This window comes from Streptantibioticus rubrisoli (genome assembly GCF_024436055.1).
Lineage (GTDB): Bacteria > Actinomycetota > Actinomycetes > Streptomycetales > Streptomycetaceae > Streptantibioticus_A > Streptantibioticus_A rubrisoli.
This window is the reverse complement of sequence record NZ_JANFNH010000006.1, coordinates 1-57,477: the sequence shown is the minus strand read 5'-3', so window position 1 is coordinate 57,477 and position 57,477 is coordinate 1. Positions and strand designations below refer to the sequence as shown.

Annotated in this window: 46 protein-coding genes, 1 tRNA gene and 1 pseudogene; 32 read left to right on the top strand and 16 right to left on the bottom strand. The window is 70.9% G+C overall.

Annotation, left to right across the window (positions count from 1 at the left end):
- Positions 1–279 precede the first annotated feature (279 nt).
- Positions 280–621, bottom strand: a complete 342-nt coding sequence (locus NON19_RS09545) for a nuclease-related domain-containing protein (protein ID WP_255926279.1) — start codon at positions 619–621, stop codon at positions 280–282.
- A 522-nt stretch (positions 622–1,143) separates the two neighbouring features.
- Between NON19_RS09545 and NON19_RS09540 the strand changes: the two genes are divergently transcribed.
- Positions 1,144–1,518, top strand: a complete 375-nt coding sequence (locus NON19_RS09540; RefSeq protein WP_443729335.1) for a DUF7144 family membrane protein — start codon at positions 1,144–1,146, stop codon at positions 1,516–1,518.
- A gap of 194 nt (positions 1,519–1,712) precedes the next feature.
- On the opposite strand, the gene sigJ is transcribed toward NON19_RS09540, so the two are convergent.
- Entirely contained in the window at positions 1,713–2,645 is a 933-nt protein-coding gene (sigJ, locus tag NON19_RS09535) for an RNA polymerase sigma factor SigJ (RefSeq protein ID WP_255926277.1), read from the bottom strand.
- A gap of 242 nt (positions 2,646–2,887) precedes the next feature.
- On the opposite strand from sigJ, the gene NON19_RS09530 reads away from it, so the two are divergent.
- Both NON19_RS09530 and NON19_RS09525 read left to right on the top strand, forming a co-directional pair.
- The gene (locus tag NON19_RS09530; RefSeq protein WP_255926275.1) at positions 2,888–3,361 is read left to right on the top strand and encodes a carboxymuconolactone decarboxylase family protein; all 474 of its coding nucleotides are present in this window, start codon (positions 2,888–2,890) and stop codon (positions 3,359–3,361) included.
- Positions 3,362–3,413: 52 nt separating this feature from the next.
- The gene (locus NON19_RS09525) at positions 3,414–3,800 is read left to right on the top strand and encodes a DoxX family protein (protein WP_255926273.1); all 387 of its coding nucleotides are present in this window, start codon (positions 3,414–3,416) and stop codon (positions 3,798–3,800) included.
- 185 nt (positions 3,801–3,985) lie between these two features.
- Here the strand turns inward: NON19_RS09525 and NON19_RS09520 are convergent, their stop codons facing one another.
- Positions 3,986–4,927 carry an NAD-dependent epimerase/dehydratase family protein gene (locus tag NON19_RS09520; RefSeq protein ID WP_255926271.1) on the bottom strand — a complete coding sequence of 314 codons (942 nt, stop codon included), beginning with the start codon at positions 4,925–4,927 and terminating at the stop codon, positions 3,986–3,988.
- Between the two features lie 122 nt (positions 4,928–5,049).
- Positions 5,050–6,027 carry a ScbA/BarX family gamma-butyrolactone biosynthesis protein gene (locus NON19_RS09515; RefSeq protein WP_255926269.1) on the bottom strand — a complete coding sequence of 326 codons (978 nt, stop codon included), beginning with the start codon at positions 6,025–6,027 and terminating at the stop codon, positions 5,050–5,052.
- Positions 6,028–6,165: 138 nt separating this feature from the next.
- Here NON19_RS09515 and NON19_RS09510 point away from each other — a divergent pair, with 138 nt between their 5' ends.
- Positions 6,166–6,927: a ScbR family autoregulator-binding transcription factor gene (locus NON19_RS09510; protein ID WP_255926267.1), complete on the top strand. Its 762-nt coding sequence runs from the start codon at positions 6,166–6,168 to the stop codon at positions 6,925–6,927.
- A 42-nt stretch (positions 6,928–6,969) separates the two neighbouring features.
- Here NON19_RS09510 and NON19_RS09505 read toward each other — a convergent pair whose 3' ends face one another.
- On the bottom strand, positions 6,970–7,692 hold the full coding sequence (locus NON19_RS09505; protein WP_255926265.1) for a TetR family transcriptional regulator: 723 nt from the start codon (positions 7,690–7,692) through the stop codon (positions 6,970–6,972).
- A 490-nt stretch (positions 7,693–8,182) separates the two neighbouring features.
- Positions 8,183–9,094, bottom strand: a pseudogene (locus NON19_RS09500) (DNA-3-methyladenine glycosylase family protein); the annotation flags it as partial.
- 332 nt (positions 9,095–9,426) lie between these two features.
- On the opposite strand from NON19_RS09500, the gene NON19_RS09495 reads away from it, so the two are divergent.
- Together NON19_RS09495 and NON19_RS09490 are read left to right on the top strand one after the other, a co-directional pair.
- On the top strand, positions 9,427–10,623 hold the full coding sequence (locus tag NON19_RS09495) for a MarP family serine protease (protein ID WP_255926263.1): 1,197 nt from the start codon (positions 9,427–9,429) through the stop codon (positions 10,621–10,623).
- A 148-nt stretch (positions 10,624–10,771) separates the two neighbouring features.
- Complete coding sequence (locus NON19_RS09490; RefSeq protein ID WP_255926261.1) at positions 10,772–11,968, top strand: glycosyltransferase 87 family protein; 1,197 nt, start codon at positions 10,772–10,774, stop codon at positions 11,966–11,968.
- A 3-nt stretch (positions 11,969–11,971) separates the two neighbouring features.
- Here the strand turns inward: NON19_RS09490 and NON19_RS09485 are convergent, their stop codons facing one another.
- Positions 11,972–12,691 (bottom strand): MerR family transcriptional regulator, encoded by a 720-nt coding sequence (locus tag NON19_RS09485; RefSeq protein ID WP_255926509.1) that lies wholly within the window; start codon positions 12,689–12,691, stop codon positions 11,972–11,974.
- A gap of 171 nt (positions 12,692–12,862) precedes the next feature.
- Between NON19_RS09485 and NON19_RS09480 the strand changes: the two genes are divergently transcribed.
- The 5 genes from NON19_RS09480 to NON19_RS09460 all read left to right on the top strand — a co-directional run bounded on the left by NON19_RS09480 (position 12,863) and on the right by NON19_RS09460 (position 19,401).
- Positions 12,863–13,069, top strand: a complete 207-nt coding sequence (locus NON19_RS09480; protein WP_255926260.1) for a hypothetical protein — start codon at positions 12,863–12,865, stop codon at positions 13,067–13,069.
- 35 nt (positions 13,070–13,104) lie between these two features.
- A complete protein-coding gene (locus NON19_RS09475) occupies positions 13,105–13,968 on the top strand; it encodes a DUF2637 domain-containing protein (RefSeq protein ID WP_255926259.1) in 864 nt (287 codons plus the stop codon).
- Positions 13,969–14,085: 117 nt separating this feature from the next.
- Complete coding sequence (locus NON19_RS09470) at positions 14,086–15,579, top strand: flavin-containing monooxygenase (RefSeq protein ID WP_255926258.1); 1,494 nt, start codon at positions 14,086–14,088, stop codon at positions 15,577–15,579.
- Positions 15,576–16,451: an SDR family oxidoreductase gene (locus NON19_RS09465; RefSeq protein ID WP_255926257.1), complete on the top strand. Its 876-nt coding sequence runs from the start codon at positions 15,576–15,578 to the stop codon at positions 16,449–16,451. The genes NON19_RS09470 and NON19_RS09465 overlap by 4 nt, the downstream gene beginning before the upstream one ends.
- Positions 16,452–17,274: 823 nt before the next feature.
- A complete protein-coding gene (locus NON19_RS09460; RefSeq protein WP_255926256.1) occupies positions 17,275–19,401 on the top strand; it encodes an AfsR/SARP family transcriptional regulator in 2,127 nt (708 codons plus the stop codon).
- A 1-nt stretch (position 19,402) separates the two neighbouring features.
- On the opposite strand, the gene NON19_RS09455 is transcribed toward NON19_RS09460, so the two are convergent.
- Positions 19,403–22,936 (bottom strand): S41 family peptidase, encoded by a 3,534-nt coding sequence (locus tag NON19_RS09455; protein ID WP_255926255.1) that lies wholly within the window; start codon positions 22,934–22,936, stop codon positions 19,403–19,405.
- 109 nt (positions 22,937–23,045) lie between these two features.
- Here NON19_RS09455 and NON19_RS09450 point away from each other — a divergent pair, with 109 nt between their 5' ends.
- The gene (locus NON19_RS09450; RefSeq protein WP_255926254.1) at positions 23,046–24,221 is read left to right on the top strand and encodes a serine hydrolase domain-containing protein; all 1,176 of its coding nucleotides are present in this window, start codon (positions 23,046–23,048) and stop codon (positions 24,219–24,221) included.
- 39 nt (positions 24,222–24,260) lie between these two features.
- Here NON19_RS09450 and NON19_RS09445 read toward each other — a convergent pair whose 3' ends face one another.
- Positions 24,261–25,883, bottom strand: a complete 1,623-nt coding sequence (locus tag NON19_RS09445; RefSeq protein WP_255926253.1) for a penicillin-binding transpeptidase domain-containing protein — start codon at positions 25,881–25,883, stop codon at positions 24,261–24,263.
- 476 nt (positions 25,884–26,359) lie between these two features.
- Positions 26,360–28,069, bottom strand: coding sequence for a dolichyl-phosphate-mannose--protein mannosyltransferase (locus NON19_RS09440; RefSeq protein WP_255926252.1), 1,710 nt, complete (start codon positions 28,067–28,069; stop codon positions 26,360–26,362).
- Between the two features lie 126 nt (positions 28,070–28,195).
- Here NON19_RS09440 and rsmI point away from each other — a divergent pair, with 126 nt between their 5' ends.
- From rsmI to NON19_RS09395, 9 genes are all read left to right on the top strand, one after another.
- Positions 28,196–29,041 (top strand): 16S rRNA (cytidine(1402)-2'-O)-methyltransferase, encoded by an 846-nt coding sequence (rsmI, locus tag NON19_RS09435; protein ID WP_255926251.1) that lies wholly within the window; start codon positions 28,196–28,198, stop codon positions 29,039–29,041.
- A gap of 212 nt (positions 29,042–29,253) precedes the next feature.
- Positions 29,254–29,703, top strand: coding sequence for a hypothetical protein (locus NON19_RS09430; protein ID WP_255926250.1), 450 nt, complete (start codon positions 29,254–29,256; stop codon positions 29,701–29,703).
- 57 nt (positions 29,704–29,760) lie between these two features.
- On the top strand, positions 29,761–30,657 hold the full coding sequence (locus NON19_RS09425; protein WP_255926249.1) for a TatD family hydrolase: 897 nt from the start codon (positions 29,761–29,763) through the stop codon (positions 30,655–30,657).
- Between the two features lie 205 nt (positions 30,658–30,862).
- Positions 30,863–32,113 carry a resuscitation-promoting factor gene (locus NON19_RS09420; protein ID WP_255926248.1) on the top strand — a complete coding sequence of 417 codons (1,251 nt, stop codon included), beginning with the start codon at positions 30,863–30,865 and terminating at the stop codon, positions 32,111–32,113.
- Positions 32,114–32,204: 91 nt separating this feature from the next.
- Positions 32,205–33,101, top strand: a complete 897-nt coding sequence (gene rsmA, locus NON19_RS09415; protein WP_255926247.1) for a 16S rRNA (adenine(1518)-N(6)/adenine(1519)-N(6))-dimethyltransferase RsmA — start codon at positions 32,205–32,207, stop codon at positions 33,099–33,101.
- Positions 33,098–34,021 (top strand): 4-(cytidine 5'-diphospho)-2-C-methyl-D-erythritol kinase, encoded by a 924-nt coding sequence (locus tag NON19_RS09410; protein WP_255926246.1) that lies wholly within the window; start codon positions 33,098–33,100, stop codon positions 34,019–34,021. Before rsmA ends, NON19_RS09410 begins: the two co-directional genes overlap by 4 nt.
- A gap of 241 nt (positions 34,022–34,262) precedes the next feature.
- Positions 34,263–36,065, top strand: coding sequence for an ABC-F family ATP-binding cassette domain-containing protein (locus NON19_RS09405; protein WP_255926245.1), 1,803 nt, complete (start codon positions 34,263–34,265; stop codon positions 36,063–36,065).
- A gap of 282 nt (positions 36,066–36,347) precedes the next feature.
- A complete protein-coding gene (locus NON19_RS09400; protein WP_308213668.1) occupies positions 36,348–38,003 on the top strand; it encodes an outer membrane protein assembly factor BamB family protein in 1,656 nt (551 codons plus the stop codon).
- Positions 38,004–38,336: 333 nt separating this feature from the next.
- Positions 38,337–39,005 carry a helix-turn-helix transcriptional regulator gene (locus tag NON19_RS09395; RefSeq protein WP_255926244.1) on the top strand — a complete coding sequence of 223 codons (669 nt, stop codon included), beginning with the start codon at positions 38,337–38,339 and terminating at the stop codon, positions 39,003–39,005.
- Positions 39,006–39,138: 133 nt separating this feature from the next.
- Here the strand turns inward: NON19_RS09395 and NON19_RS09390 are convergent, their stop codons facing one another.
- Complete coding sequence (locus NON19_RS09390; RefSeq protein ID WP_255926243.1) at positions 39,139–39,423, bottom strand: hypothetical protein; 285 nt, start codon at positions 39,421–39,423, stop codon at positions 39,139–39,141.
- Positions 39,424–39,444: 21 nt separating this feature from the next.
- Positions 39,445–41,133: a sodium:solute symporter family protein gene (locus tag NON19_RS09385; protein ID WP_255926242.1), complete on the bottom strand. Its 1,689-nt coding sequence runs from the start codon at positions 41,131–41,133 to the stop codon at positions 39,445–39,447.
- Positions 41,134–41,464: 331 nt separating this feature from the next.
- On the opposite strand from NON19_RS09385, the gene galT reads away from it, so the two are divergent.
- The 4 genes from galT (at position 41,465) to NON19_RS09365 (ending at position 46,064) form a co-directional block, all read left to right on the top strand.
- Positions 41,465–42,613 carry a galactose-1-phosphate uridylyltransferase gene (gene galT, locus NON19_RS09380; protein ID WP_255926241.1) on the top strand — a complete coding sequence of 383 codons (1,149 nt, stop codon included), beginning with the start codon at positions 41,465–41,467 and terminating at the stop codon, positions 42,611–42,613.
- Positions 42,610–43,587: a UDP-glucose 4-epimerase GalE gene (gene galE, locus NON19_RS09375; RefSeq protein ID WP_255926240.1), complete on the top strand. Its 978-nt coding sequence runs from the start codon at positions 42,610–42,612 to the stop codon at positions 43,585–43,587. Before galT ends, galE begins: the two co-directional genes overlap by 4 nt.
- Positions 43,584–44,726, top strand: a complete 1,143-nt coding sequence (gene galK, locus NON19_RS09370) for a galactokinase (RefSeq protein ID WP_255926239.1) — start codon at positions 43,584–43,586, stop codon at positions 44,724–44,726. The genes galE and galK overlap by 4 nt, the downstream gene beginning before the upstream one ends.
- Before the next feature lie 510 nt (positions 44,727–45,236).
- The gene (locus NON19_RS09365) at positions 45,237–46,064 is read left to right on the top strand and encodes a LuxR C-terminal-related transcriptional regulator (protein WP_255926238.1); all 828 of its coding nucleotides are present in this window, start codon (positions 45,237–45,239) and stop codon (positions 46,062–46,064) included.
- A 50-nt stretch (positions 46,065–46,114) separates the two neighbouring features.
- Here NON19_RS09365 and NON19_RS09360 read toward each other — a convergent pair whose 3' ends face one another.
- The gene (locus tag NON19_RS09360) at positions 46,115–46,612 is read right to left on the bottom strand and encodes a MarR family winged helix-turn-helix transcriptional regulator (RefSeq protein ID WP_255926237.1); all 498 of its coding nucleotides are present in this window, start codon (positions 46,610–46,612) and stop codon (positions 46,115–46,117) included.
- Between the two features lie 141 nt (positions 46,613–46,753).
- Between NON19_RS09360 and NON19_RS09355 the strand changes: the two genes are divergently transcribed.
- Complete coding sequence (locus tag NON19_RS09355) at positions 46,754–47,563, top strand: trans-aconitate 2-methyltransferase (RefSeq protein ID WP_255926236.1); 810 nt, start codon at positions 46,754–46,756, stop codon at positions 47,561–47,563.
- A 59-nt stretch (positions 47,564–47,622) separates the two neighbouring features.
- Here NON19_RS09355 and NON19_RS09350 read toward each other — a convergent pair whose 3' ends face one another.
- On the bottom strand, positions 47,623–48,225 hold the full coding sequence (locus NON19_RS09350) for a TetR family transcriptional regulator (protein WP_308213667.1): 603 nt from the start codon (positions 48,223–48,225) through the stop codon (positions 47,623–47,625).
- A 95-nt stretch (positions 48,226–48,320) separates the two neighbouring features.
- Positions 48,321–49,304: an acyl-CoA desaturase gene (locus NON19_RS09345; RefSeq protein WP_255926234.1), complete on the bottom strand. Its 984-nt coding sequence runs from the start codon at positions 49,302–49,304 to the stop codon at positions 48,321–48,323.
- Positions 49,305–49,579: 275 nt separating this feature from the next.
- Here NON19_RS09345 and NON19_RS09340 point away from each other — a divergent pair, with 275 nt between their 5' ends.
- The 6 genes from NON19_RS09340 (at position 49,580) to pth (ending at position 54,464) form a co-directional block, all read left to right on the top strand.
- Positions 49,580–50,275: a hypothetical protein gene (locus tag NON19_RS09340; protein WP_255926233.1), complete on the top strand. Its 696-nt coding sequence runs from the start codon at positions 49,580–49,582 to the stop codon at positions 50,273–50,275.
- Positions 50,276–50,282: 7 nt separating this feature from the next.
- Positions 50,283–50,354: transfer RNA gene (locus tag NON19_RS09335), tRNA-Gln, on the top strand.
- Positions 50,355–50,467: 113 nt separating this feature from the next.
- Entirely contained in the window at positions 50,468–51,922 is a 1,455-nt protein-coding gene (gene glmU / locus NON19_RS09330) for a bifunctional UDP-N-acetylglucosamine diphosphorylase/glucosamine-1-phosphate N-acetyltransferase GlmU (protein ID WP_255926232.1), read from the top strand.
- A gap of 131 nt (positions 51,923–52,053) precedes the next feature.
- Positions 52,054–53,031 carry a ribose-phosphate diphosphokinase gene (locus NON19_RS09325; protein ID WP_255926231.1) on the top strand — a complete coding sequence of 326 codons (978 nt, stop codon included), beginning with the start codon at positions 52,054–52,056 and terminating at the stop codon, positions 53,029–53,031.
- A 177-nt stretch (positions 53,032–53,208) separates the two neighbouring features.
- Entirely contained in the window at positions 53,209–53,793 is a 585-nt protein-coding gene (locus NON19_RS09320; RefSeq protein ID WP_255926230.1) for a 50S ribosomal protein L25/general stress protein Ctc, read from the top strand.
- Positions 53,794–53,876: 83 nt separating this feature from the next.
- Entirely contained in the window at positions 53,877–54,464 is a 588-nt protein-coding gene (gene pth / locus NON19_RS09315) for an aminoacyl-tRNA hydrolase (protein ID WP_255926505.1), read from the top strand.
- 46 nt (positions 54,465–54,510) lie between these two features.
- On the opposite strand, the gene ppc is transcribed toward pth, so the two are convergent.
- Positions 54,511–57,243, bottom strand: coding sequence for a phosphoenolpyruvate carboxylase (ppc, locus tag NON19_RS09310; protein ID WP_255926503.1), 2,733 nt, complete (start codon positions 57,241–57,243; stop codon positions 54,511–54,513).
- Positions 57,244–57,477: the final 234 nt, after the last annotated feature.

Sequence of the window (57,477 nt, the reverse complement as noted above, 5' to 3'; positions counted from 1 at the left end):
GCTTGTCCTTGTCGCGTCGCGCATCCTTGCCCTGAGCACAGCACTGACATTCGTCGGTCAGCTTGTTGAGCCACGCTCGGACATCGCGCACGGTGAGCTTGTCCAGCCGCGTATCTCCCAGGCGCCCGCGTACTCGACATCGAGCCCGGCGAGGCTGTCTGTGTACGGAGTCGGCGCTTCGTACTCGACGGTAAGTCAGTACTACTTTCGACCAACGACTGGCTGAACTGGAACGGGCCACCCGCACCAGTGTTGGAGGACCTTGGACACCCGTTCCGCCTACGCTATCGCGATGCGCAGGTGGTCGGTGCTTCGGTTGTTCACGCGGATCATGTGGTCCGCTACCCAGACGCGTGCACCAGCATGATGCTTGGCGTTGACCGTGAACACGCCGGATGGCCCGATCACCAAATGGTCGATGTCGGCACCGCTCGGCCATTGGATCGCGTGCAAGACCTTCCACCCGCGAGACGTGAGCCGTGCAAGCGACTCGCCCACCATCTGTTCACCAACTAGGCCCGGCCGCCAGTCGTCAGTACCCAACGAGAGTCGGAGCATTTTTGCGACCCAGCGAACGAACGCGCTGCGCTGCCCTTCGATTTGGTGCATCTTGCGTGCCACAGCGGCGCCAGGGAGATTGGAGGCCAGATCGTTGTCCTTCAGTCAGCGGCGGCAGAGTAGGAATCGTCGAACCTGCTGTCATGCGGGCTGGCTTCGCGAAGATCGTGGCCCCACATCGGGCATTAACGGGCAGGTCCACAAGCCTGCCCGATCCGCGGTCCAGCGTAAGGGGCCATGATCACTCGCGCCAAAGCGGCTCCCGGCCAAAGTCGCTACGCCGGCCTCCGTCGCCCTGGCATGATCCCGTCCGTGGCCGAAGACACGATCAGCACCGCCAGCGGCAACGACTGGCCCGCCATACCTGGTGATTTGAGGGATCACCGACTAGTTCCCTGGCCTGAAGTTCGCGATCTCCCCGAGGCAGCTTGCAGTCGCGGTGGCTCAGGATTGCGGTGAAGCTGTCAGGGGGAGCGTGGCTAGCTGCACACGGACAGCGTGTGTCAGTGACCACGCCGTAAGAAAGGCGGCGGCCATGGCAGCGATGCCTAAAGGGGCGCAGCTAGGGCCTGAAAGCAGCGAAAGATCAATGGTGCGTCCCTGTTCGCTGGAGCAGTGCTGATGCTCAGCGGGCCGCTCAGCATTCTTATGGGCGCATCCGGCATCGCGCAGGACACCCTGTTCTCCGCCTCGTCCCCATACGAATATCGGTTCGACCTGACCACCTGGGGCGTGATTCACCTTGTGGTCGGAGTGGCGCTCGTCATTGCTGGCCTGGGAGTCCTGACAAAGCAAAGCTGGGGTCGCGGGGCTGGCGCAACGATGGCAGGGATCAGCCTGATCACCCAGTTCATGTTCGTCCCGTACTACCCAGCCTGGGCCATCCCGGTGATGACACTCGACCTCGTGATCGTGTTTGCGCTGACGAGGTTCCATGTCGGAACCAGCGGCGGTCACTGATCCGAGCCCATCACACTGCACCGGCTCGGTCCCTGAATGGACACGTCCCTCCGGGCCGTCTCTGGGCCGTCCGAGGGCGCACAACGACGACCAACGCTGACAACCATCGACATTAAGCCCCAGGTCGCAGCGTTGATCTGCCAGAGTCCGACGCTCGGGCCCCGTGGAGCCATCGATGGCGAGGTGGGAGTGGATCACTTCTCCGGCAGTCGCGCGACATCGGACACTGGTCCGAGATGGCCGAGTTTGTCGGGGTTGGACACGGAGCGGATCGCCTGGATCACGCCGTCGGCGATGTCGAGTTCGATGACGCTGGCAACGCGCCCTTCGGCGTCGTACATCACGGCGCCCGGCCTGCCGTTGATCCACGCCGACCGGACGGAGAGCCCGAGCAGCCGGGTCCGGCGGAACCCGCCGATGATCAGCTGGGCGACGCGCCGCAGGCCGGTCAGCGACTTTCCGATCGCCCGGGCCTTGCCGCCACCGTCCCCCTGGAACACCACGTCCGGCGCCAGCATGCCGAGCAGCGCGTCCAGATCGCCGCCCTCGGCGACCTCGAAGAACCTGCGGGCGAGCTCGTCCCCCTCCGTACGCCGCGCCGGGGGCGGCGCGATGTCGGCCACCTGCCCTCGGGGAGCGATGCGCTTCCTGGCGCGGGCGAAGATCTGCCGACAGTTGGCCTCGGACTTGCCGATCATCCTCGCCACGTCCGGGTAGCCGTACCCGAAGGCCTCGCGCAGCATGAACACCGCCCGTTCCACCGGGGTGAGGGCTTCGAGCAGCACGAGGAACGCCATCGACAGCGAGTCGGCCAGTTCGGCGTACTCGGCCGGTCCCGGCCGGTCGGCGGACACCACGACCGGCTCGGGCAGCCACTCGCCCACATAGGTCTCCCGCCGTACCCGCGCCGAACCCAAGTAGTTGATCCCGAGCCGGGTCACCGAGGTGGTCAGATAGGCCTTCAGGTCGTTGATCGTGGTCCCCGCCTGGTGCGCTCGGGCCAGGCCGAGAAAGGCGTCCTGGACCAAGTCCTCGGCGTCGCCCACGGAGCCGGTCATCCCGTAGGCGATGGAGAACAGCAGTGGCCGGTAACCGGCCGCGTCCGTCACATCTGCTGGTCCCGACATGGAACCCTCCCCCCGTTCGCGTACCGCGGATTCCGGCCGAGCCCACTCGCTAGCCGCCTCGTCCGACGATCCACACAGCGTCCAGCAGGGTATCCGAGGCCGGTTCCCCGCCCGCGCCGCGGTCGTCTGTGCCATCTGGCGACGGCTCGGCGGGTGACGCAGGTCATATCCGCTTCTGTCACAGCTCGCGGGGGTGCCCTGTCTCAGAGGGCACCAACGGAACACCGACACGGGAGCACATGATGGAAGCCCGCCTGAACCCCTTCGCCAGCCCGGTCATGAGCAAGGTCTTCAAGCACCTCATCGCCGCGAACCAGCTGATCGCGGACTCGACGCTGCCCCACGCGACGCAGGAGCTCGTGAAGCTGCGGGCCAGCCAGATCAACGGTTGCGGGTTCTGCGTCGACATGCACAGCAAGGACGCCGCGCACGCCGGCGAGACCGCGACGCGCCTGAACCTGGTCGCGGCATGGCGGGAGGCCACGGTGTTCACCGACGCCGAGCGCGCCGCCCTGGAGCTTGCGGAGCAGGGCACCCGCCTCGCCGACGCCGCGGGCGGGGTCACCGACGAGGTCTGGGCCAACGCCGCCAAGCACTACGACGAGGAGCAGCTCGCGGCCCTGGTGTGTCTGATCTCCGTCATCAACGCCTTCAACCGCGGCAACGTCATCACCCGCATGCCCGCTGGCGACTACCAGCCCGGCCAGCACGGGTGACGGGAGACCCTCCGTACTCCCGTTCCGCCACGAACCCTTCCGGGAGAAGCTCATGAACCTCGCACTGTGGATCGTCGCCGGACTGCTTGCCGGTGCCTACCTGTTGGGCGGCGTCTTCAAGGTGGTCATGCCGAAAGAGAAGATCGCCGCGGCCGGGTCCAGTGGCCGATGGGTCGATGACTTCAGTACGGGCGGCGTCAAGGCCATCGGAGCCGTCGAGGTCCTGGCCGCGGCCGGTCTGATCCTGCCCGCCGTGCTCCACATCGCACCGGTTCTGGTGCCATTGGCCGCCCTCGGTCTGGTGATGCTCATGCTTGGTGCGGCGGTCACCCGGTTCCGGCGACACGAACTCAAGCTCGTGGTGCTGGATCTGGCCTACGGCGCCCTGGCCGCCTTCGTGGTCTGGGGCCGCTTCGGGCCCGAGTCCTTCATCAGCTGACGGGAAGCGGCACCTTCCCTCGCAGTCGATGGGCCCAAGCCGTCATGCCATCACTGAACGGCATCCTCGCAACTGGCCGTGGTTCTGCCGGGGTTGGGGTCCCCGTGGGCTGCGGGGAAACGGGTGGTCCCGGCCGCCAAGTGGCGTGTGAGGTGGGCGGATTGGCGGCGGGGGCGCGTGATGCGTTACGCGGCCTTGGCGGCGTCGCGGTACCAAGGGGTGTGGGGCGGGAAGCGGTTGGCGAAACCGGGGCCGGGGGTGCGGTGCAGCGCGGTCCACAGTGGGTCGCTGTGGAACCAGTGGTCGACGGCGACCATGTCGAGGTCGTGGCTGGTCCTGCCCTGGGCCAGCAGATGCGCCCGGGCCGCCGGGTAGTCACGGTCGACGGTGGGCCAGGGCAGGCCGTAGACCTCGCTGAGCGCGCGCAGCAGGTCCGCCACCAGGACCGGGTGCGGGTGGTTGGCGTGGTAGACGGACGTGGTGAGGTCCTCGCGCGGGGCGAGGGCGGTGCCCAGTACCGCCTGGGCCAGGTCGTCCACGTCGATCAGCGACACGCGGGAGCGCCACCCGTCCACCGTGCTGCCGAGCGCCGCCATCAGGTCCCGTAGCCCGGGGGCCACCCAGCGGTCCCCGGCGCCGTAGACCATGTGCGGGCGTAGCACGATGCCGTCCGCCGCCAGCACCGCCAGCTCGGCGGCGGCGCGGCTGCGCGAGGTGGCTGAGGCGGGAGCCAGCGCGAGGTCCTCCGGCCGTTCGCCGCGGAACGGGCCTCGCCCGTACACCGCCGCCGTGCTCACGTAGACGATCCGGGCCACGCCCGCCCGCCGCGCCTCGGCCATCAGCGCCTCGGTGCCGTGGGCGTTGACGGTCTGGCAGGTCTCGGCGGGGCCGCCGATCTGCGAGGCGCAGTGCACCAGCACGTCGACGCCCGAGCACACACCGCGCAGTGACCGCGGGTCCGCCAGGTCGCCGGGGACCGTCTCCACGCGCGGCGAGGCGGGCGGGACCAGCGCCTTGCGGTGGACCATCAGGCGCAGTGCCCGGTCGGGCAGCAGCCGGGCGGCATGGTGGACCACTCGGCCGCCGATGAAGCCGGTGGCGCCGGTGATCATGATGGTGCCGGGCATGGGTTCCCGATCTCCCTGTCTCGCCGCGGGACGTTCCTTGGGTTCTCGCCGGTCACGGCGGGATGGAATTCCCTTTTCCGGGATTTCGCGGTTGTCAACCCCCTGTCGAAGGTTGGCCGAATTCAGCCCAGTGGCCGGGTGGTGACCGTGCAGTTGAAGACGGTCTGGTCGTTCTGGACCGCGGTGACCAGAACCGGGGTGTTGCCGTCCGCGCCGCGCTGTCCGACTTCCGCCTCGATGTGGCACGGGGTGTTGAGTTCCACGTAGTGGGCGAAGGAACTGGCCATTCCAAGGGCCTGTACCGGTACCGGGTGCGTTACCGCCTGGGCGGCCTGCCGGGCGGCTTCCAGGAGCAGCATTCCCGGAACGTGGTCGACGGGATGGTCGAAGAAGATGGGATGCGAGGTGTCCGCCCGCAGCAGCCAGCGGTGCCCGGTTCCGGAACCGGAGAGCACCACGTCGCGGGAGTCCCTGCGGCCCACCAGGTCCGGTTCGACCGCGGGCGGCAGCGCGATCTCGTTGGCGACCGGACGCTCGCCGCGGACCCGGTGGTAGACGGACGGCGACAGCGTCTTGTAGGCCGCGCTGGCCACGGCGACCCGGATTTGCCCGAGCCAGACGTGCGCCCGGTACCACATCGAGAGCTGCTTGCCGCGCTGGACGACGTCATGGCAGGTGATGTGGAGTTCGACCTCGCTCGGTACCGGCTCCACGGTGAGGGCGTCGCGCACGGAGGTGTACTCCAGGCTCGACATGAGGAAGTGATGGCCGAGCGGGACGCCGTACTCGGTGTGGGCCAGTAGCGTGCCGCCCTGGCGAACCGTTTCCGCGATCAGCAGTGGATCCTGCTGGCCGAAGCGCGGCGCGAACAGCGCATGGCCACGCGGCCATTGGCCCCGCACAATGAAACCGTCGGGATCGCCGGTTTCCCAGCCGGTGAGGAAGACTTCGCTTATGGCCGCCCGATGCACGTACTGCCGGGGCACTGTGGTGGTGAGCGTGGGTATTTCGCGCGCCGGGGTGGACTGCGGTGGGGCGGCGAGTGTGACAGCCGAACGGGAAAGCGGGATACGCGGTGCGGTGACACTCGACGATCGCATGGAAGATACCTGTCTCTGCGAGGGCAGTGGACAAATGGCGAAGCCGCGGATCCGGCGCTTCTCTTACGGATCGGCGACAGACGCTTCGGATAAGGTACAGACAAGCCGGTTTGGTTTTCAAAGGGCTCAGGAGATGAAATGGCGCAGCAGGCGCGGGCGGTGAAGACCCGGCGCACAATCCTGAAGGCGGCCGCCGAGGTTTTCGACGAGTTCGGCTACGAGGGAGCCAGCACCACCGAGATCCTCGCCAGGAGCGGGCTGACCAGGGGGGCGCTGTACTTCCACTTCCCGTCGAAGGAGGCCATCGCCGATGCCGTGGTGGACGCGCAGTCGGAGGCGTTGGTCCCGCCGGAGAACGAGGTGAAGCTGCAGGCCACCATCGACCTGGCGATGGCGTTCGCGCACCGGCTGCGCACCGATGTCGTACTGCGCGCCGGGGTGCGGCTCAGCGTGGAGCAGGCGTCGTACAAGAACCCCAACGTCGCGCCCTACCAGGGCGCCGCCGACGTCATCCTCGATCTGCTGCGGCAGGCCCGGGAACGCGGTGAGCTGCTGGCCACCGTGGACCCCGAGGAGGTCTCGCAGCTCATCATCGGCGCGTTCACCGGCATCCAGCTGCTGTCCCAGGTCTACGGGCAGCGGCGGGATCTGCCGGTGCGGGTGGCCGCGCTGTGGAAGTACCTGCTGCCCGCGCTGGCGATCCCCGGGCTGCTGCCGCACCTGGTGGTGGACCCGCAGCGGGTCGTCATGACCGGCCCGGTGCGGCCCGCGGACCAGGGCGAACCGGCCGCGGACACCAGCGGGTTCGACGCGGACGGTTTACCGGGCCGCGCCCCCGGTAGCCGCTCGGTGGCCGACGAACTGGAGGCCTCGCTGACCGAGGCGCTTCCCCAGGTCTGACCCAACCTCCCGCGTGCTCACGCCAATCGGGCGGGGCCGCGGTCAACTGGCGCGCGCGGTGCCGGAGACCCCCATCAGCTCCGTCGGGCTGGACGGCACCGGCACGCCCGGCGTCAACTCCCGCACGTCGCCGAGCCTTTTTTCCTGGGCGGCGGGCTCGGTCCGCGTGGCGTCCGCCCCCTCCTGCTGTGGCCCGGCGAACAGCATCAGCAACTGCCAGATGCCGCTGGTGACTTCGGGGTCCCACCACTTCTCGTCCTCGCGGCCCAGCGACTCCAGGCCCACGGTGACGGCCGCCAGCAGATTGGCGGTGTGCGTCGCGTCGGCGCCCTGGCGCAGCGCGCCTTCGGCGGCGTCCTTGGCGAGTCGGCCGCGAAGCGTGGACAGCCAGGTCTCGCGCAGCGACTCACCGCCGGTCACCTTGCTGATCGCGCCCTCCGACTCAAGGCGCAGTCCGGCGCGCAGTACGTGGTCCTCGCGCATCCGCCGGGACATCGCGTCGGTGAACCGGGCGGCGCCCGCGAGCGTGGAGGACTGGCCGTCGAGATGCTCGTGGGCGAGCGCGCGCACCGAGCAGCGGGCCTCGTCGGTGACGGCGGTGATCAACTCGTCCTTCGAGGCGAAGTGGAAGTACAGGGCCCCCTTGCTCACCCCGGCGGCCCGGCTGACGTCGAGAAGACCGGTGCCTTTCATACCGCGATCGTCGATCAGCTTCGCGGCGGCGTTGATGAGGGCCTGGCGAGTTCGAGCAGCACGGACCTGCATCGGCCGGTACCCGTCCTTTCGTCGTGGAGGGAGGTTACGCGTCGTCGGCGGGTCGTTACGGGGTGCTTCCTCAAGTGAACGGCGCGGTGCCCCGCCGCAACGGCCTTTGTGCGGTTTCCGTGGGCATCTTGCCACTGTCCCGAGGAAAAACAAACAATACTGTCGGGTTGATTCCGTAAAACTGACGGGCGGGTAGCTGTGCGCCAGCTGTGCGCTCCGGTGCTGGGGCGTAGGTGATAACCGCAGGTCAGTAGGTACATTGCGGGAGTGCTCAGGCCGTTGGGCGGCCCTGTGGCGCTACGTACGGCGTATGCGGGGATGGGTCGCCGGGTCTGTGAGGGGCGGTGTCGGGCCGCCACAAACAGGCAGGCCGGTTTCCCCGTACAAGACCCGGGCGAAGTAAGCGGTTTCCACGAGCGAGGGCAAGGGGACCGCACGGAACGAGCCATCCTCGGGACGGCGGAGGGGTCCAACGGCGCGGTGGTGCGTGTCAGTTGGCCGGGATCCGGTTGATGGGGTGGGTGCCGGTGGCCCACAGGTACTGCACGGCGTAGGCGCGGTAGGGGCGCCAGCGGGCGGCGTGGCGAACGAGGGCGGCGGGGGTGGTGGGCAGGCCCAACTCCCGTGCCGCCAGGCGCACTCCGAGGTCGGTGGGGAGGAAGGCGTCCGGGTCGCCGAGCGCCCGCATCGCGATCACCTCCACCGTCCACGGCCCGAAGCCCGGCAGTCGGCGCAGCCGCTCGCGGGTGCGGTCCCAGTCGCCGTCCGCGTCCAGGGCGAGCTGCCCGTCGGCCAGCGCGGCCACCAGCTCGACCAGCGTCCTGCGCCGCGCCCTGGGCATCGCCAGCGCCTCCGGGTCCAGCGCGGCCAGCGCCTCGGCGGAGGGGAACACATGCGTCAGCCGGCCCGCCGGATCGTCGACCGGCTCACCGTGCGCCCTGACCAGCCGCCCGGCCAGCGTACGGGCCGCCGCGGTCGACACCTGCTGGCCGAGCACCGCGCGCACCGCGAACTCCGCGCCGTCCACGGTGCGCGGCACCCGGCGGCCGGGGTGCCGGGCGATGTGCGGCGCGAGCAGCGGATCCCGGCGCAGCAGACCGTCCACGGCGGCCGGGTCGGCGTCCAGGTCCAGCAGGCGGCGGCAGTGGCCGATCGCCACCGCCTCGTCCCGTGCGTCGGTCAGCCGCAGCTCGGCGGCGATGCGGTCGCGCCCGGGGCGCAGCGCCACGATGCCGGGGCCGTGCGGCAGCCGCAGCGTGCGGCGGTAGGCGCCGTCCCGCCACTCCTCCACGCCGGGCACGGCGGTCGCGATCAGATGCCCGAAGAGGTTGTCCGGGCACAGTGGAGCCCGGAAGGGCAGTTCGAGCCTCACCGCTCCAGCCTCGCGGATCGGCCGCGGCGCGGCTGGCGGAAATCCGACATCGACGTGCGACCAGCACGCGTGAGAGCGTGCGACCCGCACGTGTGTGAGAGGCGCGACCCGCACCAGTGAGAGCGTGCGACCCGCACGCGTGAGAGAGCGTGCGACCGGCACGTGTGTGAGAGGCGCGACCCGCACCAGTGAGAGCGTGCGACCCGCACATGTGAAAGCGCGCGACCAGCGCACGTGACACAGCGCGCGACCCGCACGTGTGTGAGAGGCGCGACCGGCAACGCGCGAGCGACGTGCGACCGGCCACCTGTGAGAAAGGTCGCGAAGGGAACCGTGGGCCGTTCCGTCGCGTTTTCCCCCGTATGAACCTGCTAGACCTGCTGCTTTTGCTGGCGGCCGTCAGCTATGCCGTCTCCGGCTACCGCCGGGGGCTCGTGGCGAGCTGCATCCTGCTGGCCGGGTTCCTCGGCGGCGCGGTGGTCGGCGTGTGGCTGCTGCCGTTCGCGTTGCGGCCGGTGGCCGCGGGCACCGTGGCGGCGGCCGTCGTCGCGCTGCTGGTGGTGCTGGTCCCGGCCGGGCTGGGCCACGCGGCGGCCGCGCGGCTGGCGTGGAAGGTGCGGCGCGGGCTGAGCTGGGGGCCGGTCCGCTGGGTGGACGGGATCGGCGGCGCGGCGGCCGGTGCCCTGGCGCTGCTGGCGGTGGCCTGGCTGATGGCGAGCGTGCTGGCGACCGCGCCGGTTCCGGCGCTCAGCCAGCAGATCCGCAACTCGACGGTGCTCGGCGCGGTGGACCGGGCGATGCCCGCGCAGACCCCGGCGTGGTTCAGCCGGGCCACCGACGCGCTGTCCGGAGCGGGCTTCCCGCAGGTGTTCAACCCGTTCGAGAACGAGCCGACCACCAGCGTCCCGGCGCCGTCCGGCGACGCGGTCACCCCGGCGGCGACCACGGCGGCGCGGCGCAGCGTGGTCAAGGTGGTGGGCATCGCCGACGTGGACGGCGGGGAGCGCGGCCAGGAGGGCAGCGGGTTCGTCTACGCCAGCGACCATGTGATGACCAACGCCCATGTGGTCGCCGGTGTCCAGGAGCCGACCGTGCAGATCGGCGGGGTCGGCCCCAGGTACGACGCGAAGATCGTGCTGTTCGACCCGCGCGCCGACGTGGCGGTGCTGGACGTGCCGGGGCTGCCCGCGCCCGCCCTGCCGTTCGCCCCGCAGGCCCACCGCGGCGCCCCCGCGGTGGTGGCAGGCTACCCCGAGGACGGCGGCCTCGACCTGCGGGCGGCCACGGTGGCCAGCCGACTCACCGCCACGGGGCAGGACATCTACGGCGACAACACCACGACCCGTGACATCTACCAGCTCCGCGGCGACGTGCGGCACGGCAACTCCGGCGGCCCGCTGCTGACCACCGGCGGCAAGGTCTACGGGGTGGTGTTCGCCCGCTCCACCTCGGACGCGGACACCGGCTACGCGCTGACCGCACAGCAGGTCGCCGCCGACGCCAGCCGGGCCGCGACCGCCACCGAGCCGGTCAGCACCGGCACCCGCGCCGCGCTGTGACGCTCACCCGGACGGTGTCATTGACGCGCCGTCGACCGCCGTTCATCGTATGGTCATCTCAAGGTGGGCCGGTACCGACAGTCTTCCCCGCGGCGGCGGGCGGCGGAGAGGCCTGAGAGCTGTGTGGTGGCGCAGAACGAGATGGGCGGTGTTCGCCTGGGCGGTGACCCGGGCCGTGCTGCTGCTCGCGCTGTTCGGCGTCTGGCGGTACCCCGGCGATGACGTACGGCCGGACGTGGCCGTCATCTACCACGGTTGGTACGCGCACCTGCTGAGCGGCGGCTTCCCGGTGGGTGACACCACCTGGCAGTACCCGCCCGCGGCGGCGGCCGCCTTCCTCGCCCCGGCCCTGCTGCCGTTCCTGTCCTACGCGTCCGCCTTCTACCTGCTGGCCTGCGCCGCCGACGCGGTGGTCTTCGCCCTGCTGCTGCGCACCGCCCGGGCCCCCGGCGGACGGCTGGACGGGGCGTGGCTGTGGATCGCCGGGGTGGCGGTGCTCGGGCCGATCGCGCTGGCCCGCTACGACGTGATGGCGACCGCGGTCGCGGTGGCCGCGCTGCTGGCCGTCGCCCGTCATCCGCGGGTCGCCGGGGTGCTGGCCGGGATCGGCGCGATGGTCAAGGTGTGGCCGGTGCTGGTGCTGGCCGGGGTGGCGGGCGGCCGGGCCGCCCGCCGGGTGTGGCTGTCCGCGGTGGCCACGGTGGCCGCGCTCGGGGTGGTGTTCGCGGTGTTCACCCGGGACGCCTTCGCGTTCCTCACCGAGCAGCGGCAACGCGGCATCGAGATCGAGTCGTTGGGCGCGCTGCCCTTCCACCTCGCGCGCTACCTCGGGCTGTGGTCCGGCACCTCGCGGCTGCACTACGGCTCCTTCGAGTTCCTCGGCCCGTATGTGCGCACCATGAGCGAGCTGGTGCTGGCCGCGTCCGTGCTGGCGTTCGGCTGGCTGGTGTGGTGGCGGCTGAAGGCCCGCGCGTTCGACCACGCGGTGCTGTACGACGCGGCGTTCACCGCGGTGCTGGTCTTCATCGTCACCAGCCGGGTGCTCAGCCCGCAGTACCTGATCTGGCTGCTCGGCCTCGGCGGGCTGTGCCTGGCACACCGGCACACGGCACAGCGGTTGCCGATCGGGCTGGTGCTGGTGGCGTGCGTGTTCACGGTGCTGGAGTTCCCGATCGGCTTCGGGCCGGTGGTGCGCAGCAATCTGCCGGGCATCGCGGTGCTGCTGGTGAGGAACGGGCTGCTGCTGGCGGCGAGCGTGTCGGCGTGCCGCCGACTGTGGCGCAGCACCGCGCCGCCGCGGATCCCGGTGGCGGAACCCAGGCGCGCGGAGCGGGTAACCGCCTGACGGTCAGGGCCTGTTGTGCTGGCGCAGCCAGTCGTCGAGTTCGGCGCGCACCCTGCGGTCCATGGCCATCGACAGTTCGGCGTCCACCACGTTCTTCGCCAACGGCCGCAGCCGGTCCAGCGCTTCGGCCAGCCGGGCCGCCCCGCCGGGCGGCAGCCCCTCGCAGCCCTCCGCGACCGGGTCGATGACGTGTCGGCGGACCAGCACGGTGAACAGGTCGGCCAGCGCGTCGACATGCGCCCGCACCTCGCGGCCCGCCGCCAGCACCGCGGACAGCGGCACCCCTTCGCGGACCAGCGCGGCGGAGGCGTCCAGCAGTCGGCGGCTGATGTGCGTGACATGCTCGCCGTCCACGCTGACGTAGCCCAGCTCCACCGCGCTGGCGAGGTGGTCCGCGGTGACCTCGGCGCCGAAGGAGTCGGCCAGCTCGCCGGGGGTGAGCCGCACCGGGGTCTCCTGCGACCAGGGCGCGGCGATGGCGTTCTCCAGGCCGAGCAGTTCGCCCACGTCCCGGCCGTTCTCCCAGGCGGCCAGCAGTTCCGCGATGCCCCCCAGGGTGTGACCGCGCTCCAGCAGCGCGGCGATGGTGCGCAGCCGGGTCAGATGGGCCTCGGAGTACCAGGCGATCCGCCCCTCCCGGCGCGGCGGCGGCAGCAGCTTGCGCTCCCGGTAGAAGCGCAGCGTCCGCACGCTGATCCCGGCCAGCTCGGCCAGCTCCGGCATCCGGTACTCAGCTGCGGCCCGCCGCCCCGGTGACTCCTGCACGTCGGCCAGCTTACGTCCGGCCGCCCGCACGGGTTCGCGGTCTGGTTATCGGAGTGCGTGAGGGCGACGGGTTGGACAATTCACTCAGGTGGTCCAAATCCCCGCATACGCTTCCTCGTTGGTGGGTGCGTGACGACAGATTGCCTGCGGGGCACAGCGGCCAGTCGCCGCGACGAGAGGGTAGAGGCGTCTCTTCGCTACGGGGGATGGGGCCTGCCCGGCGCGGTGGACTACGAGCACAGCGCCGATCTGCTGGAGGAGTTGTTCGGGGTGCTGGACGGGCTGCAGGGCGAGTTCGTCCGCCGGTACGGCGCGGTGCCGGGTGGGCGCCCGTGAGGGGGTACCGGGCCGCCCCCGGTGAGGGTTGGGACATGGCAGAGGTGTCGTACGGGACGGCCCACGACACCACGTACGGCAACCCGTACGGTGTCTCGTACGGCGTGCCGCCCGGCTACGGCGCCGCCTCCACGTACCGGATGCCGCACGACGAACCCGTCTACCAGGCCGGTTACGAGCCGTCCTTCGAGGCACCGTACGCGGCACCCGAAACCTCCTTCGAGGCGCCGTACTTCGCCCCCGAGACACTGGACGGGCAGGACCAAGTCCTCGACGGCAACTGGGACTTCGACGCCGGTCTCGCCCAGCTCCTGGAGCAGTCCGCGGCCGACGAGGGCGGCGATCCCGAGCTGGACGACGACTACGACGAGCCGCCGCCGGTCATCCCCCGGCAGCGGGGCGCCCGTCGGCGGCCCGGTCGGCTGATCCGGCTGGTCCAGCAGCTCCGGGCCAAGTGCCCCAAACCGTTCCCCTGGCTGAGGGTGTTCAGCCTCGTCATCGCCGCGGCCACGGCCGCGATCGTCGCCATGTTGAGTGTTCTGGGAGGAGTCATCTCCTACGATCCGCTGCGCCGTCTCGCATCCCCCGACGCCCCCGAGGGGGTCGTCGCCCTGTGGCCGCTGCTGGTGTACGGGCCGTGGATGGTCGGCTCGCTGTCGATCCTGCGGGCCGCCGTGCACCGGCGCCGCGCCGGGCACTCCTGGGCGGTGGTGGTCATGTTCTCCGCCATCGCGGTGTACCTGTGCGTGGCCCATGCGCCAAGGACCGTGCTGGGCATGGCGGTTGCCGGGCTGCCGCCGGTGACCGCGCTGGTCTCGTTCCACCAGCTGGTCCGTCAGATCACCCTCACCAACCCGCCGCGGCACGCGCTGCCCCGGCAGCGGCACGGCCGTGGCTGATCCGGTGCGCACCGACCCCTACCGCCGGTAACGCGACTGCTCTACCCTCCGAACTGTGCCAGTGATTGCTGGCGCGATGCGGTGGGCGGGTGACCGGTACGGGCAGGAGGCAGCGGCATGGCCGAGCGCGAGCACACTCGGGTGGCGGTGATCGGATCCGGCTTCGGCGGGCTGGGGGCGGGGGTGCGGCTGCGCCGCGAGGGCGTCACCGACTTCGTCATCCTGGAGCGGGCCGACGCGGTCGGTGGCACCTGGCGGGACAACGACTATCCGGGGTGCGCGTGCGACGTACCGTCGCACCTGTACTCGTTCTCCTTCGCGCCCAACGCCGCCTGGCCGCGCACCTTCTCCGGGCAGCCGCACATCCGCGACTACCTGGAGCGGGTCACCGACACCTTCGGGCTCCGCCCGCACCTGCGGTTCAACTCCGAGGTGCTGCGGGCCCGTTGGAACCGCGAGGCGGCGCACTGGGAACTGCTCACCGCCAGCGGTGAGCGCACCGCCGACGTGCTGATATCCGCCACCGGGCCGCTGTCCGACCCCAAGGTCCCGGACATCCCCGGACTGCGCGACTTCCCCGGCCGGGTCTTCCACTCCGCGCGCTGGGACCACGGGTTCGAGCTCGACGGCAAGCGGGTCGCCGTGGTCGGCACCGGCGCCTCCGCCATTCAGATCGTGCCGTCCATCCAGCCCTGGGTGCGCCGGCTGACGGTCGTGCAGCGCACCCCGCCGTGGGTCCTGCCGCGCATGGACCGGGGCATCAACGCGGTGGAGAAGTGGCTGCATCACACGGTCCCGGCCACTCATCGGGCCCGCCGTGGACTGCTCTGGCTGATCAGGGAGTTCCAGGTCGGCGCGTTCGCCAAACGGCCGCAACTGATGAAGGCCACCGAGCAACTCGCCAGGGCCCATATGCGCCGCGCGATCAGGGATCCGCTGCTGCGGTCCAAGCTGACCCCCGACTACACCATCGGCTGCAAGCGCATACTGCTGTCCAACGACTACTATCCGGCGCTCGCCCGGCCCAACACCGAGGTGGTCGCCTCCGCGCTCACCGAGGTGCGCGGCTCGACCGTGGTCACCGCCGACGGTACCGAACGCGAGGTGGACGCCATCGTGTTCGGCACCGGCTTCCACGTCACGGACATGCCGATCGCGGACCGGGTGATCGGCGCGGAGGGGCGGACGCTGGCCGAGCACTGGAAGGACGGGATGGCCGCGCTGCGCGGCAGCACGGTCGACGGCTTCCCCAACCTGCTGATGATCATCGGGCCCAACACCGGCCTCGGCAACAGCTCGATGATCCTGATGATCGAGTCCACGCTCAACTACGTCGCCGACTACCTGCGCGTCCTCGACCGCACCGGCGCCGCCGCGCTGGACGCCCGGCCGCGGGCGGTGCGCTCGTGGAACGAGGCGTTGCAGCGGCGGATGGGCCGCACGGTGTGGAACAGCGGCGGCTGCGTCAGCTGGTACCTCGACTCGGCGGGCCGCAACACCACGGTCTGGCCCGGCACCACCGCCGAGTTCCGGCGCGCCACACGGCAGGTACGGCTGGCGGAGTACGAGCTGCTGCGCGTACCGACGGCTACGAAGGGAGCGGGAGTATGACGGTCAGGGGACAGGTCGTGGTGGTCACCGGTGCCGCGCGTGGCGTCGGAGCGTTGCTGGCCCGCACGTTGGCGGCGCGCGGGGCGCGGCTGGCGCTGGTCGGGCTGGAGCCCGCCGAACTGGCCAAGGTGGCGGGCGACTTGGGGCCGGACGGCGCCGCGTGGCAGGCGGACGTCACCGACGGCGAGACGATGACCCGGGTGGCGGGGGAGATCGTCGAGCGCTACGGCCGGGTGGACGTCGTGGTGGCCAACGCGGGGATCGCCACCGGAGGGCCGTTCCTGGACGCGGATCCGGTGTCGTTCGACCGGGTCATCGAGGTGAACCTGCTGGGCAGTGTCGCCACCGCACGGGCGTTCCTACCCGCGCTGGTGGCCTCGCGCGGCTACTACCTGCAGATAGCGTCGCTGGCGGCGCTGACCCCGGCGCCGATGATGGCCGCGTACTGCGCCAGCAAGGCGGGCGTCGAGGCGTTCGCGCACAGCCTGCGGGCCGAGGTGGGCCACCAGGGCGTCAAGGTGGGAGTCGGCTATCTCAGCTGGACGGACACCGACATGGTGCGCGGCGCGGACCAGGACGCGGTGCTACGGGATCTGCGGGCCAGACTGCCCTGGCCCCTCAACCGCACCTATCCGCTCGGCCCGGCCGTCGACCGCATCGCCGCTGGCGTGGAACGCCGGGCTCCGCATGTGTACGGTCAGTGGTGGCTGCGCGGAATGCAGGCGGTGCGGGGCTGTCTGCCGGGGCTGGTGGGGACGGTGGGGCAACGCGAAGTCCGCCGCGCGGCGGCGCGGTTGGCCATCTCGTCAGGCCGCAGGGGACTGGTCGGCCCCGGCGGCCAGGCGGACGAGGCGCACCGCTCACGCCGTTGAACTCCGCCCCGCGGGGCGGGTGCGCCGCCCCGGCTGCGGCCGATTCGGCGCACCCCGGTCCGTGCCGCCGGGGTTGTTCCCCGCCGCGGATTCCCTCGCACCGCTTCGACGATGCGGCTCTCTGGAACGCGGGGGATTGGAGCGCCAGTCCCAAAACCCCTCCCTGGCGGGGCCCGGAGCCACAGCATCCGTCGACCGTCGGTGAACAGACAGTAAATCCTTCGCGAAGCACGCACCAACCAGTGTAAAAATCTCCGCTCCCCCTTGGAACCGCGATGTTACGTACCGTAACTCGCCGCTGGGAGACGTGAGTTCCGGCGTCCGCTCGGCTGCCGGATCGTATACGTCGTATACGGAGAAGGGCGCGTCCCCCCACGGGCGCGCCCTTCTCCCTTTCTGATTCCGCCCTGCCGGAATCAGCCGGATCGTCGGGCCGGCGGCCGCAGGCCCGGCGCTGGTACGAGACGGAGCCGTCGCCACCACCCGCACGCGGTCGCTGACGCGGGTAGGGCGACCGCGTGCGGAGACCGTGGCTGACGCTCCGTCATATCCCGTCACGGCCGGGAGGCATGGCCGCCGCGGGAATCCGGCAACACGCACTCTGCCGCACCGCCATGACGCCCCGCTGACTGCTGGCTGACGCGACCCTGACACGCTCCGTAGTCGTCAACCCGTACCGGGACCGTGCCCCGATCCGTGCCGACACCGTGCTTGGCGGAAAAGGCGAGGTTTTCACCGCATCACCACAAGGCAGGATGGTCCGGGGGGTACCCCCATGCCCTTAAGGCCAGGGGGGAGGCGGACCTCATCGGTGGGGAATCGGATGACGACAGAAGCTGTGAACTTCGGCCTGCTCGGGCCGCTGGACATTCGGTGTGCCGCGCGGCAGATCCCGCTCGGAGCCGGGCGCCAGCGATCCGTGCTGGCGTTGTTGCTGCTGCAGACGAACCAGGAGGTGACCGTTGAGAGTTTAATCAAGCGACTCTGGGACGGGGAACCCCCTGGCGGCGCCCGCAACGCCGTACAGGCGTACGTCGCACGGCTGCGCCGGACGCTGCGCGAGGCCACCGGTACCGACCAGCTCATCCGCAGCGGGCCGGGCGGATACGCGCTCACCGCCCCCGACGACACCGTCGACCTGACCCGCTTCCGCTCCCTGACCGCCACCGCCGAGCGCGCCCTGGCCCGCGGCGAACTCGCCCTGGCCGCCCGCAACTTCACCGAGTCGCTGAGCCTGTGGCGCGGCGCGGCGCTGCAGGACGTGCCGTGCGAGACGCTGCAACGCGACGAGGCGCCCGCGCTGGAGGACGAGCGGCTGCACGTCGTGGAGCGGCTGTGCGACCTGGACCTGATGCAGGGCGCCGCCGCCAACGCGCTGTCGGTGCTGCGCGGCGTGGTCGCCGAACGCCCGCTGCGCGAACGCCCCTGGTGCCAGCTGATCACCGCGCTGTACCAGTGCGGCCGCCGGGCCGAGGCGCTCACCACGTACCACGACATCGCCCAACTCCTCTATGCGGAACTGGGCGTTGAGCCGGGCCCCGATCTACGCGCGGTGCACCAGTGCCTGCTGGACGACGTCGAGATCGAGTGGCCGCCGCCGCGCGACCGAATACCCCAGGTCCGCCCGGCCGCCCAGGCGCCCTGGGCGGAGCCCAGGCAACTGCCCTGCGGACCGGCGGAACTGGCGGGCCGCGAGGCCGCCGAGGAGCAGGCGGTCCGGCTGCTCAGCACCCCGACGGCGGCCGGAACGGTACCGGTGGTGGTACTCAGTGGCGCGCCCGGCTGCGGCAAGACCGCGCTGGCGGTACGGGTCGCGCACCGGCTGGCCGCCAGGTTCCCCGACGGGCAGGTGTTCCTGCCGCTCGCCGCGCCGGACGGCACCCCGCGCGACCCGGACGACCTGCTCGCCGACGCGCTGCACGCCACCGGGCTGCCCGCCGGGGAGGACCAGGGCTGTGTACCGCCCGGGGCGATGGCCCGCTCCTCACTGCTGCGGGCCCGGCTCGCCGGACGCCGGGTGCTGCTGGTGCTGGACGGCGCCAGCGACCCGGCGCAGGTCACCCCGCTGCTGCCGGGCGAACCGGGCTGCGCGGTGCTGGTCACCGCGCGTACCGAACTGTGCGAGCTGACCGCCTTCCACGGCGCGCACCGGATGCCGCTGGACTGCCTGGAACCGGATGCCGCGCTGGAACTGCTGGGCCAGATCGTCGGCCGCGACCGGGTCGCCGCGGAGCAGGAGGCGGCGGCCGAACTCGCCGCCGAGTGCGGGCACTTGCCGCTCGCCCTGTGCGCGGCCGCGGCGAACCTGGCGAGCCACCGCTTCGCGTCCTTCCGCGCCTACGCCAACCGGCTGCGCACCGGCGACCGGCTCGCCCTGCTCTCGCTGGGCGGCGGCATCGGCGGCTCGGCGGACGGCGGCGGCTGCGCGGTGCGCACCGCCTTCGGGCACTCCTACCGGGCCCTGCCCGCCCCCGCCAGGCGGCTGTTCCGGCTGCTGGGGGCCGCCGACCTGCCGGAGACCGGCGCGGAGGCGGCGGCCGCGCTCGCCGACCTGCCGGTGGAGGAGGCCACCGGGCACGCCCAGCGGCTGGCCGCCGCCCATCTGGTCACCAGGACCACCCACGGCCGACTGCGGCTGCCCGGACTGCTGCGCGACTACGCGGTGGAGCGGGCCAGGGCCGAGGACGACCCGGCGCAGCTACGGGCCGCCCGCGCCCGCCTGCTGTGCTGGTACGCCTCGCGCACCGCGGCCGCGGTACGCGCCTGCCTGCCCGTGCCGCGCAGTGCCGCCGCGCTGTTCACCAGCGCCCAACAGGCCGGTGAGTGGCTGGAGTCGGAGGCCGCGAACCTCTCCGCGCTGGCCCGCTGGCCGCAGGGCCAGGCCGCCGAGGGGTGCACCGAGTGGGCGTGGCACCGCTCGCCGGGCGCCGGATCCGACGGCGCGGCGTGAACTACCGCGGCGGCAGCGGCGGACGGCTGCGGTCGGGGCGCTCGGACAGGTCCGGCGGGGTGGCCGCCGGGTGCTTCTCCAGCAGGTCGAGCGCGGTGCGCACGGCCGCCGCCAGTTGCGAGGGACGGCCCTCGGCCCAATCCAGCGGGGTGCGCATCGCCTCGATGTCCGGTGCCACGCCCCCGTTCTCGATGCCCCAGCCGTACTCGTTGAACCAGGCCGCGTTCATCGGCACGGTGATCACCGTGCCGTCGATCAGCCGGTGGCGGCCGGTCATGCCCACCACTCCGCCCCAGGTGCGGGTGCCGACCACCGGTCCCAGGCCCAGCTGCTTGAAGGCCGCGATGATCATGTCGCCGTCGGAGGAGGTCGCCTCGTCGGCCAGTGCCACGATCGGGCCGCGCGGGGCGTTGCTGGTGTAGCTCACCGGCTCGGCACCGCGGGTCATGTCCCAGCCGAAGATGGTCCGGGTCAGCTTCTCGATCACCAACTCACTGATGTTGCCGCCCGCGTTGCCCCGTACGTCGACGATCAGCGCGGGCCGGGAGACCTCCATCCGCGCGTCGCGGTTGAACTGGGCCCAGCCGGAACCGCCCATGTCCGGGATGTGCAGATAGCCGCACCGGCCGCCGCTCAACTCCCGTACCACCGACCGGCGTTTGGCCACCCAGTCCTGGTAGCGCAGCGGGCGGTCGTCGATCAGCGGTGCCACCGCGACCCGGCGGGACGGCCCGTCGTGGTCCTGTGGCGGGGCGAAGGTCAGCTCCACGGTGGTGCCGCCCGCCCCCGCCAGCAGCGGATACGGCCCGGTCACCGGGTCCACCGGGCGGCCGTCGACATGGGTGAGCACCGCGCCCTCGCGCACCCCGGTACCGGCCAGCGGTGAGCGCGCCTTGGAGTCCGAGGACTCACCCGGCATGATGCGGCGCACCGACCACGTACCGTCCTTGTCATGCTGGAAGTTGGCGCCCAGCAGCCCCATCGGCCGCTGGTAGTGCGGCGGTCCCTCGTTGCGCCGGGCGGCGGTGCAGTAGGCGTGCGAGGTGCCCAGCTCGCCGAGGATCTCCCGCAGCAGATCGGCGAACTCCTCGGGGGAGGCGACCCGTTCGACCAGCGGACGGTACTGGTCGAGCACCGCGGGCCAGTCGATGCCGCACATGTCGGGCGCCCAGAAGTAGTCCCGGATGATCCGCCCGGCCTCCTCGTACGCCTGGCGCCACTCGGCGGCCGGGTTCACCTCGTGCAGGATGCGCCGCATGTCCAGGATGACCGTCGAGTCGTCGTCACCGCGCTCGTACGCCGGGACGACCGCCAGCTCCCCGTCGTCGTACACCACCAGGCGGCGGCCGTCGCCGCTGACCGCGTACCAGTCCATGTGCCGCAGCAGCTCGGTGCGCCGGGTCCTGAACAGGTCGAAGTACTCCAGTGTCGGCCGCGGCGAGGGGTCCGCGGGGTTGGCGAACGTCTCGCCCAGCGCACCGGAGATCGGCCAGCGCAGCCAGACCAGCCCGCCGCGCACCGGGGAGAGCGAGGAGTACTTCGACGCGGCGACCGGGAACGGCGTCACCCGGTTCTGCAGCCCGTCCGCCTCCACCACCACCGGCCCCTCGCTGCCGTCGACCGCGTCCAGGCCGCCGGTGATCGGCCGCCCCTCGACCGGCAGCGCGAACGGCGACGGCGTGGCGGAGTTGAGCGGCACCAGATAGGGGCGGCAGCCCAGCGGGAAGGACAGGTCGCCGGTGTGCACGTCGTAGACCGGGTCGAAGCCGCGCCAGGACAGGAACGCCAGATAGCGGCCGTCCCAGGTGAAGACCGGACGCTCGTCCTCGAAGCGGCCGTTGGTGACGTCGAGGACGGTGCCGTTGGTGAGTTTGGCGATCCTGATCTTCCGCAGTGAGCGCCCGATGCCCGGGTGCGACCAGGCCAGCCAGGCCGAGTCGGGCGAGAACGCCAGATCGCGCACCGGACCGTTGGTGGAGCGCACCAGCTCCACCACGGTTCCGGCCGGTACGGCGCGCGGCGGCTCCTCGCTCGGCAGCGTGTCGTCCACGTCGGTGCTGGTGCGTGGCGCCTCGGCGGCGCCGGTGGCCACCAGCAGCAGGCGCCCGTCGTGCGAGGCGACGGCGAGCGTCGCGCCGTCCGGCGAGGCCACCAGCTCGTGCACCCGGCCCAACTCGCCCTGCGCCAGCCGCCGTTTGTGGGTGTCCACCGGCGGCCGGACCGGTTCCTCCGCGATGGCCGCGCCCAGCGCGGTACCGCTGGTGGTCGGGTCCGGGAGGTCCGCGGTGTACTTCGCGGCGCCGTCCGTGCCGGGCGCCGCGCGCTCGCGGCTGCCCGCGCCGACGGGTTCGGGAGACGGCTCCACGCGGGACGGGACCGCGCCGGTGAGTCCGGAGACGGTGGAGGAGAAGCGGACGGTGCGGCCGGGCAGGTCGGCGATCTCGATGGCGTCCTCGCCGCCCGCGTCCGAGACGAACGCCACCCGCCCGGTGTCGCCCAGCATCACCGGCAGCCGCACCCGGGACCCCGGCTGGTCGACGATGGTGCGCGCCGGGCCGTCCCGGTGGGTGAGCCAGTACAGGCTGCCGCGTACGCACACCGCGCTGGCCCGCCCGGTGGTGTCGCACGCCAGCCCGGTGAGGTTGGCGGCGGCCGGGACCTGGTACGGGCGGCGGCCGTTGCGCGCCCCGCCGAGCCGTACGTCCAGGCGGCGCGGTACCGCGGCCGGATCCGCCAGGTCCTCCGCCAGCCACAGCCTGCCCGCGCACTGGTAGACCACCCGCTGACCGTCGGTCGAGGCGTGGCGGGCGTAGAACTCCGCGTGGTCGGTGTGCCGCCGCAGGTCGGAGCCGTCCGGCAGGCACGAGTACAGGTTTCCCACGCCCTCGTGGTCGGACAGGAACGCGATCCGCCCGGCGACGAACATCGGGCAGTCCAGGTGCCCGCGCACCTCGGGCAGCAGCCGGGCTCCCTGCAGCCACAGCCGTCCCATCGCCCCGCCCCGGTAGCGCTTCCAGGACGCCGGCTCGTGCGGGGGAGTGCCGTTGAGGATCAAGGTGAGGTGGTCACCGTCCAGGTCGGCTACCGCGATGTCGGAGACCTGGCCCCACGGCAGCCGCTTGCCGGGCGAGCCGTCCGGGGTGACCGCGTACGCCCAGGAGAAGTGCGAGAACGGCTGCCCGTGCGAGGAGACCGCCAGGATCCTCCCGTCCGGTGTCCAGGAGCACACCCGGGCGTCCGGGCTGCCCCAGTAGGTCAGTCGGCGCGCCGGTCCGCCGTCCACCGGCACCAGGTGCACCTCGGGGTCCAGGCTGCGCCAGGTGGTGAACGCGATGGCGGTGCCGTCCGGCGAGAACCGGGGGTGCCCCTGCCGGATGCGGTCGGCGGTGATCCGCCAGGCCCGTTCCGGCACGGCCCCGGCGGCGGCCAGCGGGGCCACCCACAAGTCGTCCTCGGCGACGAAGCAGAGCAGGTCGCCGTGGAGGTGGGGAAACCTGAGATATGCGTCGTCTATCGGGTCTGTCACGTTTTCCATGGTTCTGGGCTGGATTGCGGAGGGCAACTTTTGGCGCCGACGACGGGCCGTGCACCATGGGGGGAACGGTCTGACAGGAGCATGGTCGGGGGCAGGAGCGGGAGCGGCAGTGGTGGTGGTCCACGGGACGGTGGCGGACGGCTTCGAGCCGGTCCTGGAGGCGTTCCGAGAGGGGTTCGAGCGGCGCGGGGAGCGGGGGGCCGCGGTGGCCGTCCACCTTGGCGGCCGACCGGTGGTCGACCTGTGGGCCGGTGCCGCGCGGGCCGACGAGCCCGAAGGGCCGCGCTGGGAGCGGGACACCGCGCAGATCATCCGGTCCGCGGGCAAGGGCCCGGCCGCCGCCTGTCTGCTCCTGCTGCACCAGCGCGGGCAGCTTGACCTGGACGCGCCGGTGGGCAGCTACTGGCCGGAGTTCAAGGCGGCGGGCAAGGAGCGCGCCCTGGTGCGCCAACTGCTCACCCACCGCGTCGGGGTGCCCGCGCTGGACACCCCGCTCACCGTCGCCCAGGCCCTGGACGGGGTCAGCGGGCCGCGCGCGGTCGCCGCCCAGCGCCCGCAGTGGGAGCCGGGCAGCGAGCACGGCTACCACGCGCAGACGTTCAGCTGGCTGCTGGGCGAACTGGTGCTGCGCGCCACCGGCCGCACCCTCGGCCAGTGGTTCGCCCAGGAGATCGCCCGCCCGCTCGGCCTCGACCTGTGGTTCGGCCTGCCGCCGGAGCACGCCGAGCGGGTCGGCCGGATCGCCGCCGTGCCGTCCCCGCCCGAGTCCCCCGCGGCGGGCCTGCGCGCCCGGCCCAAGCGGTCCGTCACCGAGGCGTACGCCGACCCGAAGTCGCTGACCCGGCGCGCCTTCGAGGCGATATCCGCACCCGTCGACGAGAATGAACCGGCTTACCAGGCGGGCGAGTTGGCGGCCTCCAACGCGATCGCCACCGCCCGCTCGCTGTCCCGCTGCTACGGGGCGCTGGCCACCGGCGTGGACGGCGGACGGCCGTTGTTCACCCCGGCGACGCTCACCGCCGCCCGGTCCCCGGAGTCCGAAGGGCCGGACCGGGTGCTGGTGGTGGGCACCCGCTTCGGCCACGGCTTCATGCTGCACGGCCCGGCCTGCCCGCTGCTGGGCCCCGGCTCCTTCGGCCACCCCGGCCGGGGCGGCTCGCTGGGCTTCGCCGACCCCGAGTCGGGCATCGCCTTCGGCTATGTCACAGCCGGTCTGCTCAAGTCGGTGACCGCCGACCCACGGGCGCAGGCCCTGGTACGGGCGGTGCGCTCCTGCCTACGCTGAGCCCATCGCACACCCCGCACCGCGGCTGAGCCCCTCGGCTCAGCTCGCGGAGAGCAGCGCCGCCACGATCTTCCCGGCGAACTTGTAGCCCTCACCGGTGTTCGGCACCACCGCCGCCGCGGCGACATCGTCGTGGTAGGCCAGGAACCAGCTGTTCGGCTTGGCCTGACCGTCCACCTCCGCGGTGCCGGTCTTGGCGCCCACGTCACCGCTCAGCTGGCCGACGGTCGGCGCGGCGGTGCCCTGCCGGGCGGTCAGCACCATCATTGAGCGCAGCGCGGAGTCGACCGACGCGGGCAACTGCTGCGGCGCCTGCGCGATCTGCCGGTTGTCCACCGCAGCCGGGACGATCACCGGCTGGTGGAACACACCGGACTTGGCGGTGGCCGCGACCGACGCCATGTCCAGCGGGCTCACCTGTACCTGCCCCTGGCCGATCATGGTCATCGCCTTCTCCGACCCGGTACCCACCGGCACCTTGCCGTCCCAGGAGGGCACGCCCGTCGACCAGTTGAGCCCGAGGCCGAACACGTCGTGCGCCTCGTTCTCCACCGCGCCGTCCGGCAGCACGTTCGCCGTGGAGATGAACGCGGTGTTGCAGGAGGCCGCGAAGTCCTGGGCGAACGTGGCCTTGTCGATCTGCATGCCCTCCACGTTATGGAAGCTGCGGCCGCCGTAGGAGATGGTCTTCGGGCAGTCCAACGGCGTGCTGGGGGTGACCTTGCCGGTGGTCAGCAGGGTGGAGGCGGTGATCACCTTGAAGGTGGAGCCGGGCGCGTAGGTGCCCAGCATCGCCTTGTCGTAGCCGCCCGCCGGGTTGTTGGCGACGGCCAGTACGTCGCCGGTGCTCGGCTGGATCGCGACCACCGCGGCGTCCGGCCCCTGGGTGGTGACCGCCTTCTCCGCCTGCGCCTGCAGACCGGCGTCGATGGTGGTCTTCAGCGGCTTGCCCGCCTTGCCCGGGGAGAGCGGGTGCAGCGAGGCGCCCGGCTTGCCGTCGGCGGCCTTCACCCGGATGTCCATGCCCGGGGTGCCCTGCATCGTGGCGCCGTACTTCGACTGCAACTCGGTGAGGATCCCGGCCAGCGACGGGTACTTGGCGGCGGTCAGCGGTGTGCCGTCGCGGCCGACGGCGGTGAGTGGCGGCGGGGTGTCGGACGGCGCGGCCTCCAGGCCCTGGCCCGCGGTCAGCTTGGGGTTGAGCACGGCGGGCGCCCACTTGACGACCGGCTTGCCCGAGCCGTCCCGCACCACGGTCAGCGCCGAGTCGTAGGCCCAGGTGGAGTCCTGGCCGTTGTACGAGACCGCGGCGCGCACCGAGAACGGGACACGGGTGCCGGTGGCGGGCTGGCCCGTGAGCGTCAACCGGCTGACGTGCAGATCACTTCGATAGGAGGTCAGCTGGGTGGTCGCCTGCGCGCTGTCGTCGGTCAGCGCGGCGGCCTTGGCCACGTCACCGGACGCCCACGCGGCCAGGAAGTCGTGTGCGGTACCCCGCACTTCGGCCGCCGACGGGGGAGTGGTCACCTTCGGCGCGGGCTTGGCGTCGGCCGCCGGCTTGCTGGACGCGCTGTGGAACAGGCCGTACCCACCGAACCCGACCGCCGCGAGCACCACCGCGACCGCACCACCGATCACGACGCCCTTCGTCGCTCCCTGCACCTGACCCTCCCCAACTCGTCGCCTCCGCACCAACCGTCAAGGAGCGTGACGCGGGGGCACTCTATGACACAGATGTGTCCATGGGGTCAAGATTCCACATCTCGACGCAATCGCTCAGTCACGCTTGGGCCCGAACCCGATAGATCACCCGATCTCCGGCCAACCGCTTGTATGAGGAGAAGGCGCCTTCGCCAGCCCCACACCTGTACACGGCGCTTGCCGAGCCGGGCCATGAGCTGCACTTCACGGAGTACCTGCGCCCGCAATGGAAACCGGTTGGTCCCCTCGCCCCGACGGACGGTGTAGGCGGCGGAAGGCCAGGTCAACGCAGGTTCCGGCGCCTACCGGAAGGCCCAGCGGGGGCCGTACCCGGGCCGTCTGCGGGCCGTCCGAGGCTGGCCAGCGGCAGCCAAGGACGGCCAACAACGACAGGTGACGCCCCCAAGATGAGTCGCCCCAGGGGGGCGAACTCACAACTAGATCCAGGTATCCAGCCACATCCGCGCCCGCCAGGCGTCCATGGGGATCGTCATGCCCGTGTACAGCGGGAAGAAGTAGATGAAGTTCCACACGATCAGCAGCACCAGCGTGCCCGCGCCCACCGCGCCCCACATGCGGCGCCGTTCGCTCGCGCCCGCGGGGCCCAGCAGGGCGCCCACCATGATGGCCACCGCCAGGCACAGGAACGGCACGAAGACCACCGCGTAGAACAGGAAGATGGTGCGCTGCTGGTAGTTGAACCACGGCAGGTAACCGGCCGCCACCCCGCACAGCACCGCGCCCGCCCGCCAGTCGCGTCGCAGTGCCCAGCGGAACAGCAGGAAGACCAGCGCGAAGCACGCCGCCCACCACAGCAGCGGAGTACCCAGCGCCAGCACCTCGCGGGCACAACCGCCGGGCGCCGTACAGCCGTTCTGGCCGAGCTTGGGCGACTCGTAGAAGTACGACACCGGGCGGCCCAGCACCAGCCAGCTCCACGGATTGGACTGGTAGGTGTGAGGCTGCGTCAGATGGATGTTGAAGTCGTACACCTGGTGCTGGTAGTGCCACAGCGAGCGCAGCGGCGCCGGGATCCACGACCAGGTGCCGCCGCGGCCGTCCGCCCAGTGCCGGAAGTAGCCGTTGCCGGTGGCGAACCAGCCGGTCCACGAGGCGAGATAGGTGGCCAGCGCCACCGGTACCAGCGAGCAGAACGCCGGTAGCGCGTCGCGGCACAGCACCGCCCGGTACGGGTGCCGGGCGCCCGCCACCCGGCGCGCACCGGCGTCCCACAGCACCACCATGATCCCGAACGCCACCAGGTACGGCGCGCCGTTCCACTTCGTGGCGCAGGCGAGTCCCAGCAGCACGCCCGCGGCGATCCGCCACGGCCGCCAGCCGAGCCGGGTGCCGGTCGCCGCCTCGTCGTTCGCCCGGCCGTCCTCCGGCAGCGCGGCGGCCAGCCGGGCGCGGGCGGTGTCCCGGTCGATCAGCAGCGCGCCGAACGCGGCCAGCACCCAGAACATCGCGATCAGGTCGAGCAGCGAGGTGCGGCTCATCACGAACTGCAGCCCGTCCACCGCCATCAGCCCACCGGCCAGGCAGCCCAGCGCGGTGGAGCGCAGCAGCCGCCGCCCGATCCGGCACAGCATGAATACCGACAGCGTGCCGAGCACCGCCACCGAGAAGCGCCAGCCGAACGGCGTCAGCCCGAAGAGCCACTCGCCGAGCGCGATCACCCACTTGCCCATCGGCGGATGCACCACGTACGACGGGTCCAGGCCCAGCGGGATGCGCTGCGGATGGCCCAGGATCAACTGGTTGGCGTTGTCCGGCCAGGCGCCCTCGTAGCCGTGCTGGAGCAGCGCCCAGGCGTCCTTGGCGTAGTACGTCTCGTCGAATATCACCGCGCGCGGACTGCCCAGGTGCCCAAAGCGCAGGGCCCCCGCCAGCAGCGCGACGAGCAGTGGCCCGGCCCAGCCGGACCAGCAGGCCAGCCGGTCCGCGAGCGCCGGGGTGAGCCCGAGGGCTCGCCAGAGCCTGGTCCCGGGGGCGGGGAACGCGTCGACGAGTCGTTCCCGTGCGGTCCGCTGCCCGGCCCCGGCGTACCCGAACCGCCGCAGGCGTTGCGCCCACGGGCTCGGCGCGGGGCCCACGGGGCTGGCGCCCGTGGGCGGTGCGGCGTCTGTCTCGGTGTCACTGCTCACCGAGCCATCGTATGGAAGGCCCCTTGGGAATTCGCCCTCCCGCCCGCCCGTCGCCGCCACCTTTCACGCACCGCCGCGCGAGGGTGGCGGTGACGGGCGGGTGGGCGGGTGAGGAAGACTGGGCGCGTGAGCGGAACACTCGTACTGGCCGGAACCCCGATCGGCGACCCACACGACGCACCCCCGCGGCTCGCCGCGGAACTGGCCTCGGCGGACGTGATCGCCGCCGAGGACACCCGGCGGCTGCGCCGCCTGACCGCCGCGCTCGGGGTGACCCCGGCCGGGCGGATCGTGTCGTACTTCGAGGGCAACGAGACCGCCCGCACCCCCGAACTGGTCGAGGCCCTCACCGAGGGCCACCGGGTGCTGCTGGTCACCGACGCCGGAATGCCGTCCGTTTCCGACCCCGGCTACCGGCTGGTCGCCGCCGCCGTGGAGCGCGACATCCGGGTCACCGCCGTCCCCGGCCCCTCGGCCGTGCTGACCGCGCTGGCGCTGTCCGGCCTACCGGTGGACCGGTTCTGCTTCGAGGGCTTCCTGCCGCGCAAGTCGGGCGAGCGGCTCACCCGGCTGCGCGAGGTCGCCGACGAGCGTCGCACGCTGGTGTACTTCGAGGCCCCGCACCGCCTCGCCGACACCCTCACCGCGATGGCCGAGGCCTTCGGCCCGGACCGCCGCGCCGCCGTCTGCCGTGAACTGACCAAGACCTACGAGGAGGTCAGGCGCGGCCCGCTGAAGGACCTGGCCGCCTGGGCCGCCGACGGCGTACGCGGTGAGATCACCGTCGTCGTCGCGGGCGCCCCGGCCGCCCGCCCCGAGGAACTGGACGCCGCGGAGCTGGCCCGCCGGGTCGCGGTACGCGAGGTGGCGGGCGAGCCCCGAAAGGCCGCCATCGCGGCCGTCGCCACCGAGGCGGGGGTGCCGAAACGACAGGTGTTCGACGCCGTCGTGGCGGCCAAAACCGCCCGCTGACCAGTGCTCACGCCAGCGCGTCACAAGTCGCGGTAAAGGTCTAACGTGGACGGGTAAAGGGGTTGCGGCCCCACCGTCGGCGCAGCCCACAAACACCCCAAATCTGGCTCAAGAGACGGGAACCACTACTGCGGCCCGCCCGCGGTAGGCGTTCGCTGGTAGTGGGAAAGTCCCGCTCCGGACACCCTGTCCGGAGGGCAACAGGAGCTGCCATGAGCGAGGCCATAGGCACCCCGTACGGAGAACCCGCCACCGGACCGTCGTCGGCCGATACGGCACACGAGGCCTATTCGTTCGCGTGCCTGCGGTGCGGGCACGGCTGGGAGCAGTCGTACCGGATCGCGCACAAGACCGACGAGACCGGTCGCACCACCGTCACCTACTACGCGGGCGACAAGCGAGTGCCGTCACCGTTGACCCACCCGGTCTGCCAGAACTGCGGCGGCCACACGGTCCGCATCATGCGGTCCGGGCGCGTCTCCGGCGCGCGCCGCTGGGATCCGATGATCCTGCCCTTCCCCGAGCAGTACGAGCGGCACGACGCCGCCTATGAATTCGGCGACCAGGACGACGCGGCCAAGCCGCGCCACCACTGGCGCCTCGCCGACCTGCTCCACCTCTTCCACCGCGGCCACGCCCGCGACCGGGACCGCGCGGCCTGACCGGCCCGCGCGCTCCCGCGTGCCGCCCCCGGACGCCGCGTCCGTAGACTCCGGGGCATGGCGGCACAAGGAACCCCCAAGCAAGACAAGGCGGCGGCTCCGCCGCTTCCGGAGCCGTTGCGGGTTCCGGTCGCCGACTCGCACACCCATCTGGACATGCAGGACGGGACGGTCGAGGACGCGCTGGCCAAGGCCGCCTCGGTCGGCGTCAACACCGTCGTCCAGGTCGGCTGCGACCTGGCCGGATCGCGTTGGGCGGCGAACACGGCCGCCGCCCATGAGAACGTGCACGCCACCGTGGCGCTGCACCCCAACGAGGCACCGCGCATCGTGCACGGCGACCCTGATGGCTGGTCCCGACAGGGCGCCCGGCAGCCGGGCGGCCTGGCCGCGCTCGACGCCGCGCTGGAGGAGATCGCCACGCTCGCCGCGCTGCCGCAGGTCCGCGGGGTCGGTGAGACCGGCCTGGACTACTTCCGCACCGGCCCGGAAGGCGTCGAGGCGCAGACGTACTCCTTCCGCCGGCACATCGAGATCGCCAAGCGCCACGACAAGGCGCTGGTCATCCACGACCGTGACGCGCACGCGGACGTGCTGCGGGTGCTGGAGGAGGAGGGCGCGCCGCGCACCGTGGTGTTCCACTGCTTCTCCGGCGACCAGGAGATGGCCAAGGCCTGCGCCGAGGCCGGGTACTACATGTCCTTCGCGGGCAACGTCACCTTCAAGTCCGCCCAGCCCCTGCGCGACGCGCTGACCGTCGCACCGCTGGACCTGCTGCTGGTGGAGACCGACGCTCCGTTCCTCACCCCCGCGCCCTACCGGGGGCGGCCCAACGCGCCCTACCTGATCCCGGTCACGCTGCGGGCGATGGCGGAGGCCAAGGGCGTCGAGGAGGACGAGCTGGCGGCGGCGATCGCCGCCAACACCGCCCGGGCGTTCGGCTATGCGCCGTAATTTCCGCCGACCACCCCGATTTTCACTACACAGGGTGACATAGCGGCTTTGGAGAGTGGCTGCGGCGTTCGCTAGGGTCCTCCTCCCGATCAAGGGGAGCCGGACCCGTGGAGTCGTCGTGAGCAGTTCGCAGGGCAGTCACCGAGGTGGCCGAGGCACCCGCGTCGCACCCCGCCCCGCGCCGCCACCCGCCGACCCCGCGGGCGTGACGGCCACCACCGTGCTGCCCCGCCAGACCGCCTACCCCGGCCACGAGCTGTACGGGGCCGCCCCCTACCAGGGCCGCGCCGCGGCCCGGCACCACCGCAGGGCCGCCGCCCGCGCCACCACCCGCGGCACCGGACGCCGCAGACGCGCCGCACGTACCGACCCCCTGCGCCAGCTGCTGCCCCGGATGCTCGTGGTCGCCTTCCTCACCGGCGGCACATACGCCTACCTGACCGGCGAGAAGGACGTCGAGCTGACCGTCGACGGCACCCCGCGCACGTTGCACACCTTCGCCGACGACATCCCCGAGCTGCTGCGCCAGCAGCACATCCCGATCGGCGACCACGACAGCGTCGCCCCCGGCCCGAACGCCGGACTGCACGACGGCGAGGACATCGCCGTGCGCTACGGCCGCCCGCTCGCCCTCACCCTCGACGGCCAGCGACACCAGGTGTGGACCACCGCCCGCACCGTCGACGAGGCGCTGCGGCAACTCGGGGTGCCCGCCGAGGGGGCGCACCTGTCCACCCCGCCCGACGCGCCGATCGGCCGGTCGGGCATGCGGCTCGACGTGCGCACCGAGCGCACCGTGACATTCCTGGCCGACGGCCGGGCGCACACGGTGCGCACCAACGCGGCCACCGTACGGCAGGCGGCCGCCGAGGCGGGCATCGCCTTCGGGCCGCGGGACACCACCTCCGTCGCCCCCGGCAGCTTCCCGCGCGACGGCCAGACCGTCTCCGTCATGCGGATCACCGGCAGCACCGAGGTCCGCGAGGAGCCGATCCCGTACCGCACCGTGCGCCAGCCCGACCCCACCCAGTTCAAGGGCACCGAGGAGGTGGTGATCCCCGGCGAGGTCGGAGTGCGCCAGGTCAGGTACGAGCAGCGCACCGTCAACGGCGTCAAGGACCGGCCGCGGCGGACCGGCGCGCGGGTGCTGAAGGAACCCATCGACGAGGTCATCGCCGTCGGCACCAAGCCGCAGCCCACCTCGGTCGCCGGAGCCGACGGCCTCAACTGGGCGGGCCTGGCCCGCTGCGAGACGGGCGGACGGCCCAACGCCGTCGACTCGTCCGGCACCTATGGCGGCCTCTACCAGTTCGACACCCGCACCTGGCACGCCCTCGGCGGCACCGGACGCCCACAGGACGCCCCCGCCGCCGAGCAGACCTACCGCGCCAAGAAGCTCTACGTACGCCGTGGCACCACCCCCTGGCCGGTGTGCGGCCACAAGCTGATGTCTTAAGCGGCCTCGGGCACCGCACCGGACGACGCGGAAACGCACCCGGCATCCCCGAGGCCGCTTAGCGGTACCGCCTCGCACGTAAACTTCTGCGGTGAGCTCCAGCCCCCGTACCACCCACGCCGCCGACGAGCCAGGGCCGCTGCTCGGCCCCGCCGACATCCGCGAGCTGGCCGCCGCGCTGGGCGTACGCCCCACCAAGCAGCGCGGCCAGAACTTCGTCATCGACGCCAACACCGTGCGCCGCATCGTGCGCACCGCCGACGTACGGCCCGACGACGTGGTGGTCGAGGTCGGCCCAGGGCTCGGCTCGCTGACCCTGGCGCTGCTGGAGGCCGCCGACCGGGTCACCGCCGTGGAGATCGACGAGGTGCTGGCCGCCGCGCTGCCCAGCACCATCGCCGCCCGGCTGCCGCACCGCGCCGACCGCTTCGCGCTGGTGCACCGCGACGCGATGCGGGTCACCGAACTGCCCGGGCCCGCGCCGACCGCGCTGGTGGCCAACCTGCCGTACAACGTGGCCGTTCCGGTGCTGCTGCACATGCTGGAGACCTTCCCGACCATCGAACGCACCCTGGTGATGGTGCAGTCCGAGGTCGCCGACCGGCTCGCCGCCAACCCCGGCTCCAAGGTCTACGGGGTGCCCTCGGTCAAGGCCGCCTGGTACGCGGAGGTCAAGCGGGCCGGCGCCATCGGCCGCAACGTCTTCTGGCCCGCGCCCAACGTCGACTCCGGCCTGGTCTCCCTGGTGCGGCGCCCCCACCCGCCGAAGACCACGGCGAGCCGCGAGGAGGTCTTCGCGGTGGTCGACGCGGCCTTCGCCCAGCGCCGCAAGACGCTGCGCGCGGCGCTCGCCGGATGGGCCGGGTCGGCCGCCGCCGCCGAGGCGGCACTGACCGCCGCCGGGGTCTCGCCGCAGGCGCGCGGCGAGTCGCTGACCATCGAGCAGTTCGCGAGCATCGCCGAGCACAAGGGGGCAGCAGCCCAGTGACCGCACCCGTCATCGTCCGCGCGCCCGCCAAGGTCAACGTCCAACTGGCCGTCGGCGGCCTGCGCCCGGACGGCTTCCACGACCTGGCCAACGTGTTCCTCGCCGTCGGCCTGTACGACGAGGTGACGGCCACCCCCGCCGACCGGCTGCGGATCACCGCCTCCGGTCCGGACGCCGACCAAGTCCCGCTGGACGAGGGCAACTTGGCGGCCCGCGCCGCGCTCGCCCTGGCCCGGCGGTACGGCCTGGCGGCCGACGTGCACCTGCACATCGCCAAGGACATCCCCGTCGCGGGCGGCATGGCGGGCGGCAGCGCGGACGCCGCGGCGGCACTGCTCGCCTGCGACACGCTGTGGGGCACCGGCGCCTCCCGCGCCGAACTGCTGGACATCTGCGCCGAGTTGGGCAGCGATGTGCCGTTCAGCCTGGTCGGTGGCGCGGCGCTGGGCCGCGGGCGCGGTGAACTGCTGGAACCGGTGGAGACCGGCGGTACGTTCCACTGGGTCTTCGCGGTCGCCGACGGCGGGCTGGCCACCCCGGCCGTCTACCGCGAGTGCGACCGGCTGCGGGAGGCCTCCGGCCAGGGGTTCACCGCCGCCGAGCTGCCCGACCCCGAGCCGTCGGCCGCCCTGCTGGCGGCGCTGCGCACCGGCGACGCGAGCGCGCTCGCCGGTGCGGTCAGCAACGACCTGCAGGCCGCCGCCCTGTCGCTGCGCCCGGCGCTGGCCGACACCCTGCGCGCGGGCACGCAGGCGGGCGCGATGGCCGCCCTGGTCTCCGGCTCCGGTCCCACGTGCGCGTTCCTGGCCAGCGACGAGAACGCCGCCAAGGTGGTGGCCGACGCCCTGATCTCCTCCGGCACCTGCCGCACGGCCCGCACCACCTCAGCCCCCGCCCCCGGCGCGACGGTGGTGGGCTGAGCGCTCCGCTGGGGGCGCGGGCGATCTGCCGTCGATCGTCCGCGGCACCGTCGTGGCCGGTCGCGCAGTTCCCCGCGCCCCTTTCAGGGCGCCACCGAGCAACCCCCGCGGCGCGGCCCGGCGGTGCCGAACCAACCCCAGCCCCGACCCAGCCCCCCAAACGGGCGCGAGGCGGTCACGCCGCGGCGTCTCGGTACGCTGGAAGGCCGACGCAGTCGCCCCGTCGCCCCCATGGAGAGAAATGGCCGTCAACCTCATCAACGTCGAGTCCATCGGCAAGGTGTACGGAACCCGCACCCTGCTCGACGGCACCAGCCTCGGCGTCTCGGAGGGCGACCGCATCGGCGTGGTCGGCCGCAACGGTGACGGCAAGACCACCCTCATCCGCATCCTGGCCAAGCTGGAGGAGCCGGACCACGGCCGGGTCACCCACGTCAGCGATCTTCGGCTCGGCGTCCTCACCCAGCACGACTCCCTCGACCCGGCGGCCACCATCCGCCACGAGGTGCTCGGCGACCTCGCCGACCACGAGTGGGCGGGCAACGCCAAGGTCCGCGACGTACTGACCGGCCTGTTCGGCGGCCTGGACCTACCCGGTTTCGCCCAGGGCCTGGACACCGTCATCGGCCCGCTGTCCGGCGGTGAGCGCCGCCGCATCGCGCTGGCCAAACTGCTCATCGCCGAGCAGGACCTGCTGGTGCTCGACGAGCCCACCAACCACCTCGACGTCGAGGGCATCGCCTGGCTCGCCGAACACCTCCAGGCCCGCCGCTCCGCGCTGGTGTGCGTCACCCACGACCGCTGGTTCCTGGACCAGGTGTGCACCCGCATGTGGGACGTCCAGCGCGCCGAGGTCTACGAGTACGAGGGCGGTTACTCCGACTACGTCTTCGCCCGTGCGGAACGCGAGCGCCGCGCCGCCACCGAGGAGGCCAAGCGGCAGAACCTGGCCCGCAAGGAGCTGGCCTGGCTGCGCCGCGGCGCCCCGGCGCGCACCAGCAAGCCGCGCTTCCGGATCGAGGCGGCCAACGAGCTGATCGCCGACGTGCCGCCGCCGCGGGACTCAGCGGAGCTGATGCGGTTCGCGAACTCCCGGCTCGGCAAGACCGTCTTCGACCTTCAGGACGTGAGCGTCAGCGCGGGCGACAAGGTGCTGCTGAAGCATCTGACCTGGCAGCTCGGTCCGGGAGACCGGATCGGCCTGGTCGGCGTCAACGGCGCGGGCAAGACCTCGCTGCTGCGCGCGCTGGCCGACGCCGCCTACACCGAGGGCGACAAGCAGCCCGCGGGCGGCAAGGTGGTGGTCGGCAAGACGGTACGGCTCGCCTACCTCTCGCAGGAGGTCGCCGAACTCGACCCGGCCTGGCGGGTGTTGGAGGCCGTGGAGCGGGTGCGGCAGCGCGTCGACCTGGGCAAGGGCCGCGAGATGACCGCCTCGCAGCTGTGCGAGCGGTTCGGCTTCACCAAGGAGAAGCAGTGGACCCCGGTCGGCGACCTCTCCGGCGGTGAGCGGCGTCGGCTCCAGTTGCTGCGGCTGCTGATGGACGAGCCGAACGTGCTGTTCCTGGACGAGCCGACCAACGACCTGGACATCGAGACCCTCACCCAGCTTGAGGACCTTCTCGACGGCTGGCCGGGCTCACTGGTCGTCATCAGCCACGACCGCTACTTCATAGAGCGCACCACCGACCGGGTGTTCGCACTGCTCGGTGACGCGACGTTGCGGATGCTGCCGCGCGGCATCGACGAGTACCTGGAGCGGCGCCGCGCCGCCGTCGCGGCCGCCTCGGCCCCGTCGGCCGCCGCGGCCCCGGCCAAGCCCAGGTCGTCGGCGGCCGACGCGCGCGCCGCGAAGAAGGAGCTCCAGAAGATCGAGCGTCAACTGGACAAGATCGGCGAGAAGGAGGCCAAGCTGCACGCCCAAATCGCCGAGAATCCAACGGACTTCGAGAACGTCGCGAAACTGGACGCCGAGCTGCGTGGACTGCGCGACGAGCGCGAGGAGTTGGAGATGCGCTGGCTGGAGCTGGCGGACGAGGTGTAAAGGGCCTGTGGAGGCGGTGACGGGGGGATAACGGCGGTGTCACGTGAGCGGACCGCCCCGGCACTCGCTCGGGGCCGGGTGATACAAAAGGTGCCCGCTTGATACCAAGCAGGCACCTAGTACAACGATCACGGGGGAAAACCGCTCATGTCCCAGCCGCCTGACGGTACGGGGAACTCCGGCGCACCGCACGAGATGCCAACCCAACTGGCGGGAGCGGCAGTTCCGCCGCCGCCCCCGCCTCCGGGCCAGCCGCCGCAGGCCCCACCGCCCCCGCCTCCCGTGCCGGGGCAGCCGCCGCAAGCCCAGCCCCCGACCCCGGGCCAGGCCCCGCCGCCCCCGCCCCCGGCGCCGGGGCAGCCGCCCGCCCCGGGCCAGCCGCACTACGGCTATCCCGCGCCGGGCTACGGCTACCCGCAGCAGCCGCCGGTCCAGGGCGGCCCGAACCCGTACGCCCAGCAACCGCCGTACGGCTACCCGCAGCAGCCGCAGTCCGCGCAACCGCCGACCCAGCCGATGCAGCAGCAGGGTTGGAGCGGCAGCCCGTACGGCCAGCCGCAGCAGCCGCCCTACCCGGCGCCGTCCGGCGGACGCCTGTCGGGCGGCAAGCTCGCCGCGTTGATCGCGGGCGTCGTGGCGGCGGTGCTGGTGGTCGGTGGTGGCGCCTACCTGTTGACCTCCGGCGGTAACCCGAAGCCCGTGGCCAAGGGTGGCGGCTCGGGGAACGGCGGCGACAACGCCCCGCACAACGCCCAGGGCAAGGTCGCCTGGACGGTGCCCGCGCCGACGGTGACCAAGCAGCAGAACATCGCCCCCACCCCGGGCATGTGGTTCAGCGGCGACGACGTGGTCAAGCAGACCCCGACCGGCGTCACCGCGTACGACCTGGCCTCCGGCCAGCAGCACTGGACGGTGCCGTCCCCGGAGGGCGGCACCTGTGACGCGGCCAACGACATCGTCAACAACAAGGTCGCCGTGCAGTACGGGACGCACTGCGAGAACCTGATGGTCGTCGACGCCTCGACCGGCAAGCTGGCGTGGAACAAGCCGCTGGGCTTCCCCGACGGCACCTTGACCGACTACACCGACATGGCGATCAGCGGCGACGTGGTCGCGGTGACGGCCGACCAGCGCACGGTCTCGTTCCAGGCGAGCACCGGAAAGCCGCTGTGGCACTCCAACGACGGCTCCGACGCCCATGACAAGGGCTTCGCCGGTGGCTCGCAGATGGTCGAGGTGTACTACAACGGCGGCGACCAGGAGAAGAACAACCACGTCTCGCTGATCGACCCGATGACCGGCAAGCCGAAGTGGACCTGGGACGCCCCGGCCGGTACCGAGGTGGTCAGCGTCATCTCGGTCAACCCGGTGGTGGTCGGCATCGGCGCGGGCAACACGCTGATAACCGACGTGTGGGACGTCGACGGCGGCCGGCTGGCCGGCAAGGTCTCACTGGGCGGGGGCGGCTCCGAGGGCAAGTACGCGATCCACTGCCCCGCCAACCAGATGACCCCCTGCAACAACGTGGTGGTGTCCGGAAACACGCTCTACATGGCGACCAGCGAGCACTCCGGCAGCAGCGCGGGCACCACCAACAACGAGATCGCCGCGTTCGACCTGTCCAGCGGCAGTAGCAAGTGGCTGTCCAAGAGCGCTGACGCGCCGATGCAGTTGGTGAGCGCGGACGGTAACTCGGTGATCGCGTACCAGAAGTCCAGCTTCGAGAAGGCGGGCAAGGTCATCAAGGTCGACCCGTCCAGCGGTGCGCTGTCCACCTACACCACCTTCGACGACTCCACCGCGCAGCAGGAGGGCGACCTGGACTCCGCGGGCCTGGACGACTCCGACTTCGGTTGGCACAACAACATCCTGGCGATCAGCGTCTCGCAGGTCTACAGCGGCAACACCGAGAAGTACCTGGTGGGCGCCCTGCACTGACCCTCGCCCACCCCGACGGCCGCCCGGCCGCCCGCACTTCCAAGTGCGGGCGCGCGGGCGGCCGTTGGCGTTGGGTTGACGGGTAATGGCATCGCTCTGTCGACATGCGACAGAAACAAACTTTCTGTCGCATGTTCCGAACCGATCCGGACGGATTCGGGCATGAACCGGCCAGGAAGGGAGGGATTTTCGGTATGCGGGGATGCTTCTGGCGGGTATGGGGCGCGCCAGGTCGAACAAGCGTGTAGCTTCCGGGGCTATACCGGGGCCGCAGGGGGGTGTGGTGTGGGCGGGACGCCGGGAGGGGCGCGTGGGGATTGGGGGAGTGCCCACATGGGCGTACGGATCGTGGTGGTGGACGACCACCGGTTGCTCGCGGAGGCGCTGGCCTCCGCGTTGAAGCTGCGCGGGCACCGGGTGCTGGCCGCCGGTGCGCCGAGTTCGGGCGCGGCGGACCTGGCGATCGGGCGGGCGCCCGAGGTGCTGTTGATGGGTACCTCGACGCCCGCCGAGCCGGGGGTGTTCGACCCGGTGACGCGGATCAAGCGGGAGCGTCCGGCGATCGCGGTGATCGTGCTGGGGCCGGTGCCCAATCCGCGTGGCATCGCCGCCGCGTTCGCCGCCGGGGCGTCCGGGTACGTGCGCCACGACGAGCGCATCGAGGGCGTGGAGCGGGCGATGGCCAAGGCACGGGCCGGGGAGGTGGCGGTGGCGCCGCAGTTGCTTCAGGGGGCGTTCGCCGAACTGCTGCATCCGGCGGCGGAGCCGGACGACGAGGGCAGCAGGCTGCTGCAGATGCTCACCCCGCGCGAGGTGGAGGTCCTGGTACGGGTCGCCGAGGGCGAGGACACCCGGTTGATCGCGGCCGGAATGGGCATCGCCCCCAGCACGGCCCGCACCCACGTCCAACGTGTCCTGATGAAGCTGGGCGTCGGCTCCCGCCTGGAGGCGGCCGCCCTGGCCGCGCGAACGGGCCTGCTGGACCGGGCTTCGGGCCACTGAGCGCTCCGCTGGGAGTGCGGCGATGTGCGATCGGTCGCCTGCGGCGCCGTTGCGGCCTTCGTCCTTACGCCTGGGGGCTGGTTCGGCACCACCGAACCAACCCCCAGCCAGAATGCTCCGCCGGGCGGCAGCCCTACTCCCCGTCCTCCGCCTGCCGCGCGGGCGGGGACGTTGGGTTGAGCCGGAGCCAGACCAGGAAGGCCGCGCCGAGCACCAGCATGCCGACCCCGGTCCACAGGTTGATGTTGATGCCCTGCGCCTTGCGCAGGTCCGCGTCGGACGCGGTGATCCCGGCGATGGTCACGATCGCCCCGTAGACCACGAACAGTCCGCCGATGATGCCCCGTATGTCGAACAGCCGCGCCGCGGTGGCGGACCGGCGCTCCAGTTCCTCGACCTCGTGCTGGTAGTCACTCATGATGCTGCGCTCCTGGAGAACCTAGAACGAGAACGGGACGTACAGCGCCGCGGCGATGACCAGCGCGGCGGTGCCCAGTAGGGCGGGCCTGCGGTACCAGGCCTCGTCCCCGGCGGCTGGCGGCTCCTCCATGCCTGGCGAACGGGTGCCGTACACCAGCCCGGCGAGCTCCTCGACGGGCTTGGGCCTGGTGACCACGCTGACCGCCACCATGACCACCGCTCCGGCGACGAAGCCGACGATCGCGGAGACGAAGTTGGCGCCCTGGTCGCTGGGGATGGCGATGACGTGCTGCTTGTAGATGTAGAAGTAGTTGACCATCGCGGCCACGGTGCCCGCCAGCAGCCCCCAGAACCCGGCCTGCGCGGTGGTCCGCTTCCAGAACATGCCGATGATGAAGACCACGAACAGCGGCACGTTGAAGAACGAGAACAGCGTCTGCAGGTAGGCCATGATGTTGCTGAAGCTGGAGGCCAGGAACGCGGTGCCGATGCTGGCCAGCACCCCGAGCACGGTGATGATCCGGCCGAACCGCAGGTAGTAGGCGTCGGACTGACCGCGCTTGACGTACCGCGACCAGATGTCGTTGGTGAACACGGTGTTGAACGAGGAGACGTTGGCCGCCATGCCCGCCATGAACGCGGCCAGCAGTCCGGTCACCGCGATGCCCAGCACACCGTTGGGCAGCAGGTCCTGCATCAGGAGCGGGATGGCGTCGTTGTAGGTCAGCGACGAACCGGGTGTGCCGATCTTCGGCACGATGGCCGCCGCGATCAGCCCGGGTATCAGCACGCCGAAGACGATCAGCACCTTGGGGAAGGCCGCGATCAGCGGCGTGCGCTTGGCGGCGGAGAGGTTCTTGGCGGACAACGCCCGCTGCACCTCGGCGAAGTTGGTGGTCCAGTAGCCGAAGCTGAGCACGAAGCCGAGCCCCAGCACGATGGTCAGCCAGTTGGCGCCCAGGGGGTTGGCGTGGCCGATGCCGGTGCCGCCCCAGGCGGTCATGAAGTCATGGCCGCGGGTGTGGTCCAAGGTGGTGGTCAGGCCGTGCCAGCCGCCGACCCGCTTGAGGCCGACGACCACCAGCGGGATCAGCGCGGCGAGGATCACGAAGAACTGCAGCACCTCGTTGTAGATCGCCGAGGACAGCCCGCCGACGGTGATGTAGACCAGCACGAACAGCCCGGCGACCAGGATCGCCACCCAGGTCGGCCAGCCCAGCAGCGCCTGCACCACGATCGCCATGGCGTACAGGTTGACGCCCGCGATCAGCACCGCGGACAGCGCGAACAGCACCGAGCTGAGCAGGTGCGCCTTGGGGTCGAAGCGGTGCAGCAGGAACTCCGGCACCGAGCGCACCTTGGAGCCGTAGTAGAACGGCATCATCACCAGGCCGAGGAAGACCATCGCCGGTATCGCGCCGATCCAGTACCAGTGCACGGTGTAGACGCCGTACTGCGCGCCGTTGGCGGCCATGCCCAGGATCTCGGTGGCGCCGAGGTTGGCGGCGACGAACGCCAGGCCGGTGACCCAGGCGGGCAGGGAGCGTCCGGACAGGAAGAAGTCAAGGCTGGTCTTCACGCTGCGTTTGGCAGCGAAACCGATGCCGAGGACCACGGCGAAGTAGATCACCAGGATCGCGTAGTCCAGTCCGTTGGTGGGGAGCCGAAGCCCATCGGCCAGGTATGGCAGAGGTGGTCTCGCTGGCATAGGTGGTCTCGCTTCTGGCGGGCGGGTGGATGGACGAAGTCGCCTGAACGTAACGCCGGATGTTTGGAAAATGAACAGGCCTGGTGAAGTTCTTTGTTGGATCGTGATCGAACGCCTGCCGCCGAGGGGTAGGTCAGGGGCTTCGCCGCCGGTTTCCCCGGGCTCGTTGAGCGAGCGCCTCCTTCTAGGGGTTGTGGGCCAGAGGGTCGCCGGTTTCGCTTCCCGCGTGCGCCAGGGCTGCGCCCGGCGCCGCCCGCCCTTGCGTTGACGCGGTCGGTGCTGTTGGGTGATGCTGCATTGTGTTTGATTTTGTTGATGGAGGAGTCTTCGGGTGAAGAAGACGACGACCCTGCTCGCCGACGGTCGTGAACTGGTCCACTACGACGCCCGCGACGACGTGGTGCGCGACGCCGTCGACCAGCGCCCGCTGGAGCCCACCACCACCGCCTCCGAGATCCGCCACGACCCGCTGCTGGACGAGTGGGTCGCCATCGCCTCCCACCGGCAGACCCGCACCTACCACCCGCCCGCCGACGCCTGCCCGCTGTGCCCCTCACGGGACGGACGGCACAGTGAGATCCCGGCCGCCGACTACGACGTGGTCGTCTTCGAGAACCGCTTCCCCTCACTGACCGGCGGCCCCGGCCCGCTCACCGCCGACGCCCCCGACGGCCTGCTCGCCCACCGCCCCGGCGCCGGACGCTGCGAGGTGGTCTGCTTCACCCCCGACCACGACGCCTCCTTCGCCGACCTCACCCCCGACCAGGCCCGGCTCGTCCTCGACGCCTGGACCGACCGCACCGCCGAGCTGTCCCAACTCCCGGGCGTCCAGCAGGTGTTCTGCTTCGAAAACCGCGGCCGGGAGATCGGCGTCACCCTCAGCCACCCGCACGGCCAGATCTACGCCTACCCCTTCACCACCCCCCGCACCGCCCGCACCCTGCACAGCCTGGCCGCCCACCGGGAACGCACCGGCGGCCGCAACCTCTTCGACGACGTGCTCGCCGCCGAACGCGCCGACGGCACCCGCGTGGTGCTCACCGGCGACCACTGGACCGCGTTCGTCCCGCACGCCGCGCACTGGCCGTACGAGGTGCACCTCTACCCCAACCGCCGCGTCCCCGACCTGCTCGGCCTCGACGAGGCCGCCCGCGCCGAGTTCCCGCACCTGTACCTGGAACTGCTGCGCCGCTTCGACCGGATCTTCGGCACCGGCGAGCCCCCCACCCCGTACATCTCCGCCTGGCACCAGGCGCCCGTCCAGCACGCCGACCGCCGCGACTTCGCCCTCCACCTCGAGCTTTTCACCATCCGCCGCACTTCCGGCAAGCTGAAGTTCCTGGCCGGTTCGGAGTCCGGCATGAACGTGTTCATCAACGACGTCCCCCCGGAGGCCGCCGCCGCCCGGCTGCGCGAGATCGCCACCCAGGAACACCGCGGCCACCACGGCCAGCACAAGAAGGCAGGGCAACAGCAGTGACCAGCAAGGTTCTCGTCACCGGCGGAGCGGGCTACATCGGCAGCGTGGTCGCCGCGCACCTGATCGAGGCCGGACGCCACGTCGTCGTCCTCGACGACCTGTCCACCGGCCACCGCCAGGCCGTCCCCGAGGCCGCCGAGTTCATCGAGGGCCGCGTCCAGGACGCCGCCCGCGTCCTGGACCCCACCTACGACGCCGTACTGCACTTCGCCGCCTACTCCCAGGTCGGCGAGTCCGTCGCGCACCCCGAGAAGTACTGGCGCAACAACGTCGGCGGCACCCTCGACCTGCTGGACGCCATGCGCGACGCGGGCGTGCGCACCCTCGTCTTCTCCTCCACCGCCGCCACCTACGGCGAACCCACCCGCACCCCCATCACCGAGACCGACCCGACCGTCCCCACCAGCCCCTACGGCGCCTCGAAACTCGCCGTCGACCAGATGATCGGCGCCGAATGCGCCGCCCACGGCCTGGCCGCCGTATCCCTGCGCTACTTCAACGTCGCGGGCGCCCACGGCCGGTACGGAGAGCGGCACGACCCCGAGTCACACCTGATCCCGCTGGTCCTGCGCGTCGCCCTGGGCGCACGCGAGTCCATCTCCGTCTACGGCGACGACTACCCCACCCCGGACGGCACCTGCGTGCGCGACTACATCCATGTCGCCGACCTCGCCGAAGCCCATCTGCTGGCGCTCGACGCCGCGTTGGGCGGATCGGTCCAGCGCGGTGAGCACCTCGTCTGTAACCTCGGCAACGGCAACGGCTTCTCCGTCCGCGAAGTCATCGACACCGTACGCAAGATCACCGGACACCCGATCCCCGAAGCCGTCGCGCCCCGCCGGGCGGGCGACCCGGCGGTACTCGTCGCCTCGGCCGAACGCGCCCGCACCCGGCTGGGCTGGAAACCGTCCCGCACCGACCTCGCCTCGATCGTCCGCGACGCGTGGGAGTTCGCGAAGGAGCACCAACCGTGACGCACACCGAGTTCCGCAGGGTGTACCAGACCGACCCGGAAGGGGTCTGGGCCGCCCCCGGACGCGTCAACCTCATCGGCGAACACACCGACTACAACGACGGCCTGGTGATGCCCCTCGCCCTGCCGCACACCACCACCGCCGCCGTCACCCGCCGCACCGACGGCCTGCTGCGCCTGCACACCGCCAACGAACCGTCCACACCGGTCGCCGAACTACCCGTCGCCGACCTCGAACCCGGCGCCGTCACCGGCTGGACGGCCTACCCGGCCGGTGTGGTGTGGGCGCTGCGCGGCGCGGGCCACCCGATCACCGGCGCCGACATCCACTACGACAGCACCGTCCCGGTCGGCGCCGGTCTGTCCTCCTCCGCCGCACTGGAGATCGTCACCGCACTGGCCCTGTCCGACCTGCACGAACTCAACCTGCCCGGCTGGCAGTTGGCGCGGCTGTGCCAGCGCGCCGAGAACGTGTTCGTCGGCGCCCCCACCGGCATCATGGACCAGACCGCCGCCGCCTGCTGCCAGCCGGGCCACGCCCTGTACCTGGACACCCGCGACCTGTCGCAGCGGCAGATCCCCTTCGACCTGGCCGCCGAGGGGCTGCGGCTGCTCGTCATCGACACCCGCGTCGAACACGCCCACAGCGACGGCGCCTACGGCGACCGGCGACGCGGCTGCGAGCAGGCCGCCGCGGACCTGGACGTGGTGGCGCTGCGCGACATCCCGTACGGCGAACTCCACACGGCCCTCGGACGGTTGGCCGACGAGGAACAGCGGCGCCTGGTACGGCACGTCGTCACCGAGAACCACCGCGTCGCGCAGGTCGTCGCCCACCTGGAAGCGGGCCGCACCCGCGCCATCGGGCCGCTGCTGACCGCCGGGCACGCCTCGCTGCGCGACGACTTCCGCGTCTCCTGCGCCGAGTTGGACCTGGCCGTGGACACCGCGCTGTCCTGCGGCGCGCTGGGCGCCCGGATGACCGGCGGTGGCTTCGGCGGCTCGGCGATCGCCCTGGTCGAGGAGGCCACCGCCGACAAGGTCAGCGAGGCGGTCACCGCCGCCTTCGCCGCCGCGGGCCACCTTCCGCCACGGGTGTTCACCGCCGTCCCGAGCGCGGGCGCGCGCCGCCTCGTCTGACGCCGCTCCCGAAACTCCGTCTCCCGTAAGGGAGTTGGGGCGCCCAACGCGGTGTGCGGCCACCGCCGCACGCCGCGCACCGCGTCATTGGCCGAGCGTGAATCCGCCGTACGCGCCCCTGGCGACCGCCGCACGCGCCCCGTCGCCGCGCCACAGTGCGCCCCCTCGGCGACCCGGTGGCCGAATGCCGTCACGGGCACACGCGTACGGGCGGCGACGGGCCGCGCAACATGCCCTCAAACGCTCCGTACTTCACGCCCCTTCACGCCAAAAGCAACCGTCACCCGCCCGAGTTCGGCATTCCGGCCCCGAATGTCAGTGATTCCCCCTACGCTTTTCCTGGTGCCGGTGGGGGCCGGTACCGATCAGGGGGCGAGGACCGCGGGTACGGCGCCCGCGGCCGGGGTAGGCAGCACCGCACGACGGCGGTCGCGCGGCTGCGGAACGGTGCCCGCGGCGAAGGTGCCGACCCGCGCCCGTCCGCCACCTGCCAAGGGGGAGAGTGATCGCGTGGCCCGCATTCGCGTACTGGTCGTCGACGACCACCGCATCTTCGCCGAGTCGCTCGCCGCCGCGCTCGCGGCCGAACCCGATGTGGACGTCTCCGCCGCGGGCAGCGCCCCGGCCGCCCAACGCTGCCTGGAACGCGCGGCCGCCGACGGCAGGCGGTACGACGTACTGCTGGTCGACGCCGACCTCGGCGACACCGCAGGTCCACCGGCCACCCCGGGCCACCAGACGGGCAGGCCGCCCGCCCCCCAGGTCCCGGTACAGCGCGGCCCCGAACCCCGGGACCAGCGGCCCACGCCCCCCGCCGGCGCCGACCCGCACGACGGTATCGCCCTGGTCGAAAGGGTCCGCGCCCACCACCCCGGCACCCGCACCGTGGTCCTCGCCGGGCACGACGACCCGCGCCGCGCCGCCCGCGCCCTGCAGGCGGGCGCCTGCGGCTGGGTGGCCAAGGACAGCTCCCTGTCCCGCCTGCTCACCGTGGTACGCGGCGTCCTGCGCGACGAGACCCACCTGCCCCCCGCACTGCTCACCGGCGTCCTGCGCGAGTTGACCACCGCCCGCCGCCACCGCACGGAAAGCGAACGGCTCGTGGAGTCCCTCACCCCGCGCGAACAGGAAGTCCTGCGCTGCATGGTCGCCGGGCTCGGCCGAAAAGCCGTCGCGGAACGCCTCTACCTGTCCCCCCACACCGTGCGCACCCACATGCAGAACGTGCTGGGAAAGCTCGGCGTCCACTCCACCCTGGCCGCCGTCGCCCTCGCCCGGCGCGCCGGAGTCGGCCCCGCCGACCTCGCCGTACCCGCGGGCAGCGGCAAATCCGCCTGACCCGACCAACCAGCACCACCGCAAAGCGGTCGCTTAACCGAAAAGCCCCGTCAACTGGGGAAGTTGTCGAACGGAGCCGTCAACTGCCGCAGCAGACCCGCCAGTTCACCGCGCTGCTGCGGCGACAACTCGCTCAGGATCGCCCGCTCCTGCGCCAACAACGCCGCCAGCGCCTCATCCGCCTGCCGCTGCCCGTCGACCGTCAGCCGCACCAGCACCCCACGCCGGTCACTGGGATCCGGCAGCCGCTCCACCAGGCCCTTCTTGGCCAGCCGGTCGATGCGATTGGTCATCGTCCCCGACGTCACCAACGTCTGCGTGAGCAACTGCCCAGGTGACAACTGGTACGGCGCCCCGGCCCGGCGCAGCGAGGTGAGCACGTCGAACTCCCACGGCTCCAGCCCGTGCTCGGCGAACGCCAGCCGCCGCGCCCGGTCCAGATGCCGCGCCAGCCGACTCACCCGGCTGAGTACCTCCAGCGGCTCCACGTCGAGGTCAGGGCGCTCACGACGCCACGCAGCAACCAGCCGATCGACCTCGTCCTCCATACCGATCAGTGTAGTGGTTGTGTCGACGTGAAGTCTCTTGATGTCAAGAGAATAGAAAACGGGTCGCCTGGGCAATCTCGGCCACGAGAGACACCCTGCGTCTCTCGCACCGAACACGCACCTCTCCAAAGGGGATCCGCAATGCACCAGGCGACCTGGGATCCACAGCAGTACCTACGCCACGCCGGACACCGCACCCGGCCCTTCCACGACCTCCTCAACCGCATCCCCGAACTCCCCCACAACCCCGCCCACATCGCCGACCTCGGCTGCGGCCCCGGCAACGTCACCGCCATACTCGCCGACCGCTGGCCCAACGCCCGCATCACCGGCCTCGACAGCTCACCCCACATGCTCGAAGCCGCCCAGGAATACGCCGGACCCACCCCCGGCGGCGGCAGCATCCAATTCCAACCCGCCGACGCCGCCACCTGGACCCCCGACACCACCTACGACCTCATCGTCTCCAACGCCGCCCTCCAATGGGTCCCCAACCACCCCGACATGATCCCCACCTGGATCGACGCCCTCACCCCCGGCGGCACCCTCGCACTACAAGTACCCGGCAACTTCACCTCACCCAGCCACGCACTCCTCGCCGAACTCTGCGACGCCCCCCAATGGCGCGCCAAACTCGCCGGACACGGACGCGGCTACGTACACATCTTGGAACCCGCCGGATACCTCGAACTCTTCGACACCCTCGACTGCACCGTCGACGCCTGGGAAACCACCTACGTCCAACTACTCCCCGGCGAAGACCCCGTACTCGAATGGACAAAGGGCACCGCCCTACGCCCCATCCTCACCGCACTCGAAGACGACCCGGCCACCCGCGACGAATTCATCGCCCAATACCGCGACCTACTCCGCAAGGCATACCCCACAGGACCCCGCGGAACGGCCTTCCCCTTCCGCCGCATCTTCGCCGTCGCCACTAAGAAGAGCTGAACCCCGCCACCAACAACCGCCCCCCACACCCCGCCTGGAGCCCACCCACACGGCACCGACTACGCCTTACGGTGACCTATCAACCGCGGCCTGGGCTCCAGGCCCGACAACCCGTTCCACGCCAGATTCACCAAATGCGCAGCCACGTCCGCCTTCTTCGGCCGCCGCGCATCCAGCCACCACTGACCCGTCAGCGCCACCATCCCCACCAACGCCTGCGCATACATCGGCGCCAGCTTCGAATCAAAACCGCGCTGCCTGAACTCCAACCCCAAAATATCCTCGACCTGCGTCGCAATATCACTGATCAACGACGCGAACGTACCCGTCGACTGCGCCACCGGAGAATCCCGCACCAAAATACGGAAACCATCGGTCGACTGCTCGATGTAATCCAGCAACGCAAACGCCGCCTGCTCAAGCAACTCCCGCGGATGACCACCGGTCAACGCACTCGTCACCATATCGAGCAAAACCCGCATCTCACGGTCAACCACAACCGCGTACAGGCCTTCCTTACCACCGAAATGCTCATACACCACCGGCTTGGAAACCCCCGCCTGATGCGCGATCTCCTCCACCGACGTGCCCTCGAAACCACGCTCCGCGAACAACGCCCGACCAATGTCCAAAAGCTGCTCGCGACGCTCCGCACCCGTCATCCGCACCCGACGACCACGCCGAGCCGACCCGGCCGCCGACCTACCCGCGCCCTTGACCTCGCCACCAGTGCTGCTCTCGCTCCCCACAGCACTCATCATGCCGCCTTGGCGACCTCATCCTTACGCCGGGCAGCGATCCGCTCCGAACTCGGCCACCGCACATCAGAAACCCAACCCAGCAACTCGAACCACCGGATGATCCGCGCACTCGAATCAACCTGCCCCCGCAACACACCATGCCGCGCACACGTCGGATCCGCGTGATGCAGGTTGTGCCACGACTCACCACACGACAACACCGCCAGCCACCACACGTTCCCCGACCGGTCCCGCGACCTGAACGGCCGCTTACCCACCGCATGACAGATCGAGTTGATCGACCACGTCACATGGTGCAGCAACGCCACCCGCACCAACGAACCCCAGAAGAACGCCGTGAACGCCCCCCACCACGACATCGTCACCAACCCACCGACCAACGGCGGGAACAGCAACGAAACCGTCGTCCACCACACGAACTGCCGGGAAATCGCGCGAATCACCGGATCCTTGATCAAATCCGGAGCGAACTTGTGCTGCGGCGTCTGCTCCTCATCGAACATCCACCCCATGTGCGCCCACCACAGCCCCTTCAACAAGGCCGGAACCGACTCGCCATAACGCCACGGCGAATGCGGATCCCCCTCCGCGTCCGAGAACTTGTGATGCCGACGATGGTCCGCCACCCACCGCACCACCGGCCCCTCCACCGCCAACGACCCAGCGATCGCCAACGCGATACGCAACGGCCGGTTCGCCTTGAACGAACCATGCGTGAAGTACCGGTGGAAACCCACCGTGATGCCATGACAGCCCAGGAAGTACATCCCCACCATCAGGCCCAGGTCCAGCCAGCTCATCCCCCAGCCCCAGGCGAACGGAATCGCCGCCAGCAACGCCACGAACGGCACGCCGATGAACAGCCCCAGGGCGACCTGCTCGATCGACCGCTTGCTGTCACCGCCGAGCGTGGCAAGCGGCCGTCCCTCGTCAGGCCCGGGCTCCCTGGACTCGGTGATCACGTCCGGCTGTGTGGTCATAAATGTCCCTCGGGGGTGGGAGAACGGTTACGGAGCTACGGGACCGTAACCTACGGCATCGTAAGTATGGCAGGGGTGTGCGGCACGGCACAGAACCGCGCACCCGACCACTGGGGGAATCTGCCCGCTACGGGTGGCCTTCAAGGGGCCGAACGAAAGAACTTCCCGCGAAGCGAGCGTGTGCGGGTCACGCCTGGGTGGGGGAAAACGCTCGATCGGGTGATCGAGGTTCGAACTGCTTGGGTGAATGCCGGGTTCGAATGCATGCTCGGTTCATGACCGCTGCAAAGCACGAACTACAGGTGCGAGCAAGGGAGTTGCGGCTCGCGGGAAAGACGTACGACGAGATCGTCGCGGAGTTGGGGGTGTCGAAGAGTTCGGTGTCGTTGTGGGTGCGAGATCTGCCGAAGCCGCAGCCGTCGCCGGAGCGGATGCGACGCATGCGGGAGGCGCGGTGGGAGCCGCATCGTAGGAAGATGGCGTTCCTGCGGGAGCAGACGAAGGCGGCTGCGGTGGCTGAGACGCGACAGATGACGGACCGGGATCTGTTCATCGCGGGTGTCGCGCTGTACTGGTCCGAAGGATGCAAGAGCAAGCCGCACAGTTTGCGGGAGACGGTCATCTTCTGTAATCAGGACCCGGGCGTGATCCGGGTCTTCCTCGCCTGGCTGGCTCTGCTCGGCGTTGAGCCGGATCGCATCCAGTACCGCGTGATGATCCACGAGACGGCGGATGTAGCGGGAGCTGAGGGTTACTGGGCTGACCTTGTGGGGGTGGACGTGAGCGCGCTCCAAAGGACCACGCTGAAGAAGCACAACCCCAAGACGGTCCGTAAGAACGTCGGTGAGGGCTACCACGGCTGCCTGGTGGTCCGGGTGAGACGCGGAGCTGATCTATACCGTCGCATCGAGGGCTGGTGGTACGGCATAGTATTGGGCAGCGAGCGGCGCGAGTTGAACTCGACCGCTTGACGAATATTCCGCCGTAGTGTAATGGCAGCACGGCGACCTTTGGAGTCGTTAGGTCGAGGTTCGAATCCTCGCGGCGGAGCAACCTTATGGTGACGGGTCCTGACCGCCAGGTCGGGACCCGTCCGCATGTCACAGCCCCGACCCCTCGGTATCCTGCGGGTGTCCACCCCCCAAACGCCGAGGAGCCACCCCGTGAGCCCCATCCGTCCGGCTGCCGTTGTCGTCCTCGCCGCGGGTGAGGGCACCCGTATGAAGTCGGCCACGCCCAAGGTCCTGCACGAGATCGGTGGGCGGTCCCTGGTCGGCCATGTCGTCGCCGCCGCGCGGGAGCTCGCGCCCGAGCAGCTCATCGTGGTCGTCGGCCACGCCCGCGAGCAGGTCACCGCGCACCTCGCCGAGATGGACCCGGCGATCCGCACCGCCGTGCAGGTCGAGCAGAAGGGCACCGGCAACGCGGTGCGCACCGCGCTTGAGTCGCTGGCCGAGCAGGGCGTGGTGCTCGACGGGACGGTGATCATCACCTGTGGTGACACTCCGCTGCTGACCGCGGACACGCTGCGCACCCTGGCCGCGGCGCACGAGGGTGACGGCAACGCGGTGACCGTGTTGACCGCCGAGGTGCCGGACGCCACCGGTTATGGCCGGATCGTGCGGGACGGTGGCGGCGCGGTGGCGGCGATCGTGGAGCAGAAGGACGCCTCCGAGGAGCAGCGGGCGATCCGCGAGATCAATTCGGGGGTGTTCGCGTTCGACGCGAAGCTGCTGGGTGAGGCGTTGTCGAAGGTGACGACGGACAACGCGCAGGGTGAGGAGTACCTCACGGACACGTTGGCGATTCTGCGGGCGGCTGGTCATCGGGTGGGTGCGGCTGTGGCGGCGGATCATCGGGAGATTCTGGGGATCAACAACCGGGTGCAGTTGGCTGAGGCGCGTCGGTTGTTGAACGACCGGGTGCTGACGGCGGCGATGTTGGCTGGTGTGACGGTGGTGGATCCGGCGTCGACGTGGGTGGATGTGTCGGTGGAGTTCGAGCCGGATTCGGTGGTGCTTCCGGGGACGCAGTTGCATGGTGTGACGCGGTTGGCGGCGGGTGCCGAGGTGGGTCCGGACTGCGTGTTGACGGACACGGTGGTCGGTGAGGACGCCCGGGTGGTCAAGGCGGTGTGTGAGGGTGCCGAGATCGGTGCGGGGGCGAGTGTGGGTCCGTTTGCGTATCTGCGGCCGGGGACGGTGTTGGGGTCGCGGAGCAAGGCGGGTACGTACGTGGAGATGAAGAACGCCGTGGTGGGCGAGGGTACGAAGGTGCCGCATCTTTCGTATGTGGGGGATGCCACGATCGGTGAGTACACGAACATCGGGGCGGCGAGTGTGTTCGTGAACTATGACGGGGAGCGTAAGCACCACACGACGGTCGGCAGTTACTGCCGGACGGGTGCGGACAACATGTTCGTGGCGCCGGTCACGGTGGGGGATGGGGTGTATACGGCGGCGGGGTCGGTGATCGTGAAGGATGTTCCGGCTGGTGCGTTGGCTGTTGCCCGTGGTCAGCAGCGGAACATCGAGGGCTGGGTGGTCCGTAAGCGTCCGGGGAGTGCGGCCGCGCAGGCGGCTGAGCGGGCTGCTGGGGAGTCGGATCAGGGTGCGTGATGGTGGTCTCGCCGGTGCACGGGGGTGCCGGTGGGGGCGTACCGTATGAGTGCACACAATTTCCGCCAGCTTCCCGTCGAGTGGGCGAAGCTGCGTCGAACACCAGTCGAAGTCATCAAGGAGACGGTGCAGTGACCGGGATCAAGACGACCGGTGAGAAGAAGTTGATGCTCTTCTCCGGCCGCGCCCACCCCGAGCTGGCGGAGGAGGTGGCGCACCAGCTGGGGGCTCAGTTGGTGCCGACCAAGGCCTTCGATTTTGCTAACGGTGAGATCTACGTGCGCTTCGAGGAGTCGGCGCGTGGGTCGGATGCGTTTGTGATCCAGAGCCATCCTGCTCCGATCAACAAGTGGATCATGGAACAGTTGATCATGATCGATGCGTTGAAGCGGGCGTCCGCGAAGCGCATCACGGTGGTGGTGCCGTTCTACGGGTATGCCCGTCAGGACAAGAAGCACCGTGGTCGTGAGCCGATCTCGGCGCGGTTGATGGCTGATCTGATGAAGACGGCGGGTGCTGACCGGATCTTGACGGTGGATCTGCACACCGATCAGATTCAGGGTTTCTTCGATGGTCCGGTGGACCATTTGTTCGCGTTGCCGCTGTTGGCGGACTACGTGGGTGCGAAGGTGGACCGTTCCAAGCTGACGGTGGTGTCGCCGGACGCGGGGCGGGTGCGGGTGGCTGACCGGTGGTGTGACCGGTTGGGTGCGCCGCTGGCGATCGTGCACAAGCGGCGTGATCCGGATGTGGCGAACCAGGTCACGGTGCATGAGGTGGTCGGTGATGTGAAGGGCCGGATCTGTGTTCTGGTCGATGACATGATCGACACGGGTGGCACGATCTGTGCCGCGGCGGACGCGCTGTTCGCGAACGGCGCGGAGGATGTGATCGTGACGGCGACGCATGGTGTGCTGTCGGGTCCGGCTGCCGATCGTTTGAAGAACTCGAAGGTGAGTGAGTTCGTCTTCACGGACACTTTGCCGACGCCGGGTGAGTTGGAGCTGGACAAGATCACGGTGTTGTCGATCGCGCCGATGATCGCGAGTGCGATCCGTGAGGTGTTCGAGGACGGTTCGGTGACGAGCCTGTTCAACGACGCTCACTGAGTCGCGTAGCGGCTGATTTCGTTGGCGGCCTCCCCGCCGGGTAGACTCCTCGGGTTGCTCGGCGAGGGAGGCCGTTTTGTTGGTCTCCGTTATCGACGCGCTTTCGATTTTTCGAGGCTGGTCCGTCGTGGACCGAGCGGCAGATTTCCGTATCCGTCGTCCACGAGGAGTGCCGACATGTCTGAGGTGAAGATTCCCGCGCAGCTGCGCTCGGAGTTCGGTAAGGGTTCCGCGCGCCGTGCCCGTCGTGAGGGCCGGGTTCCGGGTGTGATCTACGGTCACGGTGCCGCTCCGGTGCATGTGACGCTGCCGGGTCATGAGCTGATGCTGGCGTTGAAGACCCCGAACGTTCTGATCAGCCTGGATGTCGACGGCACGTCGGAGCTGGTGATTCCGAAGGCTGTGCAGAAGGACCCGATCAAGGGTTTCCTGGAGCACGTTGACCTGCTGCAGGTCAAGCGGGGCGAGAAGGTCTCCGTTGAGGTGCCGATTCACGTCGAGGGTGAGCTGGCGCCGGGTAACAACCTGCTGGAGCACGTGCTGAACGCGCTTCCGGTGGAGGCCGAGGCCACGCACATTCCGGAGTCGGTGTCGGTTTCGGTGGCGGGCCTGGAGGCCGGTGCGTCGGTGCTGGCGAAGGATGTCGTGCTGCCGCAGGGCGTCGTGCTGGCTGTTGACGCGGACGCCGTGGTGCTGCAGGTGCTGGCGGGCCAGGTTGAGGCCGCCGCGGATGAGGCCGCCGCTGAGGGTGCGGAGGGCTGAGCCCCGAGGGCTTTTGTGTGAACCGCCGTCCGGCTTTTGCCGGGCGGCGGTTCGCTTTGCGGTACGTTCGAGGAGAGGTGAGCATGAGCGCAGCGCAGGGTGTCCCTGAGGGGCCGTGGCTGGTGGTGGGTCTGGGTAATCCGGGGCAGGAGTACGCGGGCAATCGCCACAACATCGGTTTCATGGTGGCGGATTTGCTGGCTGATCGGATGGGGAGCCGGTTCAAGGCGCACAAGGCCCGGGCGCAGGTGGCGGAGGGGCGGATCAGCGGTCAGCGGCTGGTGTTGGCCAAGCCGATGTCGTTCATGAATCTGTCGGGTGGGCCGGTGGTGGCGCTGCGTGATTTCTACAAGGTGCCGCTGGAGCGGATCATCGTCGTTCATGACGAGTTGGACATCGACTATGCCACGTTGCGGTTGAAGCGGGGTGGCGGCGACAACGGTCACAACGGGTTGAAGTCGATCACGAAGTCGTTGGGTCCGGATTATCTGCGGGTGCGGTGTGGGATCGGTCGTCCGCCGGGCCGGATGGAGGTGGCGACTTTTGTGTTGCGGGATTTCTCCTCGGCGGAGCGCAAGGAGTTGGGCTGGTTCGTGGATCGTTCGGCGGACGCGGTGGAGGCGTTGATGGCCGAGGGGTTGGAGCGGGCGCAGAGTACGTACAACGGTTGACGGCTGGTGGCCTTCGCCCCCGGGGTGGGGGCGAAGGCCGGTGGGGTCAGCCGGTATTGCGCAGTCCGGCGGCGACGCCGTTGACGGTGAGCAGCAGGGCGCGGGCGAGGGCGGGGTCGGGTTGCTGGCCTTCGGCGGCGGCTTGGCGTTGCCGGTGCAGGAGTGCGACCTGGAGGTAGGAGATGGGGTCCAGGTAGGCATCGCGGACGCGGAAGGTCTGCTTCAACACCGGGTTGTTGTCGAGGAGTTCGGCTTCGCCGGTGAGGCGTAGGACTTCGCGTTGGGTGAGGTCGTGTTCGGCTTCGATGGTGGCGAAGACGTGCTTGAGGTGGTCGGGGACGAGGGTGTCGACGTAGTGGCGGGCGATCCGCAGGTCGGTCTTGGCCAGTGTCATTTCGACGTTGGACAGGAAGTTGCGGAAGAAGTGCCAGTGTTGCCGCATTTCGTCGAGGGTGGTGTCCAGGCCTGCTTCGCGGGCGGCCTTGAGGCCGGAGCCGACGCCGAACCAGCCGGGGACGATCTGCCGGGACTGGGTCCAGCCGAACACCCAGGGGATGGCGCGGAGTCCGTCGAGCCCCGCGCCGGAGTCGGGGCGGCGGGAGGGGCGGGAGCCGAGGTGGAGTTCGGCGAGTTGGTCGACGGGGGTGGAGGCGAAGAAGTAGGCGGGCAGGTCGGGGTCTTCGACGAGCCTGCGGTACGCGGCGTGGGCGGCGGAGGAGATGTGGTCCATCGCGGCGTCCCAGCGGGCCAGGGCGTCTTCGGACTGGCGGGGTGCGGTGTGCAGGGCGGAGGCCTGCAAGGTGGCGGCGACGGTGAGTTCGAGGTTCTCCCGGGCGAGGGAGGGGATCAGGTACTTGTCGGAGATGACTTCGCCCTGTTCGGTGACCTTGATCTCGCCTTCGAGGGTGCCCCAGGGTTGGGCGAGGATCGCTTCGTGGGTGGGGCCGCCGCCGCGGCCGACGGTGCCGCCGCGGCCGTGGAAGAGGCGCAGGCGTACGCCGTAGCGGTGGGCGACGTCGCGCAGTCGGCGTTGGGCGCGGTGGATTTCCCACTGGCTGGTGGTGATGCCGCCGAACTTCGAGGAGTCGGAGTAGCCGAGCATGACCTCCTGGACGTCTCCGCGCAGTGAGACGAGCTTGCGGTAGGAGGGGTCGGCGAGCATCTCGTCGAGGATGCGGTCGGCCTGCTGGAGTTCTTCGGTGGTCTCCAGCAGCGGCACGATGCCGATCCGGGCGATGCCGGCGTGCAGGTCGATCAGCCCTGCTTCGCGGGCGAGGACGGCGGCGGCGAACACGTCGTCGGCGCCCTGGCACATGGAGATGATGTAGGACTCGACGACTTCGGGGCCGAAGCGTTCGAAGGCTTCGCGGATGGTGTGGAAGACGCCGAGGGTCTTGGCGCCCGCCGGGTCCATGGGGGCGGGGGTGGGGGCGAGCGGTCGGCGGGAGCGCAGTTCCTTGGCGAGCAGCTTGCGCCGGTAGTCGCGGGGCATGTCGGCGTAGCGCCAGGATTCTTCGCCGAGGCGGTCGAAGAGTTGGCCGAGGGCGTGGTGGTGGGCGTCGGCGTGCTCGCGGATGTCCATGGTGGCCAGTTGCAGGCCGAAGGCGGCGATGGTGCGCAGGGCGCTCTCCACGCGGCCGTCGGCGATCAGGCCGCCGCGGTGGGCGCGTAGGGAGTCCTGCAACAGGGCCAGGTCGCTGAGGAGTTCGCCGGTGCCGAGGTAGTCGCGGCCGGGGGTGTGCGGTGTTCCGGCGGCGAGGCGTTCGCGGGTGTTGATGAGCTTCTGGCGGACGCAGGTGGCCTTGAGCCGGTAGGGCTCCTCGGCGTTGAGCCGCTTGTAGCGGGGGCTGATCTCGGGGAGGTTGGCGAGGTCCTGGTCGAGCGAGGCGAGCAGTTCCTCGCTGGCGCCGCAGTTGCGGATGGAGTTGGACAGGGCGGCGCGCAGTTCGTCGATGAGCGCGAGGGCGTCGTTGATGCCGTGCTCGTGCTGGAGGAGCAGGACCTCCCAGGTGACCTGGGGGGTGACGTTGGGGTTGCCGTCTCGGTCGCCGCCGATCCAGGTGCCGAAGGTGAGCGGCCGGGTGTCGGGCGGCAGTGGGGCGCCGACGCGTTGCAGTTCGGCGGCGAGGTCCTCCAGTACGTCGCTGGCGGCGCCCTGGAAGAGTTCGTCGAGGTAGTAGACGGCGTTGCGGGCCTCGTCGGCGGGTTCCGGGCGGGCCACGCGCAGTTCGTCGGTCTGCCACAGCAGGTCGATGCTCTCGGCCAGCCGCAGGTCGTGGCGGCGGTGGTCGCCGCCGGGCGTGGCGCGGGCGTCGAGGAGTTCGGCGATGCGGCGCAGCTTGTTCAGCACGCTGCGGCGGGCCGCCTCGGTGGGGTGGGCGGTGAAGACCGGGCGTACGCCGAGGTGGCGGACGGTTTCCTTCAGGTGCTCGCGGTCGGCGTCCTTGAGCTGGTCGGCGGTGCGGGCCAGCAGGCCGCCTTCGGCGGCGCGGCGGGCGCGTAGTTCACGGCCGCGGTGCACCTGCTCGGTGATGTTGGCCAGGTGGAAGTAGGTGGAGAAGGCGCGTACCAGCTTCGTGGCGGTGGGCAGGTCGGTCTCGCCCAGCAGCCGGGCGGCGGCCTCGCCGTCGCTGCGGGTCAGGGCCCGTACGCGTTCGACCAGGTCGAGCAGTTCCTGGCCTTCCTGGCGGACCAGGGTTTCGCCGAGCAGCTCTCCCAGGCGGCGGATGTCGGCGCGCAGGGCGGCGTTGTCGGCGGCGGGACCGGTGGGATCGGGCATGGTGTCGGCGCTGCTCACAGGTGCGGCTCCTTGGCAGGGAACGGCTGACGGTGCGGACCGCGCTGTCCGACGGGCACCAGGATATGCGTCGTCGCGAGAGCCGGTCGCGGTGTCCGATGGGTGGGCACCTGCGGGTGTTCGTACCGGGGGTGCGCCGAGGGGGCCGGGAGGGGAGGAGTGGGCGCGGCCGTGGGGCCTGGCGTTGCGGCGGCGGGGCGCCCCTCGGTTGAACGT

Excerpts from the sequence above, each read along its gene's own strand:
- sigJ (WP_255926277.1), bottom strand. The coding sequence starts at position 2,645 with ATGTCGGGACCAGCAGATGTGACGGACGCGGCCGGTTACCGGCCACTG.
- NON19_RS09530 (WP_255926275.1), top strand. The coding sequence starts at position 2,888 with ATGGAAGCCCGCCTGAACCCCTTCGCCAGCCCGGTCATGAGCAAGGTC.
- NON19_RS09525 (WP_255926273.1), top strand. The coding sequence starts at position 3,414 with ATGAACCTCGCACTGTGGATCGTCGCCGGACTGCTTGCCGGTGCCTAC.
- NON19_RS09520 (WP_255926271.1), bottom strand. The coding sequence starts at position 4,927 with ATGCCCGGCACCATCATGATCACCGGCGCCACCGGCTTCATCGGCGGC.
- NON19_RS09515 (WP_255926269.1), bottom strand. The coding sequence starts at position 6,027 with ATGCGATCGTCGAGTGTCACCGCACCGCGTATCCCGCTTTCCCGTTCG.
- NON19_RS09510 (WP_255926267.1), top strand. The coding sequence starts at position 6,166 with ATGGCGCAGCAGGCGCGGGCGGTGAAGACCCGGCGCACAATCCTGAAG.
- NON19_RS09505 (WP_255926265.1), bottom strand. The coding sequence starts at position 7,692 with ATGCAGGTCCGTGCTGCTCGAACTCGCCAGGCCCTCATCAACGCCGCC.
- NON19_RS09495 (WP_255926263.1), top strand. The coding sequence starts at position 9,427 with ATGAACCTGCTAGACCTGCTGCTTTTGCTGGCGGCCGTCAGCTATGCC.
- NON19_RS09485 (WP_255926509.1), bottom strand. The coding sequence starts at position 12,691 with ATGCCGGAGCTGGCCGAGCTGGCCGGGATCAGCGTGCGGACGCTGCGC.
- NON19_RS09475 (WP_255926259.1), top strand. The coding sequence starts at position 13,105 with ATGGCAGAGGTGTCGTACGGGACGGCCCACGACACCACGTACGGCAAC.
- NON19_RS09470 (WP_255926258.1), top strand. The coding sequence starts at position 14,086 with ATGGCCGAGCGCGAGCACACTCGGGTGGCGGTGATCGGATCCGGCTTC.
- NON19_RS09465 (WP_255926257.1), top strand. The coding sequence starts at position 15,576 with ATGACGGTCAGGGGACAGGTCGTGGTGGTCACCGGTGCCGCGCGTGGC.
- NON19_RS09460 (WP_255926256.1), top strand. The coding sequence starts at position 17,275 with ATGACGACAGAAGCTGTGAACTTCGGCCTGCTCGGGCCGCTGGACATT.
- NON19_RS09455 (WP_255926255.1), bottom strand. The coding sequence starts at position 22,936 with ATGGAAAACGTGACAGACCCGATAGACGACGCATATCTCAGGTTTCCC.
- NON19_RS09430 (WP_255926250.1), top strand. The coding sequence starts at position 29,254 with ATGAGCGAGGCCATAGGCACCCCGTACGGAGAACCCGCCACCGGACCG.
- NON19_RS09425 (WP_255926249.1), top strand. The coding sequence starts at position 29,761 with ATGGCGGCACAAGGAACCCCCAAGCAAGACAAGGCGGCGGCTCCGCCG.
- NON19_RS09405 (WP_255926245.1), top strand. The coding sequence starts at position 34,263 with ATGGCCGTCAACCTCATCAACGTCGAGTCCATCGGCAAGGTGTACGGA.
- NON19_RS09395 (WP_255926244.1), top strand. The coding sequence starts at position 38,337 with ATGGGCGTACGGATCGTGGTGGTGGACGACCACCGGTTGCTCGCGGAG.
- NON19_RS09390 (WP_255926243.1), bottom strand. The coding sequence starts at position 39,423 with ATGAGTGACTACCAGCACGAGGTCGAGGAACTGGAGCGCCGGTCCGCC.
- NON19_RS09385 (WP_255926242.1), bottom strand. The coding sequence starts at position 41,133 with ATGCCAGCGAGACCACCTCTGCCATACCTGGCCGATGGGCTTCGGCTC.
- NON19_RS09360 (WP_255926237.1), bottom strand. The coding sequence starts at position 46,612 with ATGGAGGACGAGGTCGATCGGCTGGTTGCTGCGTGGCGTCGTGAGCGC.
- NON19_RS09355 (WP_255926236.1), top strand. The coding sequence starts at position 46,754 with ATGCACCAGGCGACCTGGGATCCACAGCAGTACCTACGCCACGCCGGA.
- NON19_RS09350 (WP_308213667.1), bottom strand. The coding sequence starts at position 48,225 with ATGACGGGTGCGGAGCGTCGCGAGCAGCTTTTGGACATTGGTCGGGCG.
- NON19_RS09345 (WP_255926234.1), bottom strand. The coding sequence starts at position 49,304 with ATGACCACACAGCCGGACGTGATCACCGAGTCCAGGGAGCCCGGGCCT.
- NON19_RS09340 (WP_255926233.1), top strand. The coding sequence starts at position 49,580 with ATGACCGCTGCAAAGCACGAACTACAGGTGCGAGCAAGGGAGTTGCGG.
- NON19_RS09320 (WP_255926230.1), top strand. The coding sequence starts at position 53,209 with ATGTCTGAGGTGAAGATTCCCGCGCAGCTGCGCTCGGAGTTCGGTAAG.
- pth (WP_255926505.1), top strand. The coding sequence starts at position 53,877 with ATGAGCGCAGCGCAGGGTGTCCCTGAGGGGCCGTGGCTGGTGGTGGGT.
- ppc (WP_255926503.1), bottom strand. The coding sequence starts at position 57,243 with ATGCCCGATCCCACCGGTCCCGCCGCCGACAACGCCGCCCTGCGCGCC.